56 protein-coding genes, 1 pseudogene and 1 riboswitch (2 of these 58 cut by a window edge) are annotated in these 57,671 nt (G+C 35.5%); of the genes and pseudogenes, 30 read left to right on the top strand and 27 right to left on the bottom strand.

The genetic code is table 11. From position 1 onward, the window contains the following. Positions 1-1,100, bottom strand: the 5' portion of a protein-coding gene (locus KO527_RS17860) for a Gfo/Idh/MocA family oxidoreductase (protein WP_252733856.1). It extends 82 nt beyond the left edge of the window; only the first 1,100 of its 1,182 coding nucleotides appear in the window; it begins with the start codon at positions 1,098-1,100; its stop codon lies beyond the left edge, outside the window. Between the two features lie 146 nt (positions 1,101-1,246). Between KO527_RS17860 and KO527_RS17855 the strand changes: the two genes are divergently transcribed. Further along, positions 1,247-1,987, top strand: coding sequence for an AraC family transcriptional regulator (locus KO527_RS17855; protein WP_216041633.1), 741 nt, complete (start codon positions 1,247-1,249; stop codon positions 1,985-1,987). Between the two features lie 133 nt (positions 1,988-2,120). Next, positions 2,121-2,966: a class I SAM-dependent methyltransferase gene (locus KO527_RS17850; RefSeq protein WP_216041632.1), complete on the top strand. Its 846-nt coding sequence runs from the start codon at positions 2,121-2,123 to the stop codon at positions 2,964-2,966. 75 nt (positions 2,967-3,041) lie between these two features. On the opposite strand, the gene KO527_RS17845 is transcribed toward KO527_RS17850, so the two are convergent. Together KO527_RS17845 and KO527_RS17840 are read right to left on the bottom strand one after the other, a co-directional pair. Next, positions 3,042-3,533, bottom strand: a complete 492-nt coding sequence (locus KO527_RS17845) for a 2TM domain-containing protein (RefSeq protein WP_042150261.1) — start codon at positions 3,531-3,533, stop codon at positions 3,042-3,044. A 181-nt stretch (positions 3,534-3,714) separates the two neighbouring features. After that, entirely contained in the window at positions 3,715-4,785 is a 1,071-nt protein-coding gene (locus KO527_RS17840) for a polysaccharide deacetylase family protein (protein WP_216041631.1), read from the bottom strand. Between KO527_RS17840 and dinF the strand changes: the two genes are divergently transcribed. After that, positions 4,765-6,123, top strand: a complete 1,359-nt coding sequence (dinF, locus tag KO527_RS17835; RefSeq protein ID WP_216041630.1) for an MATE family efflux transporter DinF — start codon at positions 4,765-4,767, stop codon at positions 6,121-6,123. The two genes, KO527_RS17840 and dinF, sit on opposite strands and share 21 nt — an antisense overlap. Here the strand turns inward: dinF and KO527_RS17830 are convergent. Together KO527_RS17830 and nfuA are read right to left on the bottom strand one after the other, a co-directional pair. Beyond that, a complete protein-coding gene (locus tag KO527_RS17830) occupies positions 6,120-6,338 on the bottom strand; it encodes a hypothetical protein (RefSeq protein ID WP_252733855.1) in 219 nt (72 codons plus the stop codon). The genes dinF and KO527_RS17830 overlap by 4 nt on opposite strands. A gap of 48 nt (positions 6,339-6,386) precedes the next feature. Beyond that, complete coding sequence (gene nfuA / locus KO527_RS17825; RefSeq protein ID WP_042150269.1) at positions 6,387-6,959, bottom strand: Fe-S biogenesis protein NfuA; 573 nt, start codon at positions 6,957-6,959, stop codon at positions 6,387-6,389. Between the two features lie 148 nt (positions 6,960-7,107). On the opposite strand from nfuA, the gene KO527_RS17820 reads away from it, so the two are divergent. Both KO527_RS17820 and KO527_RS17815 read left to right on the top strand, forming a co-directional pair. Then, entirely contained in the window at positions 7,108-9,663 is a 2,556-nt protein-coding gene (locus KO527_RS17820; protein WP_216041629.1) for a M14 metallopeptidase family protein, read from the top strand. A 169-nt stretch (positions 9,664-9,832) separates the two neighbouring features. Continuing rightward, a complete protein-coding gene (locus KO527_RS17815; RefSeq protein ID WP_216041628.1) occupies positions 9,833-10,270 on the top strand; it encodes a hypothetical protein in 438 nt (145 codons plus the stop codon). Between the two features lie 18 nt (positions 10,271-10,288). Here KO527_RS17815 and KO527_RS26455 read toward each other — a convergent pair whose 3' ends face one another. Then, on the bottom strand, positions 10,289-11,011 hold the full coding sequence (locus tag KO527_RS26455) for a phosphoribosyltransferase family protein (protein ID WP_216041627.1): 723 nt from the start codon (positions 11,009-11,011) through the stop codon (positions 10,289-10,291). A 57-nt stretch (positions 11,012-11,068) separates the two neighbouring features. Here KO527_RS26455 and bioH point away from each other — a divergent pair, with 57 nt between their 5' ends. From bioH to KO527_RS17795, 3 genes are all read left to right on the top strand, one after another. Beyond that, positions 11,069-11,806 (top strand): pimeloyl-ACP methyl ester esterase BioH, encoded by a 738-nt coding sequence (gene bioH, locus KO527_RS17805; RefSeq protein WP_216041626.1) that lies wholly within the window; start codon positions 11,069-11,071, stop codon positions 11,804-11,806. Positions 11,807-11,923: 117 nt separating this feature from the next. Next, positions 11,924-12,235: a hypothetical protein gene (locus tag KO527_RS17800; protein ID WP_216041625.1), complete on the top strand. Its 312-nt coding sequence runs from the start codon at positions 11,924-11,926 to the stop codon at positions 12,233-12,235. Between the two features lie 9 nt (positions 12,236-12,244). Then, complete coding sequence (locus tag KO527_RS17795) at positions 12,245-13,123, top strand: putative metalloprotease CJM1_0395 family protein (protein ID WP_216041624.1); 879 nt, start codon at positions 12,245-12,247, stop codon at positions 13,121-13,123. Positions 13,124-13,320: 197 nt separating this feature from the next. On the opposite strand, the gene KO527_RS17790 is transcribed toward KO527_RS17795, so the two are convergent. The 5 genes from KO527_RS17790 to KO527_RS17770 form a co-directional block, all read right to left on the bottom strand. Further along, positions 13,321-13,941 (bottom strand): dUTP diphosphatase, encoded by a 621-nt coding sequence (locus tag KO527_RS17790; protein WP_042150284.1) that lies wholly within the window; start codon positions 13,939-13,941, stop codon positions 13,321-13,323. A 129-nt stretch (positions 13,942-14,070) separates the two neighbouring features. Further along, positions 14,071-14,565 (bottom strand): hypothetical protein, encoded by a 495-nt coding sequence (locus tag KO527_RS17785; RefSeq protein WP_216041623.1) that lies wholly within the window; start codon positions 14,563-14,565, stop codon positions 14,071-14,073. Between the two features lie 138 nt (positions 14,566-14,703). After that, the gene (locus KO527_RS17780; RefSeq protein WP_216041622.1) at positions 14,704-17,040 is read right to left on the bottom strand and encodes a fatty acid cis/trans isomerase; all 2,337 of its coding nucleotides are present in this window, start codon (positions 17,038-17,040) and stop codon (positions 14,704-14,706) included. Position 17,041: 1 nt separating this feature from the next. After that, positions 17,042-17,404, bottom strand: a complete 363-nt coding sequence (locus KO527_RS17775; protein ID WP_216041621.1) for a hypothetical protein — start codon at positions 17,402-17,404, stop codon at positions 17,042-17,044. Between the two features lie 115 nt (positions 17,405-17,519). Beyond that, on the bottom strand, positions 17,520-18,314 hold the full coding sequence (locus KO527_RS17770; protein WP_216041620.1) for a VOC family protein: 795 nt from the start codon (positions 18,312-18,314) through the stop codon (positions 17,520-17,522). Positions 18,315-18,431: 117 nt separating this feature from the next. Between KO527_RS17770 and KO527_RS17765 the strand changes: the two genes are divergently transcribed. Next, positions 18,432-19,022, top strand: coding sequence for a hypothetical protein (locus KO527_RS17765; RefSeq protein ID WP_216041619.1), 591 nt, complete (start codon positions 18,432-18,434; stop codon positions 19,020-19,022). 6 nt (positions 19,023-19,028) lie between these two features. On the opposite strand, the gene KO527_RS17760 is transcribed toward KO527_RS17765, so the two are convergent. The 3 genes from KO527_RS17760 to KO527_RS17750 form a co-directional block, all read right to left on the bottom strand. Further along, positions 19,029-19,364, bottom strand: a complete 336-nt coding sequence (locus KO527_RS17760) for a hypothetical protein (RefSeq protein ID WP_216041618.1) — start codon at positions 19,362-19,364, stop codon at positions 19,029-19,031. 128 nt (positions 19,365-19,492) lie between these two features. Continuing rightward, the gene (locus tag KO527_RS17755; protein ID WP_216041617.1) at positions 19,493-20,221 is read right to left on the bottom strand and encodes an MBL fold metallo-hydrolase; all 729 of its coding nucleotides are present in this window, start codon (positions 20,219-20,221) and stop codon (positions 19,493-19,495) included. 34 nt (positions 20,222-20,255) lie between these two features. Next, positions 20,256-20,885 (bottom strand): chemotaxis protein, encoded by a 630-nt coding sequence (locus KO527_RS17750; protein WP_216041616.1) that lies wholly within the window; start codon positions 20,883-20,885, stop codon positions 20,256-20,258. 174 nt (positions 20,886-21,059) lie between these two features. Here KO527_RS17750 and KO527_RS17745 point away from each other — a divergent pair, with 174 nt between their 5' ends. Beyond that, the gene (locus KO527_RS17745; RefSeq protein ID WP_216041615.1) at positions 21,060-22,097 is read left to right on the top strand and encodes a sensor domain-containing diguanylate cyclase; all 1,038 of its coding nucleotides are present in this window, start codon (positions 21,060-21,062) and stop codon (positions 22,095-22,097) included. On the opposite strand, the gene KO527_RS17740 is transcribed toward KO527_RS17745, so the two are convergent. Continuing rightward, a complete protein-coding gene (locus KO527_RS17740) occupies positions 22,092-22,739 on the bottom strand; it encodes an endonuclease (RefSeq protein ID WP_216041668.1) in 648 nt (215 codons plus the stop codon). The genes KO527_RS17745 and KO527_RS17740 overlap by 6 nt on opposite strands. A gap of 184 nt (positions 22,740-22,923) precedes the next feature. Between KO527_RS17740 and KO527_RS17735 the strand changes: the two genes are divergently transcribed. Continuing rightward, the gene (locus KO527_RS17735) at positions 22,924-23,301 is read left to right on the top strand and encodes a hypothetical protein (RefSeq protein ID WP_216041614.1); all 378 of its coding nucleotides are present in this window, start codon (positions 22,924-22,926) and stop codon (positions 23,299-23,301) included. A gap of 33 nt (positions 23,302-23,334) precedes the next feature. Here KO527_RS17735 and KO527_RS17730 read toward each other — a convergent pair whose 3' ends face one another. Beyond that, positions 23,335-24,933, bottom strand: coding sequence for an endonuclease (locus KO527_RS17730; protein ID WP_216041667.1), 1,599 nt, complete (start codon positions 24,931-24,933; stop codon positions 23,335-23,337). 293 nt (positions 24,934-25,226) lie between these two features. Between KO527_RS17730 and glpK the strand changes: the two genes are divergently transcribed. Next, positions 25,227-26,702: a glycerol kinase GlpK gene (glpK, locus tag KO527_RS17725; protein WP_216041613.1), complete on the top strand. Its 1,476-nt coding sequence runs from the start codon at positions 25,227-25,229 to the stop codon at positions 26,700-26,702. A gap of 6 nt (positions 26,703-26,708) precedes the next feature. On the opposite strand, the gene KO527_RS17720 is transcribed toward glpK, so the two are convergent. The 3 genes from KO527_RS17720 to KO527_RS17710 are packed head-to-tail and all read right to left on the bottom strand — an operon-like array spanning position 26,709 to position 30,787. Further along, positions 26,709-28,316 carry an ATP-binding protein gene (locus KO527_RS17720; RefSeq protein WP_216041612.1) on the bottom strand — a complete coding sequence of 536 codons (1,608 nt, stop codon included), beginning with the start codon at positions 28,314-28,316 and terminating at the stop codon, positions 26,709-26,711. A 3-nt stretch (positions 28,317-28,319) separates the two neighbouring features. Further along, positions 28,320-29,090 carry a hypothetical protein gene (locus tag KO527_RS17715; RefSeq protein ID WP_216041611.1) on the bottom strand — a complete coding sequence of 257 codons (771 nt, stop codon included), beginning with the start codon at positions 29,088-29,090 and terminating at the stop codon, positions 28,320-28,322. Further along, positions 29,087-30,787, bottom strand: a complete 1,701-nt coding sequence (locus tag KO527_RS17710) for an extracellular solute-binding protein (protein ID WP_216041610.1) — start codon at positions 30,785-30,787, stop codon at positions 29,087-29,089. The genes KO527_RS17715 and KO527_RS17710 overlap by 4 nt, the downstream gene beginning before the upstream one ends. A gap of 332 nt (positions 30,788-31,119) precedes the next feature. Between KO527_RS17710 and KO527_RS17705 the strand changes: the two genes are divergently transcribed. The 4 genes from KO527_RS17705 (at position 31,120) to KO527_RS17690 (ending at position 36,158) form a co-directional block, all read left to right on the top strand. Next, a complete protein-coding gene (locus KO527_RS17705) occupies positions 31,120-32,922 on the top strand; it encodes an assimilatory sulfite reductase (NADPH) flavoprotein subunit (protein ID WP_216041609.1) in 1,803 nt (600 codons plus the stop codon). A gap of 78 nt (positions 32,923-33,000) precedes the next feature. After that, positions 33,001-34,698, top strand: a complete 1,698-nt coding sequence (cysI, locus tag KO527_RS17700; protein WP_216041608.1) for an assimilatory sulfite reductase (NADPH) hemoprotein subunit — start codon at positions 33,001-33,003, stop codon at positions 34,696-34,698. A 59-nt stretch (positions 34,699-34,757) separates the two neighbouring features. Beyond that, positions 34,758-35,498 (top strand): phosphoadenylyl-sulfate reductase, encoded by a 741-nt coding sequence (locus tag KO527_RS17695; RefSeq protein WP_216041607.1) that lies wholly within the window; start codon positions 34,758-34,760, stop codon positions 35,496-35,498. A gap of 213 nt (positions 35,499-35,711) precedes the next feature. Continuing rightward, entirely contained in the window at positions 35,712-36,158 is a 447-nt protein-coding gene (locus tag KO527_RS17690) for a DUF6491 family protein (protein ID WP_216041606.1), read from the top strand. A gap of 29 nt (positions 36,159-36,187) precedes the next feature. Here KO527_RS17690 and KO527_RS17685 read toward each other — a convergent pair whose 3' ends face one another. The 5 genes from KO527_RS17685 to KO527_RS17665 all read right to left on the bottom strand — a co-directional run bounded on the left by KO527_RS17685 (position 36,188) and on the right by KO527_RS17665 (position 42,562). Beyond that, positions 36,188-36,421: a hypothetical protein gene (locus KO527_RS17685; RefSeq protein WP_216041605.1), complete on the bottom strand. Its 234-nt coding sequence runs from the start codon at positions 36,419-36,421 to the stop codon at positions 36,188-36,190. A 152-nt stretch (positions 36,422-36,573) separates the two neighbouring features. Beyond that, entirely contained in the window at positions 36,574-37,650 is a 1,077-nt protein-coding gene (locus KO527_RS17680) for a DUF4097 domain-containing protein (RefSeq protein WP_216041604.1), read from the bottom strand. Positions 37,651-37,812: 162 nt separating this feature from the next. Next, entirely contained in the window at positions 37,813-38,478 is a 666-nt protein-coding gene (locus KO527_RS17675; protein WP_216041603.1) for a hypothetical protein, read from the bottom strand. Between the two features lie 116 nt (positions 38,479-38,594). Further along, the gene (locus KO527_RS17670; protein ID WP_216041602.1) at positions 38,595-40,343 is read right to left on the bottom strand and encodes a hypothetical protein; all 1,749 of its coding nucleotides are present in this window, start codon (positions 40,341-40,343) and stop codon (positions 38,595-38,597) included. Positions 40,344-40,402: 59 nt separating this feature from the next. Then, on the bottom strand, positions 40,403-42,562 hold the full coding sequence (locus tag KO527_RS17665) for a response regulator (protein ID WP_216041601.1): 2,160 nt from the start codon (positions 42,560-42,562) through the stop codon (positions 40,403-40,405). Positions 42,563-42,722: 160 nt separating this feature from the next. On the opposite strand from KO527_RS17665, the gene KO527_RS17660 reads away from it, so the two are divergent. The 3 genes from KO527_RS17660 to KO527_RS17650 all read left to right on the top strand — a co-directional run bounded on the left by KO527_RS17660 (position 42,723) and on the right by KO527_RS17650 (position 45,214). Further along, positions 42,723-43,577, top strand: coding sequence for a D-hexose-6-phosphate mutarotase (locus KO527_RS17660; RefSeq protein ID WP_216041600.1), 855 nt, complete (start codon positions 42,723-42,725; stop codon positions 43,575-43,577). A gap of 106 nt (positions 43,578-43,683) precedes the next feature. Continuing rightward, positions 43,684-43,769, top strand: a riboswitch (cyclic di-GMP riboswitch). A 148-nt stretch (positions 43,770-43,917) separates the two neighbouring features. Beyond that, complete coding sequence (locus KO527_RS17655; RefSeq protein ID WP_216041599.1) at positions 43,918-44,496, top strand: chitin-binding protein; 579 nt, start codon at positions 43,918-43,920, stop codon at positions 44,494-44,496. A gap of 403 nt (positions 44,497-44,899) precedes the next feature. Beyond that, positions 44,900-45,214 carry a DUF3718 domain-containing protein gene (locus KO527_RS17650; RefSeq protein WP_216041598.1) on the top strand — a complete coding sequence of 105 codons (315 nt, stop codon included), beginning with the start codon at positions 44,900-44,902 and terminating at the stop codon, positions 45,212-45,214. Positions 45,215-45,272: 58 nt separating this feature from the next. Here the strand turns inward: KO527_RS17650 and KO527_RS17645 are convergent, their stop codons facing one another. After that, positions 45,273-47,570, bottom strand: coding sequence for a penicillin acylase family protein (locus KO527_RS17645; RefSeq protein WP_216041597.1), 2,298 nt, complete (start codon positions 47,568-47,570; stop codon positions 45,273-45,275). Between the two features lie 163 nt (positions 47,571-47,733). Here KO527_RS17645 and KO527_RS26050 point away from each other — a divergent pair. From KO527_RS26050 to KO527_RS17635, 3 genes and pseudogenes are all read left to right on the top strand, one after another. Next, positions 47,734-48,186: pseudogene (locus KO527_RS26050) on the top strand (YceH family protein); the annotation flags it as partial. 96 nt (positions 48,187-48,282) lie between these two features. Beyond that, positions 48,283-49,101 (top strand): ammonia-dependent NAD(+) synthetase, encoded by an 819-nt coding sequence (gene nadE / locus KO527_RS26045; protein WP_354668635.1) that lies wholly within the window; start codon positions 48,283-48,285, stop codon positions 49,099-49,101. 200 nt (positions 49,102-49,301) lie between these two features. Next, positions 49,302-50,324, top strand: a complete 1,023-nt coding sequence (locus tag KO527_RS17635) for a diguanylate cyclase (protein WP_354668634.1) — start codon at positions 49,302-49,304, stop codon at positions 50,322-50,324. A gap of 3 nt (positions 50,325-50,327) precedes the next feature. Here the strand turns inward: KO527_RS17635 and KO527_RS17630 are convergent, their stop codons facing one another. Beyond that, positions 50,328-51,218: a sulfite exporter TauE/SafE family protein gene (locus KO527_RS17630; RefSeq protein WP_216041595.1), complete on the bottom strand. Its 891-nt coding sequence runs from the start codon at positions 51,216-51,218 to the stop codon at positions 50,328-50,330. Between the two features lie 170 nt (positions 51,219-51,388). Here KO527_RS17630 and folM point away from each other — a divergent pair, with 170 nt between their 5' ends. The 3 genes from folM to folX all read left to right on the top strand — a co-directional run bounded on the left by folM (position 51,389) and on the right by folX (position 53,152). After that, positions 51,389-52,096, top strand: a complete 708-nt coding sequence (gene folM, locus KO527_RS17625) for a dihydromonapterin reductase (RefSeq protein WP_216041594.1) — start codon at positions 51,389-51,391, stop codon at positions 52,094-52,096. Between the two features lie 16 nt (positions 52,097-52,112). Beyond that, a complete protein-coding gene (folE, locus tag KO527_RS17620) occupies positions 52,113-52,667 on the top strand; it encodes a GTP cyclohydrolase I FolE (RefSeq protein ID WP_216041593.1) in 555 nt (184 codons plus the stop codon). A gap of 125 nt (positions 52,668-52,792) precedes the next feature. Further along, entirely contained in the window at positions 52,793-53,152 is a 360-nt protein-coding gene (folX, locus tag KO527_RS17615; RefSeq protein ID WP_042150388.1) for a dihydroneopterin triphosphate 2'-epimerase, read from the top strand. Between the two features lie 62 nt (positions 53,153-53,214). Here folX and KO527_RS17610 read toward each other — a convergent pair whose 3' ends face one another. Next, a complete protein-coding gene (locus tag KO527_RS17610; RefSeq protein WP_216041665.1) occupies positions 53,215-53,637 on the bottom strand; it encodes a YqaA family protein in 423 nt (140 codons plus the stop codon). Between the two features lie 69 nt (positions 53,638-53,706). On the opposite strand from KO527_RS17610, the gene KO527_RS17605 reads away from it, so the two are divergent. The 5 genes from KO527_RS17605 to KO527_RS17585 form a co-directional block, all read left to right on the top strand. Beyond that, the gene (locus KO527_RS17605; protein ID WP_216041592.1) at positions 53,707-54,204 is read left to right on the top strand and encodes a TlpA disulfide reductase family protein; all 498 of its coding nucleotides are present in this window, start codon (positions 53,707-53,709) and stop codon (positions 54,202-54,204) included. Positions 54,205-54,394: 190 nt separating this feature from the next. Continuing rightward, positions 54,395-55,096 carry a spondin domain-containing protein gene (locus KO527_RS17600; protein ID WP_216041591.1) on the top strand — a complete coding sequence of 234 codons (702 nt, stop codon included), beginning with the start codon at positions 54,395-54,397 and terminating at the stop codon, positions 55,094-55,096. Positions 55,097-55,106: 10 nt separating this feature from the next. After that, complete coding sequence (locus KO527_RS17595) at positions 55,107-55,817, top strand: spondin domain-containing protein (protein ID WP_216041590.1); 711 nt, start codon at positions 55,107-55,109, stop codon at positions 55,815-55,817. Positions 55,818-55,886: 69 nt separating this feature from the next. Then, a complete protein-coding gene (locus KO527_RS17590) occupies positions 55,887-56,603 on the top strand; it encodes a response regulator transcription factor (RefSeq protein ID WP_216041589.1) in 717 nt (238 codons plus the stop codon). A gap of 8 nt (positions 56,604-56,611) precedes the next feature. Then, on the top strand, positions 56,612-57,671 hold the 5' portion of the coding sequence (locus KO527_RS17585) for a HAMP domain-containing sensor histidine kinase (RefSeq protein ID WP_216041588.1). Its footprint extends 443 nt past the window's final position; only the first 1,060 of its 1,503 coding nucleotides appear in the window; the start codon lies at positions 56,612-56,614; the stop codon falls past the right edge of the window.

Below are 57,671 nucleotides of genomic sequence, written 5' to 3'. Positions count from 1 at the left end.
TCTATAAATGCCATACCACGAATCGCTTCATCTATTCCTGGTACATCAAATAGCTGATTATCACAAACAAGGTTGGCTTTTTTAGCTCTGATCTGTTTCACAAAATTAGAATAAATATTACCAAATGCTTCAAGGTAACCTTCGGGATGACCAGCCGGAGTACGCAACGCTTGCTGTGCTGCATCACACATTTGACCAACGCCTGCACGGATCATTTGAGTAGGTTCATTACTAGATTTAAGCCAAAGTGTATTAGGTTCTAACTGAGACCATTCAATGCTTTTTTTGTCGCCATATACTCTTAATCTCAGGTTGTTTTCATCACCTAAAGCGATTTGACTAGCTAATAACACACCTTTGGCACCATTTGAAAACTTAAGTAATACAGTGCCATCATCATCTAATGTGCGGCCATTAACCGTTGAAGTTAAGTCTGCACACAGTTCAGTTACTGTTATCCCAGATACATATTCAAGTAAATTGGCCGCATGCACGCCAATATCTCCCATGCAACAGCTGATCCCTGACTTGGTCTTATCTAAACGCCAGCTTGCTTGTTTACTTGCTTCATCTTCTTTTGATGCTAACCAGCCCTGACTGTACTCAACCACAACTTTAGTGATATTTCCTAAGTCACCTTGTGCTACTAAGTGGCGGGCTTGTTTAATTAATGGATATCCGGTGTAGGTGTGAGTTAATCCATAAAGCGCATCATTGTTCTCAATAATCGTTTTTAATTCTAGCGCTTCATTTAAGCTGATGGTGGCCGGTTTATCAGACATAACATGAAAGCCCAGCTCTATCGCCATTTTGGCAATCGGAAAGTGCAAATGGTTAGGTGTCACTATTACCACAAATTCCATACGCTCTTGGGCAGGTAATTGCGCTTCACTTAGCAACATTTCTTGATATGTGGCATAACAACGTTGCTCAGGTAAATACAATGATTTACCTGATTCAATGCTACGTTGATGGTCAGAGCTAAATGCACCACACACTAATTCAATATCACCATCTAAAAATGCAGCAATACGATGAACTGCGCCAATAAATGCACCTTGACCACCGCCAACCATACCCATTCTAATTTTTTTCATCATAAATAAAATAATTTTGATTCATTGAAAATCTAGTCCCTACTATAGAAGTTAACTACAAAAATGTGTTATTACTAAATCGGTTTTCAATGCAACAAAATCGGCGTTTGATTATTTATTAACAAACCCTATTTAGACAGAGGTTGGTCATGAGTATTAAAAAAGATAACAAGTTTCTTCACCAAGTTGCCATAGAGCAAGTTATCAATATGTTTGATTTATTACCTGGAGTATTGTTTTGGATTAAAGATGAAAATCATCACTTCATTCATGCTAATCAAGCCTTTATAGAGCACCAAGAAGTAAAAAGGTTGTCTCAGATTGTAGGTAAAAGTGACTTTGATTTCTCACCCGCCCATGTAGCTAAGCAATTTATGCGCGATGATGACAAAATCATTTCAGGGCAAAGCGTGACCGATAGATTAGAAGTAAATATGACACAAACAGGCGATACAGCTTGGTATGTCACGTCAAAAAGGCCACTATTGAGTAAAACAGGTGACATCATAGGCTCGTATGGCATTACACGACATTTGCAAAAACAAGCCATGGCGCTATCTGGCTTTGAAGCGATAAAAGCACCTGTTGATTATATTCGAGCACATTATCACAACCAGTTTTCTATTGAGCAGCTTGCCAATGTTGCGCATTTATCAATTAGTGCATTAGAAAGGCGCTTTAAAAAGTATTTAAGTAAAACGCCAAAACAGTTCATAAATGAAGTTCGTCTTGAAAACGCACGCCGCTTGTTAATAGAAAGCAATATAAACATTTCACAGGTAGGTGATAAAGTCGGCTTTACCGATCACAGTTATTTTAGTAAACAGTTTCGGCTGTTATTTGGCGAGTTACCCTCGGAATTTAGAAAAAACCACCACAAGCCAATATAAAACACTTTCACAAAAACATATGTATTTGAGCTAACCTTTAACGAATAGAGTCAGGCAAAACACAAGACCTGACTTGGATTATATTGTACAATCGTCGCCCTAATTATTTATTAAACTACGCTGCAGTCGCCCTATGAAAAGAACTTTTACCAAGCATTGGAATGATTACGAACTTATTGATGCTGGCAACCAGAAAAAGCTAGAACGCTGGGGTGACATTATCACCATTCGTCCTGATATGAATGCTTATTTTAAAGCAGTATTAAGTGAAAAAGAATGGTTAGATAGCGCACACTTTGAGTTTGTAGAAAGTTCAAAAAGCGCTGGAACTTGGAAGGCCTTAAAAGCAGATGCACCTACTAAGTGGGCGATTCAATTTAAGCAGTTAACACTTAATATAGAGCTGACTAAGTTCAAGCACGTAGGTATATTCCCAGAGCAAAGAGTTAACTGGGATTTCATCGCAGATAACTTAAATGATGGCGATCGTTTCTTAAACTTATTTGCTTATACTGGTGCAGCCTCAATTGCTGCCCGTTCTAAAGGCGCTGATGTTTTTCACTGTGATTCTGTAAAACAAGTGATCTCTTGGGGCAATGAGAATATGCAGTCATCAGGTTTATCTGATATTCATTGGATACATGAAGATGCACTTAAATTTGCACAACGTGAAATAAAGCGCGGTAAAAAGTACAACGGTATTGTAATGGATCCACCAGCGTTTGGCATAGGCGCTAAAAAAGAGCGTTGGAAAATAGAAAATAAATTCCCTGAACTATTAGCTGCTGCTTTAGAGCTAAAAGAACCAGGCGGCTTTATTGTAATCAATACTTACTCACCTAGATTAGACGAAGAAAAAATTCGTAAAGCCACTAAAGCGCTTGTTGCCAATGAACAAGTAGAAGTAACCACCTTAAGCATGAAAACCACAACAGGTAAGATTTTAGAATATGGTTTAAGAACCATCATTACGGGTTAGTTTGCTTTTTATCTATAAAAGTAAAAAAGCGCTTACAGTAATTTTGAGCGCTTTTTTACTATAAAATAAACTAGGTTATAGTTTTCGCTTCAGTCTTTTTTCAACTTGCTTTCTTTCCCAATCTGCACCAAACAAACTAAACACTTCAAATACACTTAATCCGTGTGAGATCACACCTATGCCCCAACCTAGCGCAGCCCACCAAGCCCAAATATACTCTGGACTTATAAAGTAGTTTAAAATGAATAAACCACCTACAACTAAAACATAATTAATTAAATGGGAATAAAATCCTTTTATGTCTCTTACATGCTCTAGGACTTTCTTTTCTTCTTCAGTCATTTTTGATTCAGTATTACTTTCAGTATTTATATTCGTATTCATTTCCATCTCCTGCTGTAATTGAGTTAATTGGATTTCAAAAACAGCAGCTAAAGATTTTAATGATTCGAGACCCGCTTTTTGGCCTCTTTCGATTCGCTGAATGGTTCTAATATTTAACCCACTCAATTGTGCTAATTGCTCTTGAGACCATGCACGTTGCAGCCTGAGTTTTCGAACGATCATTTATATATCCTTTTCTGTTGTTCGAAATGAATTATCAAACAAAGTTAACTAATATTGGTACGACTTTTATCTGACATTAATATGACAACACTTAAAAATCAATACGTTACATTAAAACCTGACATACATAAAAATAATGCGATACTAGTTTATTTAATGTTGGATACTAAAAAAGGTTTATTTATTTCACTACCCAAGGTTGTGAAAACCAATAAAAATGTCCTTTTTTACTGATTGATGGTGCAGTACAGTTATACCGAGAGCGCCCTTTACCTAATGGTTTTTCAGGACTTATCTCAACACTTTTAACATTATCAGGTAAACCTGATTCAGCAGCTTTGTTATCCAACCATTTGATAGTCGCTTTGCCTTGACCCGATACATAACAGGCAAATTGTGATTTATAAAAATCTTCGACGGCTAACTGCATAATTAAACTTGGCTGGTTTTTAACTGTAACTGATTCACTATTTGTCAGCCCTGTAATACTAAAAGGTAAAGATTTTAATTTGGTTTTTAATGTTTTTAAATTTGCGTAAATACCCGAAGCCGGAAAACGCGGTAAACGACTAAAGTCACTATGAATACCCACAGCACCTGAGTGCTGGCCTATTCCTATGAAATCAATATCTTTAATGATATTTTGTAGTTCATGATTAAACTCACCATAAGGGTAAGCTAAATATTGATAATTATGACCCGTTTCTTGTTTAATGCGCTCTTCGGACTGTATTAAGTCCTTTTTAATACGGTCTTGCCATTGTATTAATGTTTCATTTTCAAGCTTTTGATGCAGGTATAAATGCTCAGCACTGTGATTTGCGATTGTGGCGCCTTTTTTGGTCAATTCGCGAATTTGCTGCCATGTCATTACATAAGATTTCTTTTCATCTATCATTTTTGGGTTTACAAAGATGGTGTATGGAAAATTAAACTTTTCAAGAATTGGCGCAGCGGTGGTATAGTTGTTTTTGTAACCATCATCAAAAGTAATTGCAACCGTATTATCAGCTAAGGTTTCACCCTTTTTTAGCTGAGATAACAAATCTGGTAAGGAAATCACATTAAAGTTGTTTTGCTTTAGGTGTGTCATATGCGCTTCAAAATCAGCAGGACTAATTGACGTCACTGCAGGCATAGTCTCGCTGACATGATGATATTGTAAAATCACACTCGCCATAGCGTTATTTGATAAAAAACATAGCTGTAGTAATAAGGTTAGTCTTAATACATGTTTAAATTTGTGCAACATTTTCATAAAAACCTATTCAGTAAAAGTAATTTGACCCATCATAAAAGCTTACTGCTTTTAGCTTGGCCTATGATTTTATCAAATATTACGGTGCCTTTGTTAGGTTTAGTTGATACAGCTGTGATTGGGCATTTAGATAATTCGTTTTATCTAGCCGGTGTCGCCATTGGCTCTATGGTGATCAGCTTAATATTTTGGTTGTCTGGCTTTTTACGCATGAGTACCACCGGATTAGCAGCGCATGCCTTTGGCGCCCAAGATAAACTTGAGCAAATGGCAGTACTCAAAAAAGGCCTAATATTATCTTTTGGCTTTTCTATTTTTTTATTATGTTTACAGCCACTCATAACCTATATTTTACAAAATCATATCACCGCGTCTAATGAAGCCTTAGAACAAGCACAAATCTACTTTTCAATCCGTATATTGAGCGCTCCTGCAGCGCTGGCTAACTTAGTATTATTAGGTTGGATGTTAGGCATGCAATACGCCAAAGGGCCATTTTATTTACTCTTGGTAGCAAATATCACAAACATTGTTTTAGATGTGATTTTAGTTGTTTGGCTCGACTTTGCTGTAGCCGGTGCTGCTTGGGCATCTGTTGCTTCTGATTATATATCGCTTATTTTTGGCTTAATGATAGTGACCAAACTACTTAACAAGCATGGTTTATCTTGGTCTAAAACATTTATTCAGCCCCTAACACATATACAAGAAACCCTGAGTTTAAATCGCGATATATTTATTCGTTCATTGTTTTTACAAATCTGTTTTGCCTTTATCACGTATTACGGTGGTCGTTTAGGTGACAATGTTTTAGCCGCCAATGCCATTTTGTTAAACTTTTTATTACTGGTAAGTTTTGCATTAGATGGCGTAGCTTATGCGGTAGAGGCCAAAGTTGGCGAAGCCAAAGGCCAACAAAACCTTAAACAATTAAAGCTATGGGTTAATATCAGTTTATTTTGGGGTGTATTATTTAGCATTTTATATAGTTTAGGGTTTGCTGTATTTGGTGATGAACTTATCGCTTTATTAACTGATATCCCAGAAGTCATAGCCACAGCACAAAACTATGTCATCTGGTCTGTATTACTACCTATGATAGCTGTCTTTTGTTTTATATTTGATGGTGTATTTATCGGGTTAACACGGGCTAAAGATATGCGAAATGCCATGATAGTTTCGAGTATATTTGGCTTTTTTGGGGTATTTTTACTATTAGAATCGTGGGGTAATCATGCTTTATGGGCAGCAATGAGCAGCTTTATGTTATTGAGAGGGTTAACCTTAATCAAAAGGTATCACGATTTAAAACGTACTGGGCAACTCATTTAAAAAAGGTCTTTATTGAGTTTTTCACGATCTTTTAATATTTGTGAAAAGCGATTAGCAAATATGCCTAAATAGCCATACATGGCAAAATATAAAGCGATAGGTAATAAAACTAAACCTGGAAGTTGTAATAAAGCAAGGTGCAAATAACCAAATATAATTAGCCCTGCACTGATGGCAAATAACACTATGCCAATAAAAAATCGCCTTAAACTCAACTTAGGGGTTGAGCCGAGGCGATATATTGTATTTTTAAATTTCACAGCTTAGTAATAAGAATGCTCACCAGGATTATGGTCTGTTGCATCTTTAACACCTTTAATTTGTGGGAATTTAGCTAGCATTTCTTTTTCGATGCCTTCTTTTAAAGTAACATCAATCATAGAACAACCGTTACAACCACCACCAAACTGTAAAATAGCGATATCATCAGCAATTTCAACTAGGCTTACTTGGCCGCCGTGACTTGCTAACTGTGGATTTACTTCAGTATCGATCATATGCTGAATTTGTGCTTCTAGTGATGCATCATCACCTAACTTTTTAGCTTTTGCATTTGGTGCTTTTAAAGTTAATTGAGAACCCATTTTATCAGTTACAAAGTCTATTTCAGCTTCGCCTAAAAACGGTGCACTTTCAGCATCAACAACGGCATCAAAACCATTAAATTCAAGATGGATATCTGTATCTTCAACCGCATCTTCAGGGCAGTAAGAAACACCGCACTCAGCTTGTGCCGTACCTGGGTTTACTACGAATACGCGGATTTTTGTATTTTCAGCCTGATCGGCTAATAATTTTGCAAAGTGACTTTGCGCTGTTTCTGAAATATTGATCATAAGACGGTATACTTGACTAAATTACTAGGTTACTGCATATCATACTCCGCTCGTCTTATTGTCGCTAGTACCTGTCGAAAAAATTTGGCTTTATTATTGTGCAATGTTAATTTTAAGTTATCAGTCACCTTACCTAGAATAAATAACTATGCGCTTGTTTCGTTTTATTTTATTAATATTTTTTAGTCCACTCGTCTTGGCCAAACCTCTTAACTTTTATTTTGACTCAGATGTTAAATTCGACCCAAATATTCCCACGCCAAAAGAAGTGTTAGGTTATGAAGTAGGTGATTGGCATGTTCGTCACGATCAATTAGCACGTTATATGCAGGTATTAGCTGAAAAAAGTGACCGTATTAACATTGAAACAATTGGTTATAGCCATGAGCAACGTCCGCTTTTAATGCTTACAGTAGCAACACCTGAAAAATTAAAAAATATTGATACGATTCAAGCTAAACATATTGCTCGCTTATCTGATGGTGAAGTTAAAACCAATGAAGATGACCCTGCTGTTGTATGGATGGGTTATAGCGTTCACGGTAATGAGTCTTCAGGTAGTAACGCTTCTTTATTAGTTGCTTATTACTTAGCAGCAGCGCAAGGCGAAAAGATTGAAAAATTATTAAATAATACTGTTATTTTAATTGACCCTTCTTTAAATCCAGATGGTTTATCGCGTTTTGCACAGTGGGCAAATATGCATAAAGGTCAAAACTTATCAAGCGATCCAAGCCATAGAGAGCATGTTGAAGCTTGGCCTAGTGGTCGTACAAATCACTACTGGTTTGATTTAAATCGTGACTGGCTTTTATTACAACACCCAGAATCGCGCGCTCGTGTTGCTAAATTCCACCAGTGGAAACCAAATGTATTAACTGACTTCCATGAAATGGGCCCGCATAGTACTTATTTTTTCCAGCCTGGTATCCCTAGTCGTAAGCACCCACTTACACCTGTTCGCAATGTAACATTAACGAAAGATATTGCAGTATTCCATGCTAAAGCACTAGATAAGCAAAACCAGTTATACTTTACTGAAGAAAGCTTTGATGACTTTTATTACGGTAAAGGCTCTACTTACCCAGATGCAAACGGCACTATCGGTATTTTATTTGAACAAGCGAGTTCTCGTGGTCATCAACAAGAAACAATCAATGGTTTATTAGAGTTCCCTACAACCATTAAAAATCAACTTACAACCTCTTTATCTACTTTTGATGCGGCAGTAGCTGGCAGAAACAACCTATTAGACTATCAAGATAATTTTTATAATGAAGCATCTGAACTTGCTGGTAATGATAAATTAAATGGTTATTTGGTATCTGAGCCGAACGATAAAACACGTTTAAATAAGTTTTTAAACTTACTTAAACAACATCAAATCAATGCATATAAAATTGATAAAGACTTAAAAATCGCCAATAAAACATATAGCGAAAAAAACAGTTATTACATTCCTTTAGATCAAGCGCAATACCGTTTAATAAAAGCAATATTTAGCGAGCAAAAGAACTTCGAAGATAATACTTTTTACGATGTATCTGGCTGGACAATTGCTCATGCCTTTAACATTGAATTTGCTAATTTAACAAGCAAATGGGGTTTAAAATACTCAGATAATGCTTGGACTAAACCACAACCTAAATCACTTGATAAATTAAAAAATAACTACGCATACGCTTTTTCTTGGGATGATTACGCAGCACCTAAAATGCTTAATACTTTATTGAAAAAAGGCATTAAAGCACGTGTTGCTTTAGGTGATTTATCTGCTATTACCACTAAAGGTAAACATGCTCTTTCAGCTGGTTCAATAATATTACCTGCAGGATTACAAACTGTAGATAATTTCACAGAGATCTTATCGCAAGTACAAACTGAGTTTAATATCCCCATTATTGGCATTCAATCAGGTTTAACACCAAGCGGTGTTGATTTAGGTTCGCGAAAATTAGCGCCAGTTACTTTACCTAAAGTATTATTAATTGGTGGTAAAGGCACTAGCCAATATGAAGTAGGCGAAACTTGGTATTATTTAGATCAACATGTGGGCATTGCACCAACAGTTATTGATGTTGATAGATTAGCGCGCATTGATTTTGATAAGTACACTCATGTCATTATGGCCAATGGTAGCTATTCAGGCTTTACTGATGCAGCAAAAGTTAAAATGAAACGTTGGATCAAAGAAGGCGGTGTAATTTGGGGTCATAAAGGTGGTGCTAAATTTTTAGTTGATAATAAGATTCTAAAAGCTAATTATATTTCACCAAAAGATATGGCTGAAACTTTTGATACAAAAGCACTGACTTATGCAGATAAAGATAGCTTAGCAGGTAAGCAACGTATTGCAGGTGCGATTTATAAAACGCAAATCGATTTATCTCACCCGTTAACTTATTCAATTCCACGTGAAGATTTACCGGTATTTAAAAACAACACATTTTTATTAGAGCCTGTAGATGTACCATTTGTAAATATTGCTATTTACGATAAGAACCCATTAATGGCAGGATTTAGTCACGATAATAATATTAAACAAATTTCAGGTGCTGCAGCATTAATGGCCCACTCTTATGGCCGTGGCCGTGTAATTGGTATGACAGATAACCCTGTATTTAGAGGTTATTGGTACGGTACCAGTCGCATATTAAGCAACGCATTATTTTTTGGTAAAACATTTAGTGCAAGAGCTGAATAATAACTAAAATAGTTAATCTAAAATTTATAGGGCATGATAGTTTCATGCCCTTTTTTATTCTTGGATATTTTATTTGTAAATTTATAAAGAAATAGAGTTCCTATTCTAGTTAATTTCAAATAAAATAAATATAAAGTACCATGTAGGTACAATTTAAGGATGAATATCAATGAAATACCTAGCCATATTATTAACAGCTTTTATATTAACCGCTTGTTCTACGACATCTAAATACCCACATTATTCAGTATCTGATGCTGCTCAAACCTCAATAAAAAGTCAAAATGGCTTACGCAGTACGCTTAACTTTAAAGTAGAGGGTATAGGACATTTAAAGGGTAATAAAGAGTGGTACCTCAACGCATTACACAATTATAAATTACCAAGTAATGTCACTGTTGTTATAAAAGAAAAACTTGCACCTCAATTGAGCGACAAATTTAATATTAAATCACTGAATGAGCTTAAAAATAAAGAAATCGAAGTATACGGTTTAGTAAAAAGAGAAAAAATTTACTTTTATAATAAAGGGTTAAGCACTGGTAAGTTTTATTACCAAAACCATATACAACTGACTGATATCGAACAAATTAAATTACTAAATTAATAAGCAGATATAACCACTCTACTTTTCCAAAGGTGTTAAACAGGTTGCCCAAGCCGATACATGTTTAGCACCTGCAGCTTTTAAACAGCTTGATACTTCATTAATCGTAGTACCTGTGGTGATCACATCATCAATTACCGCGACAACTTTACCTTTCACATTACCCGTTACCCTAAAAGCTAAGTTTATATTTTTACGTCTTTGTGTAGCATTTAAATTAGTTTGCGCTTTGGTGTATTTTTCACGTATTAACACCTTTTCTTGCAGCAATGATTGATTGAAATTAGGCAAAGTAAGCAATGCATCTCGCCAAACTTGCTCTACTTGATTAAAACCTCGCGCATGATAGCGCCTATGGTGTAACGGCATGATTATTATCATATCGGGCCAAACCCAATGCGCATGTTCTTGAGCGACTATTAATTGATATTGAATGATTTGAATTAAGACATGACGGTAATAAATTTTATTATGAAACTTAAATTTACTCAACCAAATAGAATTTGGCTCTTGGTACCACAATACTGCAAATAAACTATCAAACTTCACTTTTTTAAAGAGTCGCTTAACATCAGGTCTCAGCAATAAGTTAGGCTCTGTTATTGGCAAGACCAGCTTAGGTAAATCCTGTAAACACACTTTACATAACTTAGGCTGATCTTTAATTGTACTACTGCACATTAAGCAAGAATGGGTATATAACAAGTCTTCAATATATTTTATAAACCAGAATAAAGTCACTCCTTGACCCTTATGTTATTATCTTGTCTAATTTAGTGTGGTTAAGGTTTATTGAATATGCAAAACGAATGTGTTTTTTTACACGGCTGGGGAATGAATAAAAATGTATGGCAGCTATTAATTCCAGAGCTTGAATCTGAAATATCTATGCCGATAAAAACATTAGATTTACCTGGATTTGGAGATGACCAAGCTTGTCCAGCACCTTATAATTTAGCTAATGTCGCAAATGAACTTGCTGAGAAATTATCAGATAATAGTACGCTTGTTGGTTGGTCTCTTGGTGGACTTATCTCACTTTATATTGCTAAACACCACCCCAAAAAAGTCGCTAAAGTAATTTTAGTTGCCTCAACACCCTATTTTACAGAACAAGATACTTGGTCAGGTATTAAGCCAGATGTACTTAAGGCCTTTATGTCACAACTGAGTGCTAATACCAATAAAACCATAGATAGATTTCTGGCGATACAAGCTATGGGCAGTGATTCAGCCAAACAAGATATCAAACAACTTAAACAATTTATAAAAAGCGCTCCTGAACCACAAGAAGTAGCCCTAAGAACTGGCCTCGACTTTTTATTAAACGAAGATTTACGTACATTATTTTCTGAGTTAACGATACCTTTGCACGGTATCTTTGGTGCTTTAGATGCATTAGTTCCTGCTAAAGCCGTTGCTAAAATTCAAGCTTTAAACTCTAATTTTAATGCCCATGTAATCAATAAAGCATCTCATGCACCTTTTATTTCTCATAAATCAGAATTTATAAAAGAGCTTAAAGAAATGCTTTAAAATTAGTGGATTAAAGCAGGCTAAAAAATAGTATTTAGTTATTTTGATCTGTTACTTTATTTCGCGCGTTTTTTGAGCGATAATTAGGTTAGAAAGATCGTTTATAGGAGTTATTTTATGATTAGCCCCGCTTTAAATTCCGGTGTACAAGGGTTTCAAAGAGCAAATGCAGAAATTTCTGAATCATCCAGAAATATCAACCGTGCTGCTCAAGAGCAACAAGCACAGCAGAATAACCAAATAGATCGAGATCAAAATCTTGAAGCTGCGCGTACTGATGAAGCAATAACACAACCAGCTCAGCCTCCAGCTAAAATTGATGAAGAATTGGTTAATTTAAAAGTTGAGCAATTTAATGCGCAAGCAAATGTAAGCACAATTCAAACTGCCGATGAAGTATTAGGTACTTTAATTGATGTAAGAGTTTAAAGTTCGCTTATGAATATTGTTACGACGCCTCCTCCAGTTAATCTGAATACAGCCAATGTATATACTGAGACTGCGCATCGTGACAATCAAAAAAGAGAACTCATTCAAGAAACAGTAAAACCGCAAGCCTCTCCTGCCGAGTCTAAATTGGCAGGTGATTCAGATAAAGCCAAATTACCAGGTCAATCCGTTAGTGAAAACCAAGAAGTTTTATTCAGTGAAGAGGCTACGAATAAAAGAATAGAAGAAGAGAAAGAAAACGAATCTAAAAAAGAAGAGGAAAAAAATCAACAACAGGAAGAGCAAAAAGAAAAACAGCAAGATAAAAAGCAAGAAGTTGAAAAACTTGAATTACAACAAATAAAAGAACTTAAAGCGCGAGATACTGAAGTTCGTAACCATGAGAATGCCCATGCGGCTGTTGGCGGACAATACGCAGGCTCACCGAGCTATGAATACCAACGAGGTCCCGATGGCGCTAATTATGCTGTTGGTGGTGAAGTACCTATTGATATCTCAGTTATCCCAAATGATCCTCAAGCAACTATAAATAAAATGCAGCAAGTACAAGCTGCAGCCCTTGCTCCCGCAGAGCCATCAAGTGCTGATCGCGCTATCGCAGCTGATGCCACTCAAAAAATTTCTGCAGCGCAAGCTGAGCTAACTAAAGAAAACGCTAAGCTAGACAAAGAAAGTGATGCCACTGAAGATGAAAGATTAAAATCAGATGAAAAATCATTAAAAGAAAATAATGAAGAACCGCAAAAAAAAGAGAGTTTATTATCTCAAAGAGATACATCAATAAACGAAAGAGCTGAACGCATCGCTAACTTTTACCACGCAGCCACTTCACCGTTTACAGCACAAAAATTTGCCCAACAAATATAGTCAAAATAAGTCTAATACCTAACATATTTATAAACATCTTTAGTGTCTTTTTTAAAATCTGAGGTAAAGTTCTAGGTTCTAGGTTCTAGGTTCTAGGTTCTAGGTTCTAGGTTCTAGGTTCTAGGTTCTAAAAGTAAAAAACCAACACACTCAAATCAAGTTATGTTGGTTATTTTTAATATCTGATTCTACAGGTTTTAAGCTGGGTATCTAGCTTCTAAACCTTGGTATACTAATTTTGAGAAATCAGGATGTTCAGTATCTAGTGACTTAACCACTTCTACTAAATGTTCGTTATCTTCTTGGCCATTCCACACTTTAATGTAGCTACCATCTTTATAACCATGATCTTGTCTAAAGAAATTAAGCGTATTTTTACCTACATAACCTCTAAATAAATCATTTAAATCCATGCCAATTTGTTGCATACAACCAGCAAAAGCAGCAGCATCAAACTCTTTATTGGCTACAGCAGCAGCGGCTAATAACTCTAAAGTTTGCTTAAAGTCATCTGCAAGTTTAGGTTCAGACATTTCAGCTAGTATTGAATTAGCTAAATCTTGATAAGATGTTTTACCATCAATGCGTAATGCTAAACCAAAATGAAAGATATCAACAAGCTCTAAAATTACTTGATCAGTATCTGGAGACTGTTTTTTCCACCACTTCCAACCATAATGATCAAGCATTTCAGCACACTCAACCCAAATAGCACGATTCCATTCAAATCCTTGCTCAAACCATTTTTCATGAATTTTGGTATTCATTGCGTTTTGCATTTCAAGCATAATCGCAATTTTATTCGCATCTACAGACATTCTTAATTCTCTATTTATGGATTTACGAGGGGAATTATAATTTATCTAACATGATTATGCACCCAGCTAAGGTCAGCTCAATGCATATGATTTTGTCTTATATAATTTGGAAAAATTAAACGCGTTAAGCTACCTTAACTCAAAGTCACACTCATTCACTATCACGTAACGTGACTTGAAGCTTTCACCAGTATTAAATTCAAACCGCATAGAGTCTAATTCAAATCTTGGGTGTGGGTATTTTTCAATCCAACCCATAGTAGCACTGCAAATCTCTTCTAATTTATGCAGCCTGAAGCTATCAACAATCACAACTGCTTCTTTATCTTCTAAAAAGCTACGCTCAACATTTTCAGACCAATCAGTATTAGCAAAGTTTTCTTTTAAATAATAAGATAAATCTGAATTATAAAAATCTTCTGATTTTTTAGCCCGTTGTGATTTTGCCTTTTGAGCAAATTGCATCAGTGATTGATCTTTTTTGATCGCTATTTCACGCTCACCAGAACTACATCCTCTTGTTGTATAACGCATTTCACCTGAAGAGCTAATGCATTTACTTACTTGTTTTTCAGCAGATGCAAAACCAGAAATCAACAACAGTACAATTAGAAAGTATTTCATTTTAATTCTCATTTTATAATACACAATTGCAGTTCTAATTTTGCCAAATTATGTACCTAAAGATCAAGTGTTAGCAAATTATTTACAAAAATATAATAAACTAGTGTTTCAAATTTACTACACTTTGTAAATTAATACTTACCTATTTTCGAGTCGATTATAATCAAAAAGTCCAAATTCAATACCTTTGTATTGCTTTGCGATCTTATGTAATAAATCACTGTAATACCAAAAATCGACATGTGTTCGCCTAATGCCATATGTCGATTTAAGAGCAAAATAATCGTTTTCGCTTTTCATAGCCTGTAACTGCGTTATGAAATCCGCTAGTTGATGCTTTTTCAAATACCAAATCGCACTAGGATAATCTCCCACAAACCCAGGTAGTAGACTTAGCGTATCTTCTTTATAGGCTCTTTGACCTTTTTCATTTAATAAACTAGTGATATTAAAATGCGCATTATGATGCAATGCCGTATAACCTCGATATGTATTATCACCTTCAACCATAATAAACGAGACTTGCGGTAATAAATTTATTGCCTGAGCGGGCATATTTACAAGCTGCAATAACCCCATCGAGTCTTGCTGCTGATCCATTTTATATTGCGTATTTAATACAGGTTTTAATGTTTTTTGTATTTTTTGATAAAGCTCTTTTTGTGGATCGTCAGTAAGATACTCAATACCGGTTTCTTGCTCAAACCCTTGTTTATTTCTTTGCAAAAAATTAATTAAACTTGGTGTTGCATCACGATACCAATGTGATTTTATATCTTGTCTACTTTCACTTGGTAAAAGCGCTAAAAAACTGCCTTCGCCTTCCATACGTAAAAAATCCATATATAAACGCGTTAATAACTGATGACCTACATTGCCATAAACGTCATAACCTGCCACTAGTAGGTAATGAATGCGCTCAAATAGTGCATAATCTATTACCCAAGCTGTTTTTGGTGCTTGACCTACAAAACCCTTTAATACAGTAGCACTATCAAAATGACGGAATATCGTTAAAGCTGCATTATCATTAGTGCCTTCACCATGCCAAAGTAAGTCTGTATTTAAATGCTCTCCTTGCTTAAATATTTTATTTGCTAACTTTGCTTTTGCTGCTAAATAATTATCTTGTGACTTTGAGTATTTCAGCCAACTAAAAATGGGCAATGTATTGCTTTGTTCTTGCGCTGGTAGCGCTAAATCATGAGTTTGCTCTGCTAAAAACTGGTTTGCATCTAAAGAACTATTAAGCGTAGGATCTACAAACATCACCCAAAAATGATCGTTTATAACATTGAGTGCTACTTGCCCTCGACAAACTGGACCTTTAATAAAACCCATAATAATCAATTGTGCTTCATCTAACATAAATTGATATTTACTTTTAACGGGTATTGCTGCAAAAGTTTTAAAAGGATTTGATGCCGATTCAATATCATAACTTGGCAATTGAGATATTTTATAATCAGCGGTAATAAATTGTTCAAAAAGCCGAGTTATCTTTTTATCATTTAATGCTAAAGGTAAATGTGTTTTTGCTAAAACTGTTGCGGGGTCTTGCCATAAACGATAATACACCCTGTCTACTTTTGGGTCTTCAAAAGGTCTTCTTGTAGAAATTTGCTCAATTTCTTGTCCAGGGGGGGTTTTTGAACGTACCAATTTAAAAAATATTGTATCGTCTACTTTAGGAAAATAGATATGTGCTAAAAACCAATGTTCATAAATATATCTTGAGGCTAATTGATGCTTTAAAGAATCTTGATTTAAAAATGACTCCCATTTATCAACTTCTTGTTGTAAATCTATATTTAGCTTATCAGGCTTCGGCATTTTACTGCCCGTTTTCAACCAATGCTCAATAGCTTTAAACTCTGTATGGTTAATAGCAGGTAAACCATATGGCATGCCAGATAATGGTTTATTATTTTGTACTTGATGAAATTGCTCTATAGGTGCGCATGTTTGAGCGCGCTCTAACGAAAAATCAAATTCTTTAGGTAAAATATGATTACTTGGTAAAGGAAAGCTTTGTTTTAGCAATAAGGAATTATATAAAACACTGCCTGCTAAATTTGCTTCTTCGGTTTGCATACGCTCATTAAGCACGGGTGAAAAACCTCGTACTCTCCAGTCTTGCGTATTTTGACCATCTATAAATAATCGGTTTGGTTTTTCAGCTAATAAGCGAGCACCATCATAAACTAGCTGATTTGAAATACCGCGCTCTATCCCTTGTGCTGATGACAGCTTTAATTGACATGGCGCATCATAACATCCGTGGCAAACCACACATTTTGACTCTAATATCGGTTGAACGGACTGCGAAAAATATCTACCTTCAACTGAGTCAGGATCAACCCTTCGTTCTTGAATACTCGCTTTACCAAATAAGGTGTCATATTGATGTATACCATATACGGCACAACCACTTAAAAGCGTGATTATAAATAATAAAACGAGCTTGTTTTTCACTTTATTCCTCGCCCTCTACATCCATATCAAAGGTAGGTAAAAAGTCCATTTGCGGAGATACAAATGTTTTACCATCAGGGAAAATAACAATCGCAGCAATACTCGGCCCTTGAGTCACTTGCATTTGTGCCACATGATCATCTCCAAGTAGTTTAAATTCAGCTGACATATCAATTAATTGATATTGATTAATATAAATAGCAATACTGCTATCGGCTTCTGGCGCTTGGCACATATGAGATACTAGATCTTCATCTAATATAATATCAATTGAGAAATCAGGCTGTTCTGGATCTCTATTCTGTAATGTTTCATCAAGCAAAAATAAAGGTAATGTGAGGTTGGTTCCTAGCGCTAAATCCATAATTAATTCCTAATCAGAAATATCTTTAAAAATAATAATTGGATCATACCAGATTGTGCCACTTCATAATAAAAAAGGCACTCAATTGAGTACCTTTAGAATTTATTTTGAAAAATTATGGGGTTTCGCTCTGTATTATAGAAAATACTGCGCCTTGTGGATCGGTAATAACACTAAAGCGACCCACTCCAGGGACATCTGTTGCTTCAACACAAATATTAGCACCTAGGTTTTTAGCTTTTTCTATATATGCATCGCAATCAGTGACAGCAAAATATATCATCCAATGAGCTGGGATATCTTCAGGCCACTCATCAGTCATTGTCATCATACCAGCAACAGGCTCTTCTTGATCTCTAATGAAAAATAAAGAATAAGCCATTCCTTGCATATCTTGATCTTTAACCTGCCAGTCAAATAAGTCGCAATAAAAGGCCTTACTTTTATTCGCGTTTCTTGTCGCTAATTCATTCCAAACCATAGTACCAGGTTCTTTAAGTTTACGTGCCCCAGGGTGTTCCGCACCTTGCCAAAGCGCAAACATAGCACCGCCTGGTTCAACCATTAAACTCATCTTGCCTGCATCACCTACATTCATAGGCCCGCAAATAATTTCAGCATTGAGCTTTTTTGCTTTTTCAGTCATGAGGTCGACATCATCTACTGCAATGTAATTTAACCAATGGCTCGGCATACCCGACTCTTGCTGTGCCGCCTCCATTTGATACATAGCCCCAATATCTAAGCCATCTTGCTGTAGCATGGTATAAAAAACACCCTCACCTATAGGCTGGTCATCAAATCCCCAATTAAATAACTGAGTATAAAAAGCCTTTCCTTGCTGCCAATTTGTAGTACTGAGCTCCGGCCAACAAAAAGTACCTGGTAAATGAGTATCAAATTTTGCCATTATTACTTTTCCTTTTTATTATTTTTTCTTTATTTAAATTAATAGATAAAAACACTTTTCGCCAATTATTTTTATCTATAAGCTAGCCTGCATTGATCGTTAATTTATGAGCCAAAAATGAAAAAAATCATCTTTACATCTTTATTGCTAAGTTCAACTTCTGCTTTATCAAGCCCTGCACCATTAGTATCTATTGATACACATGATCAGTTTTTTAACGCAATATCAAAACATTGTGGTAAGGCATTTTTAGGAAAAGTAACTGCTGGCGGCAGTAGTGACGATAGCTTCAGTAATAATGATTTAATCATGCATGTACGCCGCTGTACTGATACTGAACTACAAGTTCCTTTTCACGTTGGTAAAGATGCATCTCGTACTTGGATCATAACTAAAACAGGTTCGGGCCTATCTTTAAAACATGATCATCGTCATGAAGATGGTTCAAATGATACTTCAACTATGTACGGTGGCCATACTGTAGATGGCGGTTGGGCACAGGCTCAGTCATTTCCAGCTGACCAATACTCTAAAGAGTTATTTATAAAATCAGGTATTCCACAATCTACGGCGAATACATGGCATATGTATATCTACCCAGAGAAATTTACTTATCGCTTAACACGAGAAGGAAGAGACTTTAGAGTAGATTTCGATTTATCAAAAGCAATCACACCACCAGCTGCACCTTGGGGCTACAAAGACTAATCCTTTTTATTTATTATCGCTGTGTTCACATGAAACTATTACTTTTAGATTCTGTTGCAGAGCGCGAGGAGTTGTAGGCATCGAATCAAATTTCTGCACTCCTGATAAAACTTTCAATGTATAACTTTTACGATGGCATAATCTAGCACTATGGCGCAATAGAAAAGTACTTTGCTGATTAAAATGATGATAAGAGTCTGAGCGAATTTCTAATTGATATTTATTTTCTGATAATTTCACTTGCTCATAATTTACACCATGATCAAAATCATGTAATACATCCGCTTGAACTAATGTTCCAATAGATAACATAGATAATAAACTCAATTTTATTATTCTCATGTCAGATAATCCTAAAAATGCTCCTAAAACATAGCATCCTTTATTTACTGTTTTAATTCAACAAATAAAAAAGACCTATAAAATAGGCCTTGATACTTAAAAGTAATGAAATTTAACAATCTATAAAATTAAGCACAGCCTACATCTAGCTTTTCAAACCAAGCTAAAAACTCCTGCACTGCGTCATCTTTAAATATTCGACCATGCTGTGGCGCCATCATTTTTATATCGAGCTCTTTAACCCTTGCTATCCAATTCATTTTAGCCCGATTTGAAGGCATCCAACGGCGGTGAAAGTATTCCATATGCGCAACATGCTCGCCAAAATCTTCAACAAACATAGGCACATCACCTTTTTCAAGCGAAGCGCCTAAGTCACCACTCATCAATATTTTAGCCTCAGGGTCATAAACATTAAAATTACCCGATGAATGCAAATAATGCGCGGGGATCAATCTAAAGTTATTACTGCCTAATTTTATTTCTCCCCCCTCATCTTTCACCGCCATAAATTCAATATTTTCCATGCCAAAATGACGAATAAACCCTTCCCATAACCAAGGAGCATATAGTTTGGCTTTAGGAATTGTTTTATCCCATAAACCTAAAGAGGAAATAATGTCGGGGTCTTGATGCGAGGCAAATAAAGTTGTTAGTTTACTTAGCTCTGTATAACCTAATATCCCGGTCAACATAGGAGAAAAAAGCTCTATACCGCCAGGATCCAGCAACATAGATTCAGTATCTGTACAAATTAAATATTGATTGGTATCTATTATTTTTTCTGGCTTTGATTCATCTCTACCAAACACAACCCACTTATGATGCTTTCCTTCATAAATTACACTTGATTTCATTTTTTATTCCATTATTAATCTAAGTTAATGTTCGTTATCCGCTCACTTTTATACGTTTTAATTGAGATAAGGTGCTCAAATTAATCGAAATGGCTGATTTTATTCTTAGTGCAGCCGAAGCGATATAATCTGATACTGACTCTAAGCTATCGCAATATTCACCTGCTTGAGAAGCCTCCACCCTAGAGGTAACCGCGATATACTCAGCGGCGCGCATTTGCTGTCTTATTTCTTCAAACTGCAACGTTAGCGCCTGCATTTCACTATTAAAGCGCGTTAAACTCTCCCTAAAAATTTGCGTTGATTCATTTTTAATTCTTTTAATTTCAACATGGTTTTTATCATTTAATGAGTAAGCACGATTAATATGGTGCTCAAATTGAGAAGCTCTTAATTGCTCTAAAGCAAGTTTAAATAACAAGTTTGAATGCTGATTAATTTCTTGGGTTGTTTGTATGGTTTTAGTCGAAAACTCATCAATAAAATTTGTGATGGATTTAAAACCTAAAGCCGCCTCTCCCGCTCGAATGGCAACTACACGTGCATTTTTTGCAGCTAAAGATAAATTTTTGGCTTCGACCAGAATGATATCTAACTGCGCAACCACGGTTGCCACAATAATGAAACATCCTATTTCTTGATTGTTTTCAACATGTACAGTCATATTTAGCTTTTTTATTTAGAACATAGCTAAAGCATAGAAACAATTTAAGATTTTGCCGAAATTTTTTAAATATTTTTTAGATTGATGGATATTGCGTACTCAAAACTCACCTTTAACTATATTTTTTCGGTTTAAAAGTATACTATTTAACTGTAGGTTAACACTAAGGTTCATATGATAGATTTTCAGCATTTACTCGAAGCCCACAGAAAATTTAATACGCTATTGCGAGATTTAGCTCTGGGAATTGAAATTGATACTTTTATGCTTCAAGTTGTTGAAACAGTTGAAGAGTGCATCCCAAACTCATTTTCTTCCATCTTACATTTAGATCCTAAAACAAATACACTACACAGCGCTGCTAAAAACAATTTGCCCGATTTTTATAATCAAGCAATAAATGGGATTGAAATAGGACCTAACATTGGCAGTTGTGGTGCCGCTGCTTTTTTAAAAGAACCTGTCATAGCCTCTAATATAAATACACACCCTAACTGGCAAAACTATTTAGCGCTCACACAAAAAGCAAATTTACATGCTTGTTGGTCCATTCCTATTTTATGCTCCAAAAAGAAAGTCTTAGGCACATTTGCTATCTATCATCAAACGCCTACTACCCCATTACCCGAAGAGCGTGAAATTTTAGATATTGCCGCTTTAGTGGTTTCTGTTGCCATTGAAAAGCAAGAATTAGAGGCTAAGGTCACTTATGCTGCAACCCATGATGAGTTAACAGGTTTATATAATAGAAACTACCTAAATCATGCAGGGGAAGCACTGCTTTCAATTAGCAAAAGAAAGCAACAACCGCTCGCTCTATTATTTTTAGACTTAAATAAATTTAAACGTGTAAATGATAACTTAGGCCATAAACAAGGTGATATTTTATTGAAGCAAGTGGCAGAGGAAATTCAAAGTTCAATTCGACCTTCAGATATTGCAGTACGATTTGGTGGTGATGAATTTATTATTTTGATGTTGATAGAAAATTTAGAAGAATCAGAACTTATTGCAAAGCGCATTCAAAAAACAATGAAAAATAAAATAAATAAAGCAATTTTAGAGCTAGGTTTTGGCGTCAGTATCGGCATTGCGTCCAACGCTGAGAACTATCAATTAACGCTATCTAAGCTCATTAATATGGCCGATAAAGCCATGTATGATTCAAAGAAACATCAATCACAGTTTAGCCAATACTCTGAATCACTATAAAAAGTTTTTTGGCTTTGCTTGACCAGCCCAAACATTAAATAGCTTTTGTTGTTTATTTGATATTTTTAGCCCATAAGTCTTCTGCATATAAAAATAAGTATCAGCAATGTGTTTTTTTGCACTTTTTGGTGGTTGAATGACTCTTTGTTTAAAATCAATTTTAACATCACAAGCACCATACTTAGTTTCTGTTTGGGGTAAAACACCAAATCTAAAATTAGACCTATCGGCATTTATCTCTCCAATTGCAGGCGCTAAATTGTGTATGTCAGCTTCCATTTTTCTAAATCGAGCGCTGGTTTTTCTACAGTTTTTTCTACCACCTTGCTGCCAGCATTGTAATTGATGACCAAACTCCCATGCTGACACAATATGCTCCCACTCAATTCTTTTTGCTCTTTGATTAACTTTGCCTTTTTTGGTGAATTCATTTCTAGGCTCATAACCACAGGCTTCAGTTTCTGGTATCAATTTTTTACCTTGTTTGGCAATGTCACAACCACAATACAAAGTTTTTGCTTCTGCTTTAATATGCTTTTTTAGATAACGCTTAGCTTGACTAAAGGAAGTGAATTCTTTTGAGGAAGTACAAAATGGAGCAATAAATACACAGAGTAAAAGTAATAACAAAAAGGGTTTTATCAAAATATCAACTTAATCAAAATTATATAATTACAACAAACCAATAATATCATCTTTAAAACATAACTAAAAATAAGAGATTAACTAGAGCCATAACGATAACTAAGGTAAAGTAAGGCTTTAAATACCTAAGCCTCTTGGTATAACCACCTCTGTAAATCGCTAAAGCACAGGAAAAAGAAAAATGTCTGAAATTCAATTCTTAAACGTTGATTTAGAACTCGAATCAAAAAATGATATCAGCGTATTAGTTGGCGAATTAGCTAAAAAAGCAATTGTATTAAATTATGATAAAGATGATTACCGACAGTCTGCACGTATAGAAGCTGATACTGACATTAAAACACCAGATCAAGCTATCAACCACTTATGTGAGCAACTAGAGTCATGCTCACGAAACGCACTTAAACAATGGTTAACATGTTCAAAACGTACTTTTGATATTGGATTTAACTCTGGTACAAAACCAAAGTGTTTTAACCAAGCAATCAAATCGGATACTTTGTTAAGAATCTCAGCAATTGATGCAGGTATGGAAATTACGATTTACCCTGTAGAGTAAACCTCTGCTAGGCAGAGGCTTTTGTTAATAGGGTTAATTACTCCAAATTTGATCTACAAACTCAGGGTGATCTATGAATGGATTTCTGTTTCCTTGGTGGGTAAATCCGGCTTCATTTCTATCTATTTCTTTTTGGCTTACAGGATCATTTTTGTGCCATCGAAGTAACATAGTAATCACCCACGGCTTAAATACCTGCTCACTTGAGCCATCTAATATAGCTGCACCATAAACACTATTATTAGTCCAAGTAGAAATCACATCTTCATACCTAACAGCCATATATAAATGTGCTCTTGCTAAATCCCCTTTAAATTCATCAATAGGTTCAAATACAGTACCTGAATATCCTAGTGTCGTGGTTGCTGTGCCTAATTTACTATTGTTTGTTGATGTAAAACTAGCCGTCGCTACTTCACCATATGGATAACCACTTCTTTTTGAATTCACAAAACCATCGGTTGCAAAAATATGATGCACATCAGAATTCATAGGTTCTATTTTTCCACCAAACCAACTCTTAGGAAACGAATGTTCTCGGTTATAACAGCCACCTTCAGCTGAATAGTTTCCACATTGATTTGTTACTTTTGTATAAACATAACTCTCAGAGCCTGATGGATTCTCAGAGTATATATCTAATATAGAGCCATCTTTTTCATAATAATTATCTAATGAATGTGATTCATAAAACGTCCATAAAGCAGAGTAACCTTTCACAGTATGTGCTTTAATTATATTATGTAAGGCAGCCTTCAAAACATAACCTGATTTACCTATCGCTGCTTCATAGTAAGCACTAGGCTCACCACCTGAACCACCTCCACTATCATTTCCTATAACAAAAGTTTTAGTTTCACTATTGGTAAAAGTGCCACCTGAAATAAGCGACTTGCCTGAGATTGATATATCATATGAACCATTACCGTATGTACAACAAATACCGTCGCCATATGTATCATTAATGGTAAAACTATATTCTCCATCAACTAAGCATAAGTTTTCTTCATAACTCGTATTATTTGATAAGTTACTGCCATGGACAATTTCAACTGAATTACTATCTTTGATGCTCCAGTTTGTTTCATAACCATAGTTGTCAGTTGTTAAGCTAAACTGAACTTCAGTATTCGCACATGCATTTGGATCTGGTGTTTCATTAACTGAAGGTTGAAAGTCATCAATATACACTATCTCTGAACCATCAAAACCAGCAGTATCATAAAAACGTAAACCTACAGCAATATTTTTACTTGTACTAGCCGTATAATTAAAATCAACCTTCTGCCATTGATTGATTAAATTCTCATTCGAATACCCTTGATAACCATCAACATAAAGTCTCGCTTTTACGTTACCTTCAGTATGATAAATCCAAGTTGAAAACGCATAAGTTTGCCCCGATATAACAGCAACCAATTGCTGTAAATCGGTTGAGCTTTGCGAGTTAGTATTTACAGTAATAGCTGCAGAGCTCGCACCTAGCTTAACGATATCTTTATTTTCATTTACAGCTATGCCTGTATCTATCGTAGTCCATCCTGATGGAGCGCTATTTGACCAAGTTTCAAAACCGCCGTTTTCCACTTCGGCATAAGCACCAGTATTAGCTACTAAAAGTAGGCTTAGCATTAATTTATTTTTATATTTCACTACAACTCCAATTATTTGATAATACGCAATTAGCTATTTATTGGACTATTATTAAATCCAAATGTTAATTTTATATTACAAAAACGATAACAGCAAAAATTAGAGTTATTACTCATGGCATTTTGTAAAGATTCAGGTACAAAAAATAATATTGTAACCAAAGCAAAAATATACGAATAAATTAACCATCTGATTTATATGTTTTTTCACGACAATAAAGGCAAAGACGACTAATCTATATAAAATAAATAACCAAACAATTAATTTTTATCATGATACTTGCAATCGATCAGGGCACTACTGGCACCACCATAGTTATTTATGATCAAAGTGGAGAGCTAAAAGGCAAAGCCTATAACGAGTTTACTCAAATTTATCCCAAAGCATCTTGGGTCGAACACGATGCTTATGAAATTTGGCTATCTACCTTATTAGGTATCAAACAAGCCTTAGAAAGTGCCAACTTAACCCATCCAGATATCAAATCAATTGGCATAACCAATCAAAGAGAAACCAGCGTTTTATGGGATAAAACAACTGGCAAGCCTGTACACAACGCCATTGTATGGCAGTGCAGACGCTCTGCTGATATCTGTGAAAAAATAAAACAGGATGGTAAGTCAGTCTGGATCCAAGAAAAAACAGGATTAGTAATTGATGCTTATTTTTCCGCAACCAAAATAAAATGGATATTCAATCAGCATCCCGAAATAAAAGCCCTAGCAGAGCAAGGTAACTTAGCTTTTGGTACCATAGATTCATGGTTAATATGGCAACTCACAGGAGGTGAAAACCACGTCACCGATCATACAAATGCTTCCCGCACTATGTTATATAACATCAATTCAAAAGAGTGGGATCATGAGCTATTAAGCTATTTTGATTTACCAAAATCTATCTTACCTAACATTCAAAACTCAGCGAGTTATTTTGGCAAAACCGACCAACAACTGTTTAATGGTAACGAAATTCCTATTACTGGTGTTGCAGGCGATCAACAAGCTGCATTATTTGGTCAAGGTTGTATCAAGTCTGGTCAAGTTAAAAATACTTACGGTACTGGTTGCTTCATGTTAATGCATACTGGCAACACTAAGAATTTAAGTAAAAATGGATTATTAACAACAATTGCTTGTGATGAAAAGGGCCAGCCTTCTTATGCGCTTGAAGGCTCAGTATTTATCGCAGGTGCTGCTGTGCAATGGCTTAGAGATCAACTTCAATTGATCACCAAAGCCTCTGAGACAGAAACAATTGCACAAAGCATTAAAGATACACAAGGCGTATATTTTGTGCCTGCATTTACAGGATTAGGCGCGCCACACTGGGATATGGCAGCCAAAGGTGCAATAGTTGGTCTAACAAGGGGCGCGGGTAAAAATGAAATTATTAGAGCAACCTTAGAATCTATCGCATACCAAACTGTTGATGTATTAAAACTAATGCAGTCCGAATCTAATACAAAAATTACATCTATGCACGTTGATGGTGGCGCCTGTGAAAATAATTTTTTAATGCAGTTTCAAGCAGATTTATTAGATATCGAACTTGTTCGTCCTGTGAATATTGAATCAACGGCATTAGGTGCGATTTTACTTGCAGGGTTAGGTGCTAATATCTGGCAAATAGATACATTGCCAAATAACATTTGTAAAATTGATACAGCATTTTCACCTAAAATAGAAAAAGACCATAGAGATGCATTAATTGAAGGTTGGAACAAAGCAGTTAAACAAGTAATAAGTTGATTATAACTATGAAACTTCCTCTTGTATTTTTGGGGAAGCCATAAAGTTTAATTTAAAACAGCAACCTTTTCCTAGCTCACTTTGGCAGGTGATCCTACCCTGAAGTGAGTTAGTAACTATATTACTGATAATATGCAAACCTAAACCGCTGCCACCTGCATTTCGGTTTGTGGTATAAAAAGGATTAAATATTTTACTAATATGATCCGGCGAAATCCCCTTGCCATCATCATAAAAATTGAGCTCTATCCGCTCATCCATCTTTGAAAAAGAGATTAAAATGCAACCTTCATTTTTATCTTTATAGGCATGTAATAAAGCGTTTAAAACAAGATTAGAAATAACTTGTGCTATTGCTCCAGGATAGCTATCGACCATAAACTCATTATCACACTTAACCTTAATTGAAATATTCGATTTTTTAATCTGCGGCTGTAATGTAAATATAATTTCTTCTATATAAGCCTTAAATTTAAATGTTCGCCGCTCATAAGATGCTTGATCTACTGCGATTTGCTTAAAGCTACTAATTAAGTCTGCAGCCCGATTTGAGTTTTTTAATATAATTTGAGCACAGTCCTGTAGATGCAAAATAGCAGACTCAAGATCTGAGCGAGTCATTGCGCCTGCTGAGAACTTATCATTTAAATCATCTGTCACTTCTCGCAAACTTGAAGATGCAGTAACCGTTATGCCAAGCGGTGTATTAATTTCATGTGCTATGCCAGCAACTAACCCACCCAAAGCTGCATTTTTTTCGGCTTCAATTAACTGTAATTCTGTATCTTTTAATTTTTCTAAAGAATTTAAGGCTTCTTTTGATTTTAAATCTAGCTCAGAGGTACGCTCTAATACCTTTAATTCTAGCGTATCATTTAAGCCATTAACCTCATTAAAATGATCTACTACAGATTTTAATAGCCTATTAATGCTTTCTTTTAATAAACCAAGCTCGCTCTCTTTATGTTTAGATAAAACAACAAGCTCACTTTGTGGATATTCTGGATTGATTTTAGTTAAGTCGTTAATCAATTTAACTAAAGGTTTGCTTATCAAATAATAAAATACAAATAGCAATGCGATAGCTAACAAAATATTACGCACAATACCTGAAAGTAATATCATCATAGACCGCGATGTAAAAGCCAGAGCGCCATAATAGACATCAACAACCACTATGAGGTGTGCCTTATTATTATCTATACTATTTTGCGTATTTAAATTAATACTGAATTTTTGATTATCATCAAACAATTCTTCGGCTACCCACCAAGGCTTTTCAATTTCAGTTTTCCTTGAGTTTTGCGCTAATACTTCACCAAAATCATCTGTAATAATCACTTCTATTATCGGTTTATAAGCAAATAAGCCATTAATCACCCTATTTGCTAGCGCTTCGTCATATTCATACACAGCTTGGGTTGCCGATGATTCTGTAACCTGTAAAATTTGCTCAACTGTTTGTGCAAGTAAATCACCTTGCTTTATATAGTCAGAATAGATTTGAAAACTACTTATCACTATGCCGAATACAAAGGCTATCAACACCCCCACTTTAGCTAAAGTAAATGAAATAGAGTTTCTTAAGGTAACACCAACTTTTTTCAACGACATGCATCAATACTCAGAGAGTAATTGCAGCATAAAAACATAATCGTTTCTCAAATACTCAACATTCATCCACACTTTTTTATGAAGTTCAGGAGTAGTCGCAGGAGTTTCAAAAAATGCTAAAAAGAATGAGAGTGACGCAATAGGATGAGGATGTACTATAAACTTATCTTTGAACTTTTCATTTTCATCTTGGCGTACAGCCATAATAGAAGAGGTAATTAAACTCCCTGTATTATCACGAATTAATTTATAAAAAGAGCTTTCATCTTGTTGTGATATTTCTACCGGAATATTAGCCGTTTGAATTTTTTTGATAATATTAAGATATGCTTTAGGAATACGTATAGGTTGAGGAATGGTGTTTAATTTTCCTGAAAAATCATAAAGGCTATTTTTGGGTGTCACTAGGTTAAAATCAACCTGCATTAAACGCCAACGAGATGTTTCCTGTATTGCATCTTCAGGGTAATGTAATTTATCATTAAGCGCTAAATCAAAGGGTAAACCTATCACCGCATCTATTTTTCTCTGGCGCGCCAAAACATTGATACAACGCTTCATAGGCATCACTAAAAAATCAGCCTCCATTTTACTATGCCTTAATGCTGCTTTTGTAATCTCTACAAATATGCCCTTTGCTTGACCTTTTTCATGGTATGAAAATGGATACCAATCTCGATTATCTATGCAAATTGAAATACGATTATTTGCAAAACATGATATTGATATAAATGTAATTAATAAACAGAGTAAAAATTTAATCTTAGTCATCATTCATTACGCCATTGTTTTAATAAGGTTTCATAATCAATCGTCTTTGGCTCAGGTCTTACTCTGTGAGGCTTAGGAGAGCCAGGCTGTGATAACCAAAAAGACTCATCTTTTTGCTCGGATAATTTAGGGGAATACACTTTTAACCTTACTTTGGCCATCATTTCATCTTGCGCATGAGCCATTAAATCCATAGCTTGTTTAGGCGTTAACTCACCGCTAATCGCTTTAGCAATTGTAGGCCACCAAGCAGCTGATAATGCGGGATAATGAGGCACATTAATGCCAGTATCGGTCCATCTTGAACGTACATCTGAGCGATAGAAATCAATTAAACCACCCCATTTATCTTTATACTTTGTTAAATGATCTGAGTTAATTGTAGATTGCCTAACGGGTGTACCACCTACTAAGAACTTTTTAAGCGATACCGTTTTTGATACACAAAATTGCGCCCATAACCAAGCCATATGCCGACGCTTACCTTTCACATTTTTTGGTATTGTCCAACTACCTGCATCTTGATAGCCGACTTTCATCCCCTCCTGCCAATACCTACCATGAGGTGTCGGCGCAACTCGCCATTTAGGTTTCCCTTGTTTATCTGTTAATGGTGAACCTGGACGATAAAACTCCTCCTCCGATAACCAAGTAACATATTGAAAAATACGCTGTGCAATATTGCCCTGAGCAGCTTTAGGTCCAGCATCAACCCAGCGCCAATTTAGCGCCTCTGGTGGTGCGTACTTTTTTAACCAATCAATATACTTAGTAAGCGCATATACCGCCGCAGGACTATTTAATGCGCCACCTCGAGAAACCGTTGACCCTACCGGAATACGATTTTCAACTCTGATCCCCCATTCATCCACAGGAGATCCATTTGGTAGACCGACATCACCTACTCCAGCAATAGAAAGCCAAGCATCGGTAAAGCGCCAACCTAAAGAGGGGGATTTTTTACCATAATCTAAATGGCCATATACTTTGACACCATCAATTGTCATGCCAGTAAAAAACTGAGCGATATCCTCATAAGCAGCCCAATTAAGAGGTACGCCTAAGTCATAACCAAACTGCTTTTTAAATTTGGCTTTAATGTCTTTACGGGAAAACCAGTCATATCGAAACCAATATAAATTAGCAAATTGTTGATCAGGCAATTGTAATTGGTTGCCATCATAATCTTGACCAAACTCTAAATTTAAAAAATCGGATAAATCTAAATCAGGATTCGTATATTTATCTCCATCATTTTTCATATACTGAGTTAGATTAACTACTTTTTTTAAGCGTAAATGTGTACCAATTAAGTCCGCATCATTTACATAGATATCAAATAACAATCGTCCTGTCATAAGCTGATCCATCATTTTTCTTACGATTTGACCTTCGCCTATAATTTTATGCTCAACTTTAATACCGGTGATTTCTTCAAAGGCACGGCTTAATACCTCATTTTCCCAATGATGTGTTTTTATCTCTTCGGCTACACTCCTAATGTGCAACCCTTGGTATTGCTTCGCTGTTTCGGCAAACCACCTTAACTCTTTTATTTTCTGCTTTTTATCTATCGCAGAGGGGCTAAAAAATGTGGCCCAGCGTTCAATTGCAGCTTCATTAATTGGATTATTTTGCGCCATGCAGTCAGGCATTAAAAATAGGCAATAAAATATGATTAACATCATGTATTTATTCATCGAAAAGCCAATTTTGTAAAAAAGTACATTTAAGTATAGAAGAAATCTTATTTTTGGCAGTTTTAGAAAATCAAAAATAATGAGGGTATTTTCAATCTATTTTCTAAATAAATGCGTTTTTAATTCCAAAAAAGAATAACAAAGTATTTTCTATTCTTTTTTGTTCTGGTGATTGATCGTTATGCTTCACTCTCAGATTAGCCCTCTTTGTAGATAAAAAAATATCAACAGGGGCAAAAAAATATAACTTTGATGAAAACTGACAACTCAGTTATACAATTAAAAGTATATGGCAACTTTTTACAGCATTTTTTAAATATTGAGGAATACTCATGTTGTTAGGTCAATTATCTAGCGCAGCTAGCCCGCTCTCAGCAGAGCAAGTGCAAAAATTACAAGGCCTAGTGGCAGAGCTAAACCCAATTCAACAAGCTTGGGTAAGTGGTTATTTAGCTGCTAATGCCAATACAGCCGTTTTAGGTGGTGTTGCTCCAGCAGCCCAAGCCGGTGAAGCTGCAAGCTTAACTATTTTATATGGCTCACAAACAGGTAACGCGAAAAATGTTGCTAGCCAACTTAAAACACAAGCAGAATCTCGTGGTTTAACTGTTAAGTTAGTTAATATGGCTGATTATAAACCTAACAACTTGAAAAAAGAAAAGTTTATCTCTGTTGTTGTATCAACATACGGAGAAGGCGAACCACCTGAAGATGCTGAAAACTTACATGAGTTTTTATACTCTAAAAAAGCACCTAAATTAGAGGGTGTTAAAGTTGCAGTATTAGGCCTAGGTGACTCTAGCTATGAATTTTTCTGTAAGACAGCGCAAGATTTCGATCAACGCTTTACTGATTTAGGCGCTGAGACTGTTTTTGCTCGTGCCGATTTAGATGTTGATTACGAAGATGAAGCAAATACATGGTTAACAGGTGCATTAGATGCCTTTGAACCTGATTTAAAAGCACAATCAACTGGTTCTGCGCAAGTTATTCCTATGCCTGGTGCCGCTGCAGTAACAAGTCAATATAACAAGCAAAATCCATTTGCAGCTGAGTTATCAGTAGTGCAAAAAATCACAGGTCGTGATTCAACAAAAGATGTACGCCATATTGAAATTTCGCTAGAAGGTTCAGACCTTACTTATACTGCAGGTGATTCATTAGGTGTTTATTTCTTAAATGATGAAGCTTTAGTAGACGAAGCGCTTTCTTTATTAACTATCGATGCTTCGACTGAAATTACTTTAGGCGATAAAACAATAAGTGTTCGCCAAGCATTAATCGAAAACCTTGAATTAACACAATCTTACCCTGCATTTGTCGAAAAATTTGCTGCTGCAACTAATAATGCTGAGTTAGCTAAAATTACAGAAGATAAAGCAACTTTGCGTGAATTTATTGAACCTCGCCAAATCTTCGACATTATTCGTCAACACCCTGCAAAACTTGATGCACAAGCATTAGTTGATTGTTTACGTAAATTACAAGCGCGCCTTTATTCAATTGCCTCTTCACAATCTGAAGTGGAAGAAGAAGTACATTTAACAATTGGCTTAGTAGAATTTGAAGCTTTTGGTAGCGAACATTTAGGTGGTTGTTCTGGTTATTTAGCTAAACGTGCTGAAGAAGGCGCATCAGTTAAAGTATTTGTAGAGCATAACGATAACTTCCGCTTACCTGCTGATACAAATACACCAGTATTAATGGTAGGTCCAGGTACTGGTATTGCACCTTTTAGAGCGTTTTTACAAGAGCGTGAAGCAAGCGAAGCACAAGGTGATAACTGGTTATTCTTTGGTAATCCGCATTTTACACAAGACTTTTTATACCAAGTAGAGCTTCAAGGTTACTTAAAGTCTGGCGTGTTATCTAAGTTAGACGTTGCCTTTAGCCGTGACCAAGCTGAAAAAGTATATGTACAAGATAAACTACGTAAAAGTGGCGCAGAAGTTTATGCCTGGTTAGAAAAAGGCGCACATTTTTATGTATGTGGCGATGCTAATCGCATGGCAAAAGATGTTCATCAAGCGCTATTAGACATAGTCCAGGAGTTTGGTGGTAAATCTGAAGAAGATGCACAAGCATACTTAAAAGAATTACGTAATCAAAATAGATATCAGAAAGACGTGTACTAAATACGAAAGTATTAACAACACGTGAGCTTATAAACCGTCACTTTATAAGAAGTTAAAAAGAATTTAGGAAAAAGCAAAATGAGCGAGCAAGATAAAACCGTAAAGCTTTCTGATAACGAACGCCTTAAAAGAGAAAGTAATTTTTTACGTGGAACAATAGAAGCTGATTTACAAGACGAAATCACTGGTGGCTTTACAGCTGATAATTTCCAATTAATCCGTTTCCATGGCATGTATCAGCAAGATGACCGTGATATCCGTGGTGAACGTGCAAAACAAAAACTAGAGCCGCTACATAACGTTATGTTACGTGCTCGTATGCCTGGCGGCATCATTACACCAGATCAATGGTTAGCAATTGATAAATTTGCCGATGATAAAACAAGTTATGGCAGCATTCGTTTAACAACACGTCAAACTTTTCAGTTTCATGGTGTTTTAAAGCCAAACATTAAAGGCATGCACCAAATGTTAGATAGTGTTGGTATTGACTCTATTGCAACTGCTGGCGATGTTAACCGTAACGTCTTATGTACTACTAACCCAGTTGAATCAGAGTTACACCAAGAAGCTTATGAATGGGCAACAAAAATCTCAGAACATTTATTACCACGCACTCGTGCCTATGCTGAAATCTGGTTAGATGGTGAAAAGTCAGAAACAACTGAAGAGCCAATTTTAGGCTCTAACTATTTACCTCGTAAGTTCAAAACAACGGTTGTGATCCCACCGAATAATGACGTGGATGTACATGCAAACGATTTAAACTTTGTAGCTATTAGCGAAAACGGTAAATTAGTTGGTTTTAATGTATTAGTGGGTGGTGGTTTAGCTATGACTCATGGTGATACTGCAACTTACCCTCGTAAAGCAGACGACTTTGGTTTTATTCCTGTAGAACATACACTTGCGATTGCTGAACATGTTGTAACAGTTCAACGTGATTGGGGTAACCGCTCAAATCGTAAAAATGCAAAAACTAAATACACTTTAGACCGCGTTGGCGTAGATGCATTTAGAGAAGAAGTTGAAAAACGTGCAGGCGTTAAATTTGAAGCAAGCCGTCCATACGAATTTACATCTCGTGGTGACAACATCGGTTGGGTTGAAGGTATAGATGGTAAACACCATTTAGCGCTATTTATTCAAAGTGGTCGTATTTTAGATTACCCAGGTAAAACATTAAAAACAGGTTGTCGTGAAATTGCGAAAATTCACCAAGGTGATTTCCGCATGACAGCAAACCAAAACTTAATTATTGCTGGTGTACCAACAGAGCAAAAAGAAGCAATTGAAAAGCTAGCACGTGAACATGGCTTAATTGACGATAGCCATTCAAATCAGCAGAAAAACTCAATGGCATGTGTTGCACTACCAACATGCCCATTAGCGATGGCTGAATCTGAGCGTTACTTACCTAGCTTAGTTGAAAAAGTTGAAGGTTTACTTGCTAAGCATGGCATTGCTGATGACAACATCATTTTACGTGTTATTGGCTGTCCAAATGGTTGTGGTCGTGCAATGTTGGCTGAAGTCGGTTTAGTTGGTAAAGGACCTGGTAAATATAACATGCACTTAGGTGGTAACCGCATTGGTACTCGCGTGCCTAAGCTTTACAAAGAAAATGTAAGTGAAGATGTTTTCTTACCTGAGTTAGACAAACTAATTGGTCGTTGGGCGACAGAGCGCAATGAAGATGAGTGTTTTGGTGACTTTGTGATCCGCGTTGGCATAGTGCAAGAAGTTAAAGTCAGTAAAACAGACTTTCACAGTTAGAAATCAAGATTAAAAATGATATTAAGCTGGTGAGCCAGCTTAAAATATCAGGTGGAATTATGAGCGAATTTAAAAACATTTTAGCGATGGACAAAAACCAGCAAGTACAATTATTAGCACAAGCTAATGAACAACTTACTGAGTTAACTGCCGAGCAGCGTGTTGCTTGGGCGATTGAAAATTTACCAAATACGCAGTTTTTGTCATCAAGCTTTGGCATTCAAGCGGCTGTTATGTTGCACTTAATGACATCACATAAAACAGATATTCCTGTGGTTTTAACTGATACAGGTTATTTATTTCCTGAAACTTATCAGTTTATTGATCACTTAACTGAACGCTTAGACTTAAATTTAAAAGTGTATCGTTCAGAGCATAGCCCTGCATGGCAAGAAGCCAAATATGGCAAGCTTTGGGAGCAAAATGCTGAAGGTATTAAACAATATAACAATATGAACAAAGTTGAACCAATGAATCGCGCTTTACAAGATTTACAGGCTGGAACTTGGTTTAGTGGTTTAAGACGCGATCAATCTTCAACACGCGCTAATAAAAATATTGTTGAAATCAGCCGTGGAACAGTGAAGTTTCACCCAATCATAGATTGGAGTAACCGCGATGTTTATCAGTATTTAACTAAACATGATTTACCATATCACCCTTTATGGGAGCAAGGTTATGTTTCTATGGGCGATGTACATACAACACGTAAACTAGAACCAGGTATGACTGAAGAAGAGACAAGGTTTTTTGGTTTAAACCGTGAATGTGGTCTTCATACAGATGGTGATGGAATCTAGATTTAAAAATTCATTGTTTCATGATTAAAACGCAGCTTCGGCTGCGTTTTTTTATTTTATGCATTTAAATTAATAACCTACAAAAAAAAATTCTACTTTAGGTACTTGAAATATGTTAGTTTATAGATGAAAATTCATACAGATTCAGTTTAAGTTCAGCTTAAAGTGATTACTATCACTGCATTCAATGCGTTAACTATTTAGGGCCGAAAAATGAAAGCAATTTTATCTGTAACATTAGTAAGTGCTGTTTTATTAATGGGCTGCCAAACTAGCCCAGATACTGAGAAAAAAGAGACTAAACCAGACCTTCGAATCGGTGAAGAAGTGAATCAAATCTGCTTTGCTCGCTCAATTAATGGCTGGGAAACGGTAGATAAACGAAATAATGCCATTATATTAAACAAAAATGTAAAAGATAAATATATTTTAAGCCTAGCTGGAATTTGTGATCCACAATGGGCGATGAGTAGAATAGGCACTGTTTCTAGAGGTAACTCTAGCTGCTTATCTCGTGGTGACAAAATTATTACTGATAATAATATGAACAAAAATGCCAGTTGTACCATAATGAAAATAAATGATTGGCACCCAGAAAAGCTTGTTGAAGAGCCAGTTGAAAAACCAACAGAAGCGGTTATGAAAACTGAAGAAAATTAAAACCGTTCAAATAGATAAAGGTAAAACACTTAAGTTTTATCTTTTTCGCTTTCATTTTTCATAAATATTAAGGTTAAATAAATTTTAGTAGGTAAAGATAAAATCAAACCTAAAGCAATACAGCCTGCACTGATTACGATACCTGTCACACCATGGCTTTCATCAAAATTAAGATAAGAAATCAAATAATGCCCAAGTAAAATTAGGCTAATTCCTATCAACATTATCACTTTTAGTAATCTATGTTTATTTTTTATATTCATAAGCGACTCTAATCTAAACTTATAAACTTAAGTTATATCATCTCTATATTGTGATTATTGATTTGAGTCATGGCTTGATTCAATTATTATTTTCAGGCAAGAAAAAAGCGCTTTTAAGCGCTTATAAACTCTATTGATTGATCTACACTCAGTTAATTTTTCACATCAACTTTACCATTAATGTCATGCATTTTTAAGCTACCAGAGCCTGATTCTGAAATCACAAGACCACCAGTATTATTCACATCTATATTTCCTGAAGCATCTTCAATCGTTACCACACCAACAACTTGAGTTACGCTTAAATTACCTGAACCATCATTAATGTTTACATCACCTTGAATATCTTTAACTGATAATTCACCAGAGTCATCTGTGACAATCAAAGAACGCGCTAAATGAGAAATGTTTAAATCTCCAGAGCCATCATCAACTGTTACATCACCCTTAATAGATTGAATCGTTAAATTACCCGAATCATCTTTTACTTCGAGCGAGCTAGATAAGTTAGTGATTGTTAAATTGCCAGACCCATCTTCAACATCAACATGACCTTTAATTTCTGTAATATCTAAGTTTCCGGAAGCATCTTTCACTTTTAGAGACCCTGATAAATTAGCGATGCTTAAATTTCCAGAACCATCTTCTACAACAAGCTTATTTCCACCATCAATTGAAAGATTACCAGAATCATCTTCAATCACCATATCACCCGTGACTTGTGTTATTTCAATATTACCAGAGCCATCATCTATCACTAGATTATTACCACCAGTAATAATGATGTTGCCAGAATTATCATCCACTTTAATATCAGCTTTACTCCCTTTTATTTCAATATCACCTGAACCATCCTCTAAATCGAGGGCTAAATTAGCCGGTACTTGAATGGTTAAATTTATGCGTGGAGAATTACCAGAATAAAAACCCATTTTTGCATTATGCTTGGCAATGAGCTTTGCATGAACACCTTTTTTTTCTAAGGTTAGGGTATAAGGTTTATCATGATTATAAGTTCTAATATCAGCTTTCACTGTGATCTCTTTTAAGCCTTCCACACCAATAACTTTTACATTACCTGAAGATGTTTCGGATACAAACTTGCTTACACCCTGCGTACTCATTACTAGCGCTTTGTGTTCTTGAATATTTGCTGAGTCTGGAGATATATGAATAACACAACCTGATAACCATAAAGCAGCACATATTGGAGTGAGTAATTTAAGCATCTAAATTCCTTGATAGTTTAATTGTTATATAAGTTATATTTTCAAGTAATTATTGCAAACATCAAGCCAAATCACATCTTGTTGTAATTATTGAACTTTTAATTTCAATAATTTTATAACTGGTAATATAGACCAAAATTTAGTGAATATTTACACATAAAATTACATTTTTGCTATCGATAAATAACTATTTAATTGTTTATTATCTAAATTTTTAGGCGTAATTTGATCTACGATATTTAACGCACTCGTTACTGTTTTAAAGCTTTGCTGATCTGCAGGTGTTAATTCTTTAAACTCTTCTGAAGACAAATATTTATCAAACTCTGAAATTGTTTGATCTAAAATGCGACTAAAACCCTCGTCCTCTTTTGCTTTATTTACATTACCTAATATATGTTCAGCATTATCTAAACTAGCATTTAAGTTTTCACTTAAACCTTTACCTTGAGCAGAATTTGAGAAATTATTTAAAAATGAAGACAGCTTTTGACTCGGTTGATGCGCATTTTCATTATTGCCTTTCAAATTACCATTAAGTTTTGCATGTTGCTCTGGCGAGATTAAACCGTATTCACCTAATCTTTGAGACAATTGACCAATATCTAACTGGGTTAAATCTTTGCCAGAAAAAAACTCACTTGTAATAGCTGCTAATTTTTGTGATCTTGATGATAATGCCACATCAGCAGAACTATTGGCTGTTGCAGCTTCTTTATCTGTTTTATTAACCGCTGTTTTTGGTGACAGAACGGCGCTCTGGTCTTTAACTTGATTATTGGCAATATCATTTGTTTGGTTGTAGCTGTTAGTTGGGTTTATTAACATGATAAAATTTTGACATAAAAGTGAGATAGCTTATTCAATGCAATAAACGCACCCATTTAAAAACAAAAAACCGAAACTTTTAGTTCCGGCTTTTATATATCAGTTCTTGCTATGCGTTAATTAACTTTACTATCTACGGTACTAACAAACTCAATACCATTGTCAGTATAATCCATTAAAAAATGAAGACGCATATCGGTATCTTTAAGGCTATTTAGTTCTTCTGGCAATTCTTGATTTGCCATAGCCGCAACATCAAATAAAGGCGTGAAAAACTTTTTATAATCTAAACTAAAGCTATTAACACCATTACTTACCAATGCTTGTTTAGATAAGCTATCAGCCGTTTGTGACGCCATAGTACCGCTATATAAAGCGATATTGTGACCCTTAACAGCGACATCAACTTGAGCACCAAAAACATCTAACATGGGCACAAATTCATTTAATTTTACAGGCGAGCCATCTTCTGGTAATTTTAAATCAGCTAACGGCGGATAAAATGCTTTTACGCTATTAAAAAATGAAATTGGCTTATTGACCGATAAAGTCACTAAGCTATCTAATTTTTTTAATGCCGGTTGATCGTTTTCGTTACTTAACTCAAAATCGAATAAAGCTGCACTAAAACCTTTTACGTCAGATGCCATACCGGTAAACATAGCTGTCATCATAGGGCTGTTTTTTGCAACCTCAGCTTGCATTTCAACTAATGGCGCACATTGATATTTTGTTTGCGTAAAGTTATTCCATAATGTGGTTAGCACAGGTGTCACTTTACCAATATCTAACCCCAAACCTAAGCTCATTATTTTGTTATCGGCAGAATGTAAATGCTCAGGAATAAAGCCCCTTAATCCAGATAAAACACGCATCATATCTGTATTACCTTCTATCACCATAGAGGCTTTCATATTGACCGAAGACTCTGTGATTTCAAGGTGTTGGGTGCCAAAGGCTGTTCTAGGCCAGTTACTCACCAATTGTGCTAAATCATCCTGACATGCTTTTTCTCGAAAAACGGTTAGCTCTTTTTCTTTCAAATCAGTATCAGATAAAGCTAAAGTTTTATTAAGCATTTTATTAAAGTAATTATTATCTTTATTTGTTAAACCATTAACGAGGGCGACATGATTAAAAAAGCCCACATAAGTTGCATCAAAACCATGTCTAACCATCATATTTTTTAAGGTGTCTTCGCTGACAAGTGACTTTTCAGGCTTGTTAATAGTAAGCGCCAGTGATAACTCGCTTTGATCATTAACAGGCGTATTAAAAGTAAGCGTAGCCCAACCGTTTTTAACAGATGCAATCAACTCAAATACTTGACCATCTTCTTCATAAAAAGTATAACTTTTATATTCAACTCCTGAAATTGTTTGAGTTTGGGCCGCTATACCTGACTCTCTTTCAGCTTTAGCAAGCATATTCCATAAGGCTTCAGGTTGAGCAATTTCATAACGCATTACAGGTAGCAACCCCACAGTATAAAAGAGGCTTTTAAAGCTATCGTTTACGCCATAGTTCTGCATTAACAAATCAGGAGACATCAGCGTTTGATTATATGTTTTTAATAAACTTGCAAAGAATTTCTGCCCAATATGCTCACCCTTTGACAATTCATCAGCCATAAAACCAAACTGCTCATAAGAAGCTTGGTTTTGTGATAATAGCTTAATATAGTCTTTTACTGGAAAAGGCTTTAACTGGCCAGCAAACATCAAAGTATCTGCTGGTATATACGCAAGTTCAGATAATTTTAATGCTTGTTCAGTCGATTTATCTGATGAATTAGTTTGCTTATCATACAAATAAACGGTACCAACCGCGGCCAATACAGCCACTGCAACTAAGAGTTTTTTCATTGTTAATTTCCTTTTAAATAATGCGTATTTCAAAAATAGTAATATTAGCTAAGATACAGTTAAAGCTTACGTTTTACATCTTCTAAATAAGCCGCCAAACTTTTTTGCCATAAGTCCGTAACGTTTTCAATATCAGCTTCAATTGGCTTTTTATCAAGTAACTTTCTTTCTAATTTCTTTAATTCCATACCATATAAATTAAAACCTAACTGCAATGCAGTGCTTGCTTGTCGGTGTAATATCTTAATGCACTGTTCAGTATCACTACTTAATAGCTCTTGTAGATGATTAAACTTGCCTCTCGCTGACAATACAAACTCATTATAAACAGAAGATAGTTCGTCTTCTGTAAAAGAGCTTTCAAGGGTTTTAGTTGCTGTATCATCATATAAAACAGGTTTTAACTCTGTTACCAATGAAGGAGCCTGAGTGCTTTGAGAGTTAAGTAAAGCTTGCCTTAACTTCTCTAACTTAATGGGTTTGCCAACAATATCTTTTATGCCTAATGCTAAATACTCTTTAATTTCATCAGGGCTTAAACTTGCAGTAAAAGCTAAAATAGGGGTGCGTTGATTTTTATGGTCTAAATGTTTTAGCTTTTTAAGCACTTCAGGACCATTAAAGTCGGGAAGATTCATATCAAGTAAAACCAGATCAAACCGATACTTTTGCATCATAGCTATCGCCGAAGCACCATCGTCTGCTAATTTCACCCTATGCTCATCCATAGCCATAAACTCCAAGGCTATTTTTTGGTTAAGAGGTAAATCTTCTACCAATAGAATATCTAATCCAGTTAGATATTCTGATGACTGATGGCGCTGCTCTACTAAGCTTAATTCGCCTAAACCTAAAGTAATATCAAAGCTAAAAATACTGCCTTTACCTAACTCACTACTAATATCTAACCTACTTTTTAATTTAGATAAAATACGGCTACTAATCGCTAAACCTAAACCCGTACCTCCTTTAACTTTACCGGCAGTACTTTGTACATAAGGCTCTGTTAAGTATTCAATTTCATCACTCTCAATACCCGGTCCTGTATCTTCAACTGCAAATCGCAAATTATGTTCTAAAACAGTTGAGTGTATTAAATCAACTTGTATTTTTATGCTGCCATTATCAGTAAACTTTATCGCGTTCCCAACTAAATTAATTAATACTTGTCTAATCTTTTGCTGATCGCAGTAATAACACGCCTGCTCAGGTAAGTTAAAACGTAATTCAAAGTTAAGGTTTTTTTGACCTGCTAATGGGCTTAATAATAAACATAAGTTTTCAAGCCATGGTTTGAGTTCTATATCTTCTTCATAAAGCGCACCAGTACTCTGATCTAAACTGGCATAATCTAATACTTTATCGATTAATAAGTTTAAAGATTCTGCAGAGTTAATAATCGCTTCACAATAAGGTTTATCTCTCGGGTCATTAGACTGATTCATTACTAACTGAGCGCTACCCAAAATACCATTTAATGGTGTTCTGATTTCATGGCTCATAGTGGATAAAAATAAACCTCGAAGTTCGGCATCTTTTTGTGCTTTTTCAGTCAGTTTTTTTAAATGTAATGCCCGCCTTTCATTACACAAAACAGCGATACCTGTGGTAATTAACATTGGAGACAAAATACCCGCCATAAAAATAGGTAAGCTAAAATATAAACTTTGCGTTATGTCTTCATTATTCACGTCTTGTAATAAAACAGCACGTAATGAAAAAACAATTAACAGTAAGCTAAAATTAAACAAATAAATATAGCTGCCATTTGGATATTTTTTTAAGCCAATATTAAAAAATAAATAGCTTAAAAAGACCGCTTCTATAATACGGTGAATGTCGACTATTAAAATGCGACTATGACGATCTAAGTCACCATACAAAAACCACCAAAACGCAATGATTAACCAAATAGTTGCCGCTATAAATACATTAAGGGAAGGATGTTTAAATTCAAAAAACTTACATAATGCATAAGCTTGAATTATTGAAGCTAAAAGTAATAAAGTATTGCCTAGCCCTAGATTGAAATTAAGACCGATAGGCAATGAATTGAGTCCTGTAAAACATAATAAAGACGTTAAAATTACCACAGGATAAAACACATATAATAAAGTACCCGGAACTACTTTATTGGCTCTCCAAGTGACAAAATTAAGCAAACTCATAAGAACAGTGACGCTAATACTGGTATAAAATAAAGTATTTAGATCTAACATTTATTATCCTTCATAGAATGCCTTACTATTCTACAGGGGTCACTAAGTGACGATATTTATAGTTAAACATTGATTGTACTTGAAAATAAATAAATTTACTTACTCTCTTATTTAGGTATGGTTACACTGCATTTATTAATAACCGTCTTTAAGGTGCCTTATGAAACTTTCTCCCTCTGTTAGCATTAAACAAACACAAACTGGTCTAGAATATATCGAAGTCGACTCTCCTTTATGTGATGCCAAAATATTTTTACAAGGCGCTCAATTAACTCAGTTTACCCCTAAAGAACAAAAGCCTTTAATTTGGGTTTCAGAAGATGAAGACTATATAGCAGGCAAAAGTGTAAGAGGCGGCATTCCTATATGCTGGCCTTGGTTTGGTGTAAGTGAAAATCAAGATTGGCCTATTCATGGTGTAGCACGCACTCAAGTATGGCGCGCTGAAGAAGTAAATGAAAAAGATGATTACATAGAAGTCAGCCTTTCATTGCCTATGTTACAAGTTAATAAAGCGTACTGGCCACATGAAACTGGATTACAAGTTATCTTTAAATTATCAAAAGCTTTAAGTGTCAGTCTCAAAAATACTAACCTAGATAAAGAAGAGATTTCATTTACCCAAGCATTACACACCTATTTCCCAACGCCTGATATTAAAACAACTCAAGTTGATGGCTTACAAGGTTCACAATACATTGAATTTGGTGAGGGTCCATTTGATCAAAATGATATCGTCAATTTTGCTCGTGAAACAGATATGGTTTATAACAACGCGCCTCTAGTTCAAAAAATTAAAACGCAAGATGGCACTATTAGTGTGGCAAGAGAAAACTCAACATCATGTGTATTGTGGAATCCCTGGATAGATAAAGCACAACGTTTAAGTAACTTCCAAGATGATGAATACAACAAGATGTTATGTTTAGAAGCTGCCAACGTAAAACAAGATACTGTAAAGCTTGCGCCGGGCGAAAGTCATACACTGACAACCATCATAAAATGGGAAAGCTAAATAACCTTTACGATTAACAATAAAGCATTAATTACTATCAAAATACATGGTAGATATTAAATTTAAATTGCCTTTTCCAATTAAAAAGCATTAATATCTACCTCAAATCACAATTTGGCAAACTAACCCAAAGGTTAGGACGCAAAACCACCGGTCTAAGGTTTTTTAAACTATGATAGCGGAGTTGCCTCAGTAGTAAATTACTCAACCAGAGTACACGCTAAAAACTACTGTGCCTGCACATTTTCATGCCAAATACTGTTAACTTATTATATTAATATGGCAGATTTAACATGGCACCTTTACTAAAGTATCAATTTATATTTTTGAGTACCCCACTTTGATTGCGGGTTTATCCCCTGGAAATTGGGTAAACATAGGTCAAATTCCCACTCACCATCATTTAAATAAAAATGATGAAGTGCTTATTCAAATTTTTGATGGCAAAGGGTATTTGCCTGAGTTGTCATTTAACCACCTAATAAATAGTACTGAAAATGGTGCGCCTAGCGTATGGCCTAAACAAATCGCTAAATATATCAATAAGCATTTCACCTTATTACAAGCGGGTCGTTATATTCATTCTGATAACATTCAACCTTGCGTTAGTAAAAATAATATCTACGCATTAAGCTCAAGCAATATCACTCAAACCAGAGTGCTCATAAAGTTTGCGGTCAAACGTATTAAAGATGAAGACTCTTCAGTGGCAATTACTCCATCTTATGATTATGTATTCCCAAAACACCGCAATGACTATCGCGCTGGAGATAAAGTCCTAAACCCTAAAACCAATAAAATATATCAATGTAAACCTTGGCCCTATACGGAGTTTTGTCGTCTAGGCACACATATGAATGAACAGTACGAACCTGGAATAGGTAAAAACTGGTCTTTAGCTTGGTCACAATGCTGGTAATTAAAATATAAATTAAACAATCAAGTTTATTTCTAGATAAATTTTGTGGTTTTTTGAGGTTATTTTTAACTCGAATGTAACAAGGTTTTTCATCCGCTACAGGTTAAAAATGTATACAACTTTTTAACATCAAAAATGCCAAATAATCACTTTTTAGTTCAATGGACTAAATCGAAGGTTAAACGGCTAAACTTGCCTTTAAATATGAAACTAAAAGTATCCTCAGATACATTTAGACATATTTTTAACTGTTCAATTATCATTCGATTTACAAGCTTGCTTTGATGAAAACACACCTTGTTACGCCATCACATTGTTTTGATACACACTTTTTTAAATTCGGATCTACTATTCATTCAACGGCAAAACAACATTACTTAAATGAAGCATAGAGGGATTTATTATGAACTTATTAACGACAGTTATCGCAGCAAGTATTATTACATTATCAGCAAGTGCAAGTGCACATCAAACGCAAAAGTTGGTTGCAGCTGATGGCAATGTAACCACTGAAGTTTGTATGGCAGTTGCAAGTAACAAACCAATTAAGCTCGTTAAAGCACTACGCAATAACCGCTTAAATATCACTAATGCAAATAGAGGTATTCGCTGTAATGGCATGACTTTAGCTGAATTTGGCGAAAAACATCACGCAGTTAAAACACTCGCAAAAATACAACGCCATCAAGTTAAAACGGAACTATATACAGCTTTATAAGGTTATACCCAATGACAATTAAAAGTAGCGCTTTGCTATTGTTCAAAGCGCCTTATTTTTAAATTGGATTTATTTCTATTCGATGGATTGAAGCTGATGGAAGTAAAGGGGTATTTTTCTCTTTAGCATAATCATCAAATCCTGAACGATAAAAAGGAGAAAGAGGATGACCAGATTGCCCTCCAGGAATGGTTAATATGGCATTTTTTTCTAGACCTGGTTGCACAAAAAATCGTTGTGACGCACCAAAACCATTCTTTTGAACTGCAGGCATAAAACTATCACCAAAACCTGGTACCGTTGGCATATCTAACAGCGAAGATAAAAATGGCATTTGCTTGCTAAAAGGGTGTTGTAATTTTAATGCGTTAACCTCACCCCAAGCTAATACATGCAAAGAGTCTTGCTCATTAACACCATGCTTCTCTAATAGGCCTTTTCGCATATCGACATATACTTGAGTCATTAACTGTGGCCATGAAGCATGTTTATCACTTAACCACGAGTCAGGAAAACCTTTTATTAATTGCCATACGCCAGCTTCTAAATCTCTTTTAATAGGAGATAAACTTAAATCATGTTTTACCAAAGCAGATTCAACTGGCGCAAATATTTCATCTATTAATTCGGCTCTATAATTACGCACTAATGTATAACCAACAGAGTCTGCACAGGCACATTCTCCCCACAGGCTTAATAATTTAAGGTCTTCTTGATACTTTACTGGTTGTGCGCTTAAAACTTGTGTTAATAACTGATGCCAAGGCTTTAAAAATAAGGCTTGGTTATCTAATTGAATTTTATAAAAATCAGATTCAGTAAATTGTTCTTTTTCAAATAATCTATCTTTAATTTGCTGCGCTCTTGCGCCCATAGCATAGGCGCCATTACCAAAACGCTTTAGTTGCTCAGTTGAAATTACACGCGAATTAGCAGTCCAAAGCCTGTTTATTTCAGGGTTAAGCACGTGTGGTAATTTCGCCTCATCTGTTGACCACATTGATGAGTATTGATCTGAATTAGCAGCAGTTTGCATTGGTTGTACTCTTGCTGGTATCGCCCCCGCAGGTTTCCAAGCGGCATCACCATTACTGCCAACCACTATCATATTCTGCACAGGTATACCGATAGTTGTTGCAAGTTCCAAAGCTTGCTCAACTGTTTTAGCGGCTTCTAAATTAATTAACTCCATATCAACAGCGTATTCTTGATGGGCCACCCAAGCGAGTGCGTATTTTTCGCCATCAAGTGTTTTAACCGGACCAAAATCGCTCATTTCCAATTCATAATTTTCACTACCCTCAGGTAATTCAATTGTTTCATCTACAAAATATGTTTCATCTTTATCAGTTAATTTATACCAATCTGCGGTATCTAAATAACCATTGGTAAAACCCCAGGCAATATGACCATTTGAACCTACAACAACAGCGGGAGCGCCCGGTAAAGTCACGCCATTAACTTGATGGCTTTCGCCATTATCAGTGTAATTAAGTTGCGCTCGATACCAAATAACGGGCACTCTTAATGATAAATGCATATCATCAGATAACATACCATGACCACTTTGGGTCAACTTACCAGTGACAGCCCAATTATTACTGCCTTTGTCTAAAGGTTCTTCAATTTTTTGATAACTGATTTTTGTCGTTTTTTCATTTGTGAGTTCTGGCACAATCGCTATTTTCTCAGGTAATTTACTACCATCCAGTGCCGCTTGATATGGACTAGGTTGAGTAATAAAATCTAGCATTTGAGGACCAAATTCTTTCTCAATTTGAGTTAATGCCAAATCTCTTTTAAAAGTATTGGTTTGTAAATCTAAATACATAGTATAAATAACTAATAGGCTATCAACTGGTAACCAAGGTTTAATAGTCGCACCTGATACCATATATTCAAAGCTAGGATATTCAATTTGAGCTACAGCCTCATTAACACCTAACGCATACGCTTCTAACTGTGACTTATTCGCTTGTGGCAGTTTTGCATACGCTTTTTCAGCACGCGTTCTAAATTGATGAAATCTATGTTTTTTATCAACAGGAATCGCAGCTTTACCAAATAATTGAGATAACTCACCCGCCGCATTACGACGTAATAAATCCATTTGAAAAAATCTATCTTGTCCATGAGCATAACCTAAACCATAAGCTGCATCTTGACGACTTTTCGCGTGGACTACCGCAATTCCAAGCTTATCCCTTTCTATTGTTACTTTTTCGCTCACGCCTTTACTGCTAGTATTTCCCGAAAGCGCTGGCAAGCTTAAACTTAATAACCCATATACAATTGCTGTCAGAAATAGAGCTAAAATAGCTAACCCTACAACCGATATTTTTAATCTTTTAAGCATTTTAAAATGACCTTTTTATTATTATTAATTTGATTTTACGCGATGTTTTGTAAAAATCATTATTAACCCTCTTTATTTATTAAACCTAGCTCACTTCTATCTTTTCCCACCTCATATATTGGGTTAAACTCAGTTCAGCCTAAATAAAATAGAGAATTTAACAATGGAAATAAAACTCTCAGCCATTCAAGCCAGAGTGATCGGCTGTATGCTAGAAAAAGAAGTCACTACCCCGGAACAGTATCCACTTTCTTTAAATTCTCTTACCAATGCTTGTAATCAAAAGTCTAGTCGCGAACCTGTGATGTCTTTATCTGAAGGTGAAGTACAACACACTTTAAATGAATTAACAGAGCAACGATTAGTCATGATAGACGAAGGTGTATCTGGGCGCGTCAGTAAATATCGTCACCGTTTTTGTAATACAGCTTTTGGCAATTTACAATTTAGCGAACAAGAAAAAGCCATTGTATGTGTCACCTTATTGCGCGGCCCACAAAGTATTGGTGAACTAAAAACAAGAACAAATCGCCTAGCAACATTCAATGATATACAGCAAATTGAACAAAGTTTAGATAAATTACAAGAAAAAGGTCATGTGGTTAAACTTGCTAAAGAAGCGGGTAAACGCGATCATAGGTTTGCTAATTTATTAACCGATGCCCCAGTAGCTGATGTAGCTGAAAATACAGTTTTATCACTTTCACAAGCTATCATTACAGAAATGCGTGTTCAGCCAAGTATTGATGCCGACTTTGAAATTAAACGCCGTGTAGATTTTATAAAAGCTAAATTGCTGCAATCGAATACGAAATCTTTAGTATTAGGGATCAGCGGTGGTGTCGACTCTTCAACCTGTGGTCGCTTATGCCAAGTAGCCATTGATGAACTTAATGCTGAGAAATTCACAGATCAATATCAATTTATTGCAATGCGTTTACCTTATGGTATTCAAGCTGATGAAGACGAAGCACAATTAGCTGTAGACTTTATCAAACCATCAAAACGTGTAACGGTAAATATAAAAGATGGAGCTGATGGCATTCATAATGAAGCACTTGAAGCACTAACAAAAGCAGGCTTAACACAACCAAATGAAACAGCTGTAGATTTTGTTAAAGGTAATGTAAAAGCGCGTCAGAGAATGGCTGCCCAATATGAAATTGCAGGTTTAACGGGTGGTTTAGTTGTAGGTACCGATCATAGCGCAGAGAACATCACTGGTTTTTATACTAAATTTGGTGATGGCGCCTGTGACTTGGCCCCTTTATTTGGCTTATCAAAACGCCAAGTACGATTATTAGCTTTAACCTTAGGCGCTCCAGATTTACTTGTTAATAAAGTACCAACCGCCGATCTTGAATGTGATAAACCAGGCCTTGCTGATGAAGATGCTTTAGGCATGAGTTATGATCAAATAGATGACTTTTTAGAAGGTAAACCTGTAGATAAAGAAATCGAACAAAAGCTCACTGCGATCTATCAAAGAACGCAACATAAGCGTCAACCAATTCCTACGATTTACGATTAAATTGATTAATATACACTAACTACTTAACTCACTTTAAGTAGTTAGTGTCTACCCAAATAAAAAATTTAAAAACTTCATACCCAAGTCATACATCCTTTACTACACTGAACAATACACAACAAAACATAATAGTTAAGTCTTTAATACTTCATGCCCTCTGTGATTATTAATCCAAATAACAAGTGATTGTGAGTTTAAATGTGAATAACAATACTATGACCCATTCAGCTGAGTGTTTACGCAAAGCAGTACCTTTAATGGTAAAATATAATATTGCAGTCACCCCCTCAAATTATGCGCTTTGGTATACCTATGTTTCAGGTAATCACCTTAAATTAAATGAAAAGCTAAACGCGGCCTTAAAAGAATTTGGCACTTGCCCACCAGCACTTTCTAGAGAATTATTTGAAGAGTTTTTATCGGATAAAGATTTAGAGTTATATGATGAAATCACCTCAACTATTTCAGAGCTAGTGTCACATTTTCGACACGATGTTGATTTAACTTTAGATGAGACCAAAGATTTTTCAGCTATATTAAATGAGTGTAATCAGGATTTAGATAAAATGCAGCAAAGCGGCGCAACGAGCTCTGATATTTTGGGTTTAGTGACTAAATTATCGGAAGAATCTAAAGCCATGCAAAATAGTGCTGAAAAGTTTCAAGATAAACTCAGTACAGCATATCAAGAGATATCAAGGCTTCAGGATGAACTAGCACATTCACAACAAGCTGCAACCACAGATGCTTTAACAGGTCTGCTTAACAGAGGTTCTTTTGATACGGATATACAACTCCTATGCGAAAGTAATCATAGCAAATTAAGACTATTTTTAACCTTTGTTGATATTGACCACTTTAAACTTTTCAATGATAACTTTGGCCATAAAAAAGGAGATAAAGTGCTCGCGGCTGTTGCAGATCGATTACTCAAAAATGCTAATCAGCTTAATACGCCCTATCGCTTTGGTGGAGAAGAGTTTTGCATTTTATCTCAGGCCGAAAATATGGATGTAGCCTCTAAATATGCAGAAAAAATTAGACACGACATTGAGAAAATTATCGTAAAAGATAGTAAATCAGGTAAAAATTTACATAATATCACTGCATCTTTTGGTGTTGCCGAATACTTCAAAGAAACCCCAGACACCTTTGTAGAAAAAGCAGATGCAGCACTTTATAAAGCCAAAGAAAACGGCAGAAATAGAGTGGAAATTCATTAAGCCTTAATTTAAAACTTCATACAAAGTAAAACTTACCTCTAAAGCGATTAGCATTAATAAAAAGGCCATCAATACACCTGGTTTCACTTTTGCGCAAAAGTACGCACCAAGCGGCGCTCCGATCACTACAACTGGTATAGCAGCCAATACATATTGATTAATTTGGGGCGTAAATACTTCTAAATAATACAAATTATAAAATGATGCGATTACTGATGTAACAGCCATGATAACCACAGAGGTTGCTGTTGATGCTTTCAAATCTTTTTTATAAAACAGAACTAACAAAGCAAATATAGCAATATCAGCACCAGAGCCAATCAACCCACTAGTAATGCCGCCTATAAAACCCACTAAAGGCAGTAAATAGGTTTTGGGCCAATAACTTGTATCAATAGTGCTTTTGTTTGACCAATGAAGTCTTAGCAAAGTAATTGCAAAACAAAATATTAATAAGCTAAATAACGATTTCACCGCCAATCGAGGCAGCAAATCAACAATCCAAGTTAAGCTAATTATGATACCCGGAATTGCCCCTAACAAAGCTAATAAAACCACATTTTTATAATATCGTATGCCACCATATATAATGGTAAGTGCCGCGGCTGTCATACCAAAGCTTTGAATTGCTAATGAGAATACTTTTGCTGTTGCCGGCTCTATCAATAAAACCTTGGTCAACACAGGAAAAGCAATGGCCCCGCCTCCTAAAGCCGTCCCACCAGCAACAAATGACCCAAAAACCATAGTAAGTGCGATATGAAATTGCTCTGAGAGGTTGATCAATGCTTCATTTAAGCCTTGGCCATAAAACCAAAAGCCGTATACAAAGATAGAAAAGCAAATTGGAATGTATTTGGATTGAGATAAGTTTTGCGTATTTTTTAGCGACATAATCATTAAAATAATGGGACAACGTTGTCATTATGCTTAATGAACAAACAAATTAACAACGCTTTATTGCGATAACTTATGACTTATTGTCCGAAGTGTTTATTAATTTACTGATCTTAGTTTATAATTACGGCACTAAATTTCAGTAAAATGATCACAAACATAAAATAATGACATCACCTATCTTGATTACAGGCGCAGGACAAAGAATTGGGCTGGCAATTGCCCATCATTTACTGCTGCAAGGTTATAAACTTATTTTAAGTTACCGTACACGTCACGCTGAAATAACTCAATTAGAGCAGTTAGGTGCAACGTGTATCCAAGCCGATTTTATTGATGATAACAGTATTCATGCTTTTATAGAGCAAGTGAAACAAAATACAAGCAGTCTTCGAGGCATAATTCACAACGCCTCTAGCTGGGATTGTGAAAAAAATACAAATAATTTTGCTACTTTATTTGATGATATGATGAGGATACATGCCAAAGTACCTTATCTCATTAATTTAACTTGTACTGATTTATTAAAAGCGAATAACGACACCACAGATGTCATCCATTTAACAGATTATGTCGTTGAAAAAGGTAGCCCTAAACATATAGCCTATGCAGCCAGCAAAGCTGCATTGGATAATATGACTAAATCATTTGCTAGCCAATTAGCACCTAAAATAAAAGTGAATGCAATTGCACCATCGCTTATTATTTTTAATCAAAATGATAGTGACGAATACAAAGCCAAAACGCTTAAAAAATCCTTAATGGAAATAGAGCCTGGCAGTAAAGAAATACTCAATTGTCTAGATATGCTGCTAACTAGCAGTTATATTACTGGTCGCACAATTCAAGTGGATGGCGGACGCCATCTGAAGTAAAAAAGTCGAGCTTATTATGCATGAAGAATTAAAAAACAGTTATCAACAAATAATTAAAAGTGTTGGTGAAGATCCAGATCGTGAAGGCCTATTAGATACGCCTAAACGTGCAGCAAAAGCAATGTCTTATTTAACTCAAGGTTATACACAAACCTTAGAGGGCATTACTAATAATGCTGTGTTTACTTCAGATGCTGATGATATGGTGATGATCCAAGACATTGAGCTGTACTCTATGTGTGAACATCATTTATTACCTTTTGTTGGCCGCTGTCATATTGCTTATATCCCAAACGGTAAAGTATTAGGTTTATCGAAATTTGCACGTATTGTTGATATGTATGCACGTCGTTTTCAAATCCAAGAACAAATGACACATCAAATTGCAAAAGCAGTTGAAGAAGTAACTGGCGCTAAAGGTGTTGGCGTAATTGTTGAAGCTAAACATATGTGTATGATGATGCGCGGTGTTGAAAAGCAGAACTCAAAAATGCGTACATCAGTGATGTTAGGTAACTTTAGAGAAGATGCTAAAACACGTAATGAGTTTTTACAGTTGCTAAAAAGCTAATTATTGTTTAATTTAAGGTGGTATCTATTTGTTATATCACCTTTATTAACCTGATATTTGAATTGATGTTAAAGACAAATTCTCCATTCCTAAAATCAGGTCAATAAGCTTTCACAAGGAAAGAAATGCAAGCTGCAATTATTAATGTCACTAATCTCAGATTAAGAACTTACATCGGCTTTAACCCTGATGAAAAAAGCAAAAAACAAGATGTCGTGATAAATGTAGAAGTACATTATCCCGCAGAGCTTGCCTGCCAGTATGATCAAGTTGATAAAGCACTTAACTATAAAGTAATTACTAAAGCGATTATTGAATTAGTAGAAACCGGCCACTTTCTTTTACTTGAAAAATTAGTCGCTGATATTTTAGAAGTTACTCACCAGCATGAGTCCGTTACATTTGCTAAAGTCCGAGTTGATAAGCCCCACGCACTCCGGTTTGCAGATTCAGTTTCTCTCACATTAGGTTGGCAAAAAGACTAAATAAGCCCCTATAGCTAAGCTAAAGTATGTAGGTGATAATTTATTCCCGCAAAAAGACGAATTTAAACTATCGATGTAGCAAGCAAAATAACCAAGGCATATCTTACACCTTTACCTAAAACAACTAACAATACGAACAAATCAAACCGAATTCGCATTACACCAGCCATTAAAGTCAGTGGGTCGCCTACAATGGGTAACCAAGCAAACAATAATGTCACTATGCCATATTTTTGAAACTGTGCTTGTGCTTTATTGAGCTTATTCTCTGAAACGGGGAACCATTTTTTATCTTTAAATCTCAGACTTTCTTTACCTAACCACCAATTAACACAACTACCTAAAGTGTTTCCTAAGGTTGCACAAAACCAAAGCAGCGATAATGCATACCCTTTTGTCACTAAAGTGCCAAGTAAGGCCTCTGATGCTGCAGGTAGTAGCGTAGCTGCAATAAATGAAGTTATAAATAAGGAAATATATACCATTGTAAAATGAATTGTTAATCTACGGTTTAAGTAAAAAAGCATCATACATAAAAATAACTCGGAGCAACAATGAAAACAGTTTTAGCGCTTACTTTAATCAGCTTTTTAATAGGCTGTTCAGTCACACAAAATAATAATCAACCGGTCAAAGAAAAGTATCAAACCTATATCTCGACAGGTCAAAGTTTTCCAATAGAAAATTTAATAGATATCGATGGCAAAGAAATTACTCTTAACAACTCAAAACAAAAAAAGCTGGTGTTATTATTTGCCACTTGGTGCCATGACTCACAACGTACTATAAAAGATATTTTAGACTCTGATTTAGCCAAAGATAACAAGCTACAAATCATAGGTATAGGTCGCGAAGAAACAAATGAATCTTTAGCAAAATTTAAAAACGAATATAAAGTTTCTTTTCCATTGGTATCAGATCCAAATAAAGCCATTTATATGCAGTTTGCCAATACAGGTGTGCCACGATTATTACTATTAGATGAAAATAATAAACTCGTTAAGGCATTAATTGGCGAAGATCAACGCACGATAGATCGTATTATTTGGTAGCTTTGTATTTCATTAAACGAGTCAGTCTATTAAACCCTGACTCTCTATTGACCTTCCCTTCTTTAATTAATCTTGTGATAAACCTTCTATTTAATTGTGATAAAAACGTGATAACTCAGTGACACTTCTTTGATATTTATTTTGCATACTTTTCCTATCAGCTTTATTAGCCCATAAAAAGGAAAACAACATGAAGGTTTCAGCAATTGCCGCTTTAGGTTTAATTACATTAGGTATGCAGTCAGCACAAGCTGCTTCTTTAGATATCAAGATAACTAATTTAACCCAAGGCATATACTACACCCCTATTTTGATTGCAGCCCATTCAGGTGAAAACCACCTTTTTGAATCAGGTATGACAGCATCAACTGAACTACAAATGATGGCAGAAGGTGGCAATATTTCAGGTCTATCAACAATGTTAGATAGCTATTCAGCTGATAAGGTAGAAAATCCGGCTGAGGGCTTACTTGCACCAGCACAATCTACTATGACCATGCTTGAAACTAGTGACGGTAATGACATGTTATCTATCACAGCCATGATGCTTCCTACAAATGATGGATTTGTAGGTTTAGATAGTTGGAAAATACCTACTGAAGCAGGTACTTATACTATTTTTTTAAACGCATATGATGCAGGTACCGAAGCTAATAATGAATTGATTTTAGAGGGCTCGGGCGCGCCAGGTATGTTAGGGATCCCAGCAGCACCAGGTATGGGAGCAGGAATGTCTGGTAGTTCAGTTACGAATGAAGAAACTAATACCATGGTACATATTCATCGCGGTAATTTAGGGGATGATGATATGGAAGGCGGTAAAAGTGATTTAAATAATACAGTTCATAGATGGTTAAACCCAGTGGCTAAAGTAACCGTAACAGTAAAATAAGGGGCGTATCATGTTTAATAAAAAATCTCTTTTATTACCTTTGCTTGGCGTCACTTTACTAGGTTGTGGTGGTGATGATAACAACAATGAAGTTGTTGCACCGATAACACCGCCAGCACCAGCACCTATGTATAGCTTTGAAGTCACAGTTAAAAATTTAACCTATGCACAACCATTATCGCCAATAGGTATCGCTCTACACAAAGAAGGTAATTTTTGGCAGCTGGGGCAAACAGCCTCAGTTGAACTTGAAACTTTAGCGGAATCCGGCGATAACTCAGGGTTACTTGGCCTAAGTATCGTTAATACCTCGATCAGTGATGCAGCGCCTTTAGGGCCTGGTAGTTCTATCACTTTAACGCTTACCACTGAAGATATGATGGATGCTAAATTAAGCCTTGTTTCTATGATGGTGAATACAAATGATGGATTCTCCGGTCTTAATGCTATAGACGTATCCGCGTTAGAAGTTGGCTCACAGCTAAACTTTAAAACTCGCGCTTATGATTCTGGTACAGAAGCAAATAACGAAGCTTCCGGCACGATTCCTGGCCCAGCAGATATGGGAGAAGGATTTAACGCCGCAAGAGATGATGTTGATTTTGTAGCTGTTCATCCAGGTGTTGTCAGTAGCGACGATGGTTTAACTCAGTCAGTATTAAATTATGCACATAAATTTGATAACCCTTTAATGGGAGTTTCTATCACACGGATACAATAATTCTTTGAGTGATGTCTATACATTTTTTATCTTGGGAAGAGACATCACTCCTTTTTATTGGGTGTGAACATGCAAGACAAAGTTTTAATTGTAGAAGATGATCATGATATCGCAGGCATTTTAAAAGTACATTTATCAGAATTATCCTTAGATACAGATCATGTAGATTCCGCAGAATCGGCGTTACATGCCATGGAACAACAAAAATACGCTATTTTGTTATTAGATATTATGTTGCCAGGCATGGACGGTCTCACTTTGTGTCGCAAAATAAAAGATAAGTCACCCGAACAAAGCATATTAATACTCACATCACGAAGCGATGAAATGGATAGAATAATCGGATTAGAAATGGGTGCTGATGACTATATTACTAAACCTTTTAGCACCAGAGAATTACAAGCACGCATAAAAGCGCAGCTTCGGCACGTGCATTTATTAAGAGAAAAGCACAACCCTAAAGTTGAAATTGAATCTGTGTATTTAGGAAAATTATTAATCAATTTACAGAGTCATCAGGTATTTTTTGAAGATGACCTTATTAATTTAACCTCTACCGAATTTGACTTATTACACTTTTTTGCCAAACAACCCAACCAAGTATTTTCTCGCACTCAATTATTAGATTCGGTTTGGGGCTATCAGCATAGTGGATATGAACATACTGTTAATTCTCATATAAACCGCTTACGCTCAAAGCTAGAACAAGCTTGCAATACTCAAATAATTGAAACAGTTTGGGGTGTCGGCTATAAGCTAAATTCCAGTAATTTAATTCAACATTAGGCCATATTATGAAAATCTCACTCTACCAAAAATTGGCTTTTTCTATTTTTATCATATTTAGTTTGATTTGTACTTTGGTTTTATCTTGGAGTCAACAGCTAGACCAAGTATCTCAACATCAAGCAGAACAAAAACTGCATTTAGAGTTGGCTGAGCATTTAGTGAGTGATAACCCATTATTAAAACAAGGTGTTTATGATTACAAAGCATTAGAGAACTTATTTCATACTTTAATGTTATTGGGCCCCGCCTTTGAGTTTTATTTTGTAGACCCATCGGGTGAGATTTTAACTTACTCAGCAAAACCAGGAAAAGTGAAACGTAAACGCATTAATTTAAGCCCTGTTTTACAATTAATCGAAAATGCTGAGAACATGCCAATATATGGCGATGATCCAAGAAATTTTGACAAATTAAAAATATTTTCAGCAGCACCTGTATATAGCGCACCCACAAATATCAGTCAAAACGATAACGGCAAGTTACAGGGTTATCTGTATGTGATCATAGGAGGTGAAGTTTACGATACTGTGTTTTCACGTATAAAATCTAATGATACCTTGCTTATAACTGCAAGCTGGTTATTAGCAGCATTAGTTTTTTTATTTATCATTTTATTATTATTATTACGTTACTTTACTAAACCCATAAAACAGTTAGCAAAAGAGATAACGCTCATACAAGAAGCGAATTTTGATTTGCAAAAAGTCGCATTAAGCCAATGGCCTAAACACAAATCTAATGAAGTTCACATGCTAGGAGATAGTTTAAATACAATTGTTAGACTGATACACCAACAAATAAACTTATTAGAGCAAAATGATAATCAAAGGCGTGAATTACTTACCCATTTATCACACGATTTAAGAACACCTTTAGCCTCACTTCAAGGTTACTTAGAGATCTTAACATTAAAAAAGACCGATCTAAGTGAAGAGCAACAACAAGAATATTTAGCGATAACCTTAAATAATTGCAAACAGCTAAAGCACTTAATCGACCAAATTTTTGAATTAGCGCATTTAGAAAGTGGTAGAGTTTCAGTGAACAATGAATTGTTTAATTTAG

Source organism: Pseudoalteromonas sp. C2R02, from assembly GCF_018860845.1.
In the GTDB taxonomy this organism is placed as follows: domain Bacteria; phylum Pseudomonadota; class Gammaproteobacteria; order Enterobacterales; family Alteromonadaceae; genus Pseudoalteromonas.
This window is presented reverse-complemented; position numbering and strand designations above follow the sequence as displayed.

Bases quoted from the DNA above. Each gene is read 5' to 3' on its own strand.
- KO527_RS17855 (WP_216041633.1), top strand. From the start codon at position 1,247: ATGAGTATTAAAAAAGATAACAAGTTTCTTCACCAAGTTGCCATAGAG.
- KO527_RS17850 (WP_216041632.1), top strand. From the start codon at position 2,121: ATGAAAAGAACTTTTACCAAGCATTGGAATGATTACGAACTTATTGAT.
- KO527_RS17845 (WP_042150261.1), bottom strand. From the start codon at position 3,533: ATGATCGTTCGAAAACTCAGGCTGCAACGTGCATGGTCTCAAGAGCAA.
- dinF (WP_216041630.1), top strand. From the start codon at position 4,765: ATGTTTAAATTTGTGCAACATTTTCATAAAAACCTATTCAGTAAAAGT.
- KO527_RS17840 (WP_216041631.1), bottom strand. From the start codon at position 4,785: ATGTTGCACAAATTTAAACATGTATTAAGACTAACCTTATTACTACAG.
- nfuA (WP_042150269.1), bottom strand. From the start codon at position 6,959: ATGATCAATATTTCAGAAACAGCGCAAAGTCACTTTGCAAAATTATTA.
- KO527_RS17820 (WP_216041629.1), top strand. From the start codon at position 7,108: ATGCGCTTGTTTCGTTTTATTTTATTAATATTTTTTAGTCCACTCGTC.
- KO527_RS17815 (WP_216041628.1), top strand. From the start codon at position 9,833: ATGAAATACCTAGCCATATTATTAACAGCTTTTATATTAACCGCTTGT.
- bioH (WP_216041626.1), top strand. From the start codon at position 11,069: ATGCAAAACGAATGTGTTTTTTTACACGGCTGGGGAATGAATAAAAAT.
- KO527_RS17800 (WP_216041625.1), top strand. From the start codon at position 11,924: ATGATTAGCCCCGCTTTAAATTCCGGTGTACAAGGGTTTCAAAGAGCA.
- KO527_RS17795 (WP_216041624.1), top strand. From the start codon at position 12,245: ATGAATATTGTTACGACGCCTCCTCCAGTTAATCTGAATACAGCCAAT.
- KO527_RS17790 (WP_042150284.1), bottom strand. From the start codon at position 13,941: ATGTCTGTAGATGCGAATAAAATTGCGATTATGCTTGAAATGCAAAAC.
- KO527_RS17785 (WP_216041623.1), bottom strand. From the start codon at position 14,565: ATGAAATACTTTCTAATTGTACTGTTGTTGATTTCTGGTTTTGCATCT.
- KO527_RS17775 (WP_216041621.1), bottom strand. From the start codon at position 17,404: ATGGATTTAGCGCTAGGAACCAACCTCACATTACCTTTATTTTTGCTT.
- KO527_RS17770 (WP_216041620.1), bottom strand. From the start codon at position 18,314: ATGGCAAAATTTGATACTCATTTACCAGGTACTTTTTGTTGGCCGGAG.
- KO527_RS17765 (WP_216041619.1), top strand. From the start codon at position 18,432: ATGAAAAAAATCATCTTTACATCTTTATTGCTAAGTTCAACTTCTGCT.
- KO527_RS17760 (WP_216041618.1), bottom strand. From the start codon at position 19,364: ATGAGAATAATAAAATTGAGTTTATTATCTATGTTATCTATTGGAACA.
- KO527_RS17755 (WP_216041617.1), bottom strand. From the start codon at position 20,221: ATGAAATCAAGTGTAATTTATGAAGGAAAGCATCATAAGTGGGTTGTG.
- KO527_RS17750 (WP_216041616.1), bottom strand. From the start codon at position 20,885: ATGACTGTACATGTTGAAAACAATCAAGAAATAGGATGTTTCATTATT.
- KO527_RS17745 (WP_216041615.1), top strand. From the start codon at position 21,060: ATGATAGATTTTCAGCATTTACTCGAAGCCCACAGAAAATTTAATACG.
- KO527_RS17735 (WP_216041614.1), top strand. From the start codon at position 22,924: ATGTCTGAAATTCAATTCTTAAACGTTGATTTAGAACTCGAATCAAAA.
- KO527_RS17730 (WP_216041667.1), bottom strand. From the start codon at position 24,933: ATGCTAAGCCTACTTTTAGTAGCTAATACTGGTGCTTATGCCGAAGTG.
- glpK (WP_216041613.1), top strand. From the start codon at position 25,227: ATGATACTTGCAATCGATCAGGGCACTACTGGCACCACCATAGTTATT.
- KO527_RS17720 (WP_216041612.1), bottom strand. From the start codon at position 28,316: ATGTCGTTGAAAAAAGTTGGTGTTACCTTAAGAAACTCTATTTCATTT.
- KO527_RS17715 (WP_216041611.1), bottom strand. From the start codon at position 29,090: ATGATGACTAAGATTAAATTTTTACTCTGTTTATTAATTACATTTATA.
- KO527_RS17710 (WP_216041610.1), bottom strand. From the start codon at position 30,787: ATGAATAAATACATGATGTTAATCATATTTTATTGCCTATTTTTAATG.
- KO527_RS17705 (WP_216041609.1), top strand. From the start codon at position 31,120: ATGTTGTTAGGTCAATTATCTAGCGCAGCTAGCCCGCTCTCAGCAGAG.
- cysI (WP_216041608.1), top strand. From the start codon at position 33,001: ATGAGCGAGCAAGATAAAACCGTAAAGCTTTCTGATAACGAACGCCTT.
- KO527_RS17695 (WP_216041607.1), top strand. From the start codon at position 34,758: ATGAGCGAATTTAAAAACATTTTAGCGATGGACAAAAACCAGCAAGTA.
- KO527_RS17690 (WP_216041606.1), top strand. From the start codon at position 35,712: ATGAAAGCAATTTTATCTGTAACATTAGTAAGTGCTGTTTTATTAATG.
- KO527_RS17685 (WP_216041605.1), bottom strand. From the start codon at position 36,421: ATGAATATAAAAAATAAACATAGATTACTAAAAGTGATAATGTTGATA.
- KO527_RS17680 (WP_216041604.1), bottom strand. From the start codon at position 37,650: ATGCTTAAATTACTCACTCCAATATGTGCTGCTTTATGGTTATCAGGT.
- KO527_RS17675 (WP_216041603.1), bottom strand. From the start codon at position 38,478: ATGTTAATAAACCCAACTAACAGCTACAACCAAACAAATGATATTGCC.
- KO527_RS17670 (WP_216041602.1), bottom strand. From the start codon at position 40,343: ATGAAAAAACTCTTAGTTGCAGTGGCTGTATTGGCCGCGGTTGGTACC.
- KO527_RS17665 (WP_216041601.1), bottom strand. From the start codon at position 42,562: ATGTTAGATCTAAATACTTTATTTTATACCAGTATTAGCGTCACTGTT.
- KO527_RS17660 (WP_216041600.1), top strand. From the start codon at position 42,723: ATGAAACTTTCTCCCTCTGTTAGCATTAAACAAACACAAACTGGTCTA.
- KO527_RS17650 (WP_216041598.1), top strand. From the start codon at position 44,900: ATGAACTTATTAACGACAGTTATCGCAGCAAGTATTATTACATTATCA.
- KO527_RS17645 (WP_216041597.1), bottom strand. From the start codon at position 47,570: ATGCTTAAAAGATTAAAAATATCGGTTGTAGGGTTAGCTATTTTAGCT.
- KO527_RS17630 (WP_216041595.1), bottom strand. From the start codon at position 51,218: ATGTCGCTAAAAAATACGCAAAACTTATCTCAATCCAAATACATTCCA.
- folM (WP_216041594.1), top strand. From the start codon at position 51,389: ATGACATCACCTATCTTGATTACAGGCGCAGGACAAAGAATTGGGCTG.
- folE (WP_216041593.1), top strand. From the start codon at position 52,113: ATGCATGAAGAATTAAAAAACAGTTATCAACAAATAATTAAAAGTGTT.
- folX (WP_042150388.1), top strand. From the start codon at position 52,793: ATGCAAGCTGCAATTATTAATGTCACTAATCTCAGATTAAGAACTTAC.
- KO527_RS17610 (WP_216041665.1), bottom strand. From the start codon at position 53,637: ATGGTATATATTTCCTTATTTATAACTTCATTTATTGCAGCTACGCTA.
- KO527_RS17605 (WP_216041592.1), top strand. From the start codon at position 53,707: ATGAAAACAGTTTTAGCGCTTACTTTAATCAGCTTTTTAATAGGCTGT.
- KO527_RS17600 (WP_216041591.1), top strand. From the start codon at position 54,395: ATGAAGGTTTCAGCAATTGCCGCTTTAGGTTTAATTACATTAGGTATG.
- KO527_RS17595 (WP_216041590.1), top strand. From the start codon at position 55,107: ATGTTTAATAAAAAATCTCTTTTATTACCTTTGCTTGGCGTCACTTTA.
- KO527_RS17590 (WP_216041589.1), top strand. From the start codon at position 55,887: ATGCAAGACAAAGTTTTAATTGTAGAAGATGATCATGATATCGCAGGC.